Raw genomic sequence first — 56,225 nt, forward strand, 5'->3', positions numbered from 1 at the left:
CCAATATGGGCATACGAACCGTCATTTCGCCCAGTGACAAGCTCAAACGCTTTTTCCGGATCATCATATCCTGACGCCAAGCATTGAGTTGGCCCACACGCAAACCAGTAGCCAGAGCTGTTTTGCCACATGGCCACGGTGACAACACTTTGATTGTATTCGAGGGCTGACACGGCGCCAGGTGTCAGGCTCAGGCAAGAGGCTACCGCCATTCCAATTTGCAAAAATTTCATACAGTGCTCCTACACATTCCAAAATCCATGCGTGTATGTGTGAGAAGCAAGCAAGAACACCATTCATGTGTCAATGGTGGATCTCAGGCACTAGTTAGGCCCTTAGTGCGGTATTAGAGCCATGGGTCTTGTCCTGCGATCAACCGGCGCACCGCTTTTGCGGCCTGCTCAGGGCTGCAATCTGGTGGCGCATGACTTGGGTCAAAGAGATCATGCCCGCAATCCCACCTCGGCCCCTTATGCATCCGAGGGAGGCCAAGCAAATTGAGCGCAAGATCTTGAAGTTGTTGATGGTTCTGCGACTGATACACGGGATACTCAGGTAAAAATAGCTGCACAGTCGCACCATCCAAGCCGCAACAAATGTCAGAAAGGCTCAACCCTTTTGCAGCGACTTGCCGCTTAATCATCGGTGCGTCACAGGGATCGCCTTCAGGTCCTAGAACAGTGCCTATGGTGTAGCGGAACGTGAACATATTGAATGCCACACCAGGGGCGCCGTCTTCTAGCCAATCGGCAAGCGTCGACAGACGATCAATGTTCATGGGATCCTCTCGTCGTGAGATTGACAATGCAACTATATGCGATTTAACGTTTGAAACGTTCAGAGTTCTGCAACTAAGATTACTGAGCATTGGACGCTATGCGCACTAGAAGCCATTAGACAAACTACTGAACCAATGCCTTACTGTTCTTTACATGACGTGCAGCGAGTGAGCGAGCCTGTCGACCATTCAGCAGCATGCGCGCTCCATTCTGGGGGCGATGACCCGCGCGCGCGCGCAATTCGGGAAAGATGGAAAATAGCTCCTTGCGTGCCTCAGCACTGATGCCCCTGATCGCCATTGGGCCGAGGTAGAGTGATTCAGTCTGAGCACCATTTGAGGTGACAATCTGATGCGCATCAAAGGTGAAGTGAAAATACTCGATCTCACTAACATCCGTGGCGACTTCAATGCCCTCGGCTTCCAGAAGCTGTTTGGCTCCAGCAAGAACTTCATTAGTCCCAAACATACGTTGAGCGATTTTGGACCGGACGAGCACCCGATGTTGAGGTGAGACAAGCAGATCCCGGGTCGGGGTGTTATTGCCTAGTGTACCAGCCTTGATCCGTATCGGGTACAGCTTGGGATCCACAGCCAGAGCTTCAGCGCTCACTTTGCGAGATCCGATCCAACGGATCGCCTGCAGCCCTGCATCGCGGGTTTCCACCAGATCACCAAGATGCAGGTGCTCAACTGCCTTCTGGCCATTGCTGGTGTCAATCATCGTTCCCGACGCAAAACACACCAACACCCCACCGACACTCGCATGCGAATAGGCATCGCTGTTGCTGGAGATGCCACGGTAGCTGAGGGGAGTATCCGGTGGAGGCACATCGCCAACAAAGACGAGGTAATACCCGTCCTCACCCGTATCATCGAGATCGGTGTCATTGTTCAGGTCCACATCAACAACACCGATTTGGTAGGTGTTCGTTCCGTCACTGACCTCGAACACGTAATCCAAGATGGCGTGCCGTTCTACACCGCCAATATTGGTTGTCTGTTGCCCAGACTGCCCCACCCTCTGTCCTGGCGAGACTGTTTCATTCGTCGGATCGCCGTTGTAATTGATGGCGTTGTCGTCTTCTTCACGCACGACATGAGAGGTGAGGCTGCCAGTGTAGCTCCATGTCGACCCTGAAGGCGGCGCAAAGTTATAATTGAAGGCAGACCCATTCACGGAGCTCTGAGTGCCAAAGATCGTCTGACTGTAGTTATAATAAATCGCCATATCGATTGCATTCGCGTGCTAGGCAGCCGTGAGTCGGCAGCAAGTTTTCCAACTTTCTTAAACATAAGTTAAATCCTTATCATTGCCACCAAAAGGCCCAAGCTTTCAAATGTTGGCTACATTCGGCTTAGGTCATGTTGACAAATGGCGCACCCAGAGCCGGATGGATGTGATGTCGATGAACCCGAGGTAACTTTCTGCAGTTTTGTCATACCGGGTAGCAACGCGGCGGGCGTTCTTGAGCTTATTGAAACACCGTTCGACCAGGTTTCTCAATCGATACAGCCCATGATCCACGCCGACGCGCATCTTGCGGGTCTTTCGCATCGGAATTTGGGTCAGGATATCACGTTCATTCATGTTTTTCCGAATGCGATCAGCATCATAGCCCCGATCTGCCAGTAGCACTTTCGGCTCAGGCAGATTATCAGACATGACGAGATCAAAACCAAGGTAGTCCGAAGTTTGCCCCGGTGTGATGTCTGTTCTCATGGGCAACCCGTGCGCGTTGACGCGGAGGTGGATCTTGGTCGTGAAGCCACCTCTTGAACGGCCAAAACCCTGTCTCGGAGTCCCCCTTTTGCGCCCGCTGCTTGATGATGCGTGCGAATAACAGTGCTGTCGATCATTTGGAGAGCGTTTGGAACGGCCCCGCTTTGGTTCAAGGCTTCGAGTATGTCCTCCCACAGCCCAGCCAACGTCCAGCGCCGGAATTGGCGGTAAACACTGGACCATTTGCCAAACTCTTCGGGCAAATCTCGCCAAGGTGATCCGGTGCGTGCAATCCAGAATATCCCATCCAGTACAAGGCGATGGTTGGTAGGCTTGCGCCCATTCCGGGCTCGGATCGCAAGAATGAAGTATTCAAACAGCGACCACTCGTCGTCGCTCATCAGGTTTCGGGGCAAGCTGATCTCCATAGCAGATACCAGCTTGAATCACGTCGAAGCCCCAGTGTGAATCCCTTTTGTCAACATGTCCTAGGACGTCTTTCAGCGCAGAGCATAAGGTTTTGGTAAAATGGCCGCTTGTGATCCACCCATGCGCGCGCAGCACCGCGCTGATCGGCTTGTCCTCCAGGCACACCATATCCACCAGCCGCCGATCCGTGATGTTCACGCGCGATCCCCGCTTGGACGGGTGGATCTTGCGCACGGCCATGGCAGTGCCAGTGCCGATACGCCTGCGGATCCGCTCGATTGCTTCGCGATCGCGCAGCACCGCGTCGATGAAGCTGCCATTGCCACCACCTCCACTGCGGATGGCCTCGACAGACGAACACCGGACACCGGCGCAGGCGTGACGCTCCACCAGATCCCGATAATACCGCCCCGCCGCCACCTGCGCGCGGGTGAAGGGCGCGGGCTTACCGTTGCTGGCCGCCTTGGCCGCCATCACGTCGAACACATCTGCGCGCTGCATGGCCGACCGACCACGATAGCCCGAGGGGCGGGCGACCCAGTCGTCTTTGCCGTCAGGAAACAGGCTCATCGGCTGGAAAACACGAATGGCACCCCGCGCCGGTGCCTCAGGGATCGCATCACCGCAGACCTCGGGCACATAGCCCCGCGCTTTCACTGCCTGTATGCGATCCGCCTCCGCCTGCAGGCGGAGCTGGCGCGCTGCCATGAACTTTGCCACCGGGGTCAGATCTGCCACGCCATCGGGTGCGACGATCACAACATGCTCGCTCATGCTGCTGCACCCCGCTGCGCCTGGTCTGCAATCTCACGGCATTTCTGCAGCGCTTCAGACCGGCGGGCGCGAAAGCTCTCATCCTCTAGAGACAACCGATCCCCACGGCCAGCGCGCATTTCAATATCCGCCATCCGCCGCACAGCCCCATCGGCCTCATTGCGGATCTGGGTGACGGTGTAGCGCCCCGGCCATTCCCGCGCGCCACGCAGATAGCGCAGCAGCTCAGGCGCCCAGCCCCCGGCCATCGCCTCTTGCCCTAGCGCATGCCCGAAAACTTTGAGCATCAGCGGCGACGGCCCGCTCTCCGGAGGTTGGATTTCGCGCGCCTTGTTCAGGATCTTCAGCCCAATCGGAAACCGATCCTTATCTTTGCCGCCGGGGTGTGCCTCAACCCAATCGCCCAGCATCACCGCAAACTGCGCCTTGGTCAGCGTTGAGGGCCGCGCCAGCCCCAACGCCTCCAGCGGCGTGATCAACGAATCCTGCACTCGCGCCTCACTGGCAGCCTGTTCTTTCGCATCCATTCCTGCACCTCTTTCCTCAGCAAATCCGAGTTATCCCTAGTCGCCAACGCCGATGTGTCCGGCAACTGGCCTTCTGTTTTGTTATGTCTCTATCTCTGTCGTGCAGGACAGTCTGAGACTGACCTTACCGCGCCCGCGCTGACCTGCATTGCGGACTATCACGAGAGCGGGCCGATTGATGTGACCTCTGTTGAGGGTGACCCTACCGCCCGCCATTGTCACCATCGCGCCGTTTATGACTTCCCGCTGTCTGAGGAATGGAAGGCATGGATGAAAGTATCGGGGCAGGGCCTCGATAAAGACGACATGGGGGAGTTCATCGAGGCGCAGGCCAAAGATATCATGGACCCCACGCCTGCGGTTCTGAAAGGCGAGCAGCACGACAACAACCAGCCGTGGGAAAACCGCCTTGTCGAGACCGCGCGCCAGATCGAAGGCCGCTTTGGTCAGCTCGCGCAACTACTGGCGATGTCACGTAAGTTTCAGGTTTTTGAAACCAGTGACTTGAAGGTGGTGACCAACCGCGACACGGGCGAGGCGGAAGTTAAATTCTTGAACGAACACAAGGACGAGAACGGCGAAAAGCTGAATCTCCCCAACTTGATCATTATTGCCATTCCCGTCTTCCAAGGGGGCGCGCCTTATCGCATGGCAGTGCGCTTCCGTTACCGCAAGTCCGGGGCATCGGTGAAGTTCATCCTTTCGATCTACAACCCGGAAAAGGTGTTCGAAGCGGCTTTCAAGGAAGCCGTAGATCAGGCGATCGAGGAAACCGAACTACCCACCTTCATGGGTTCGCCAGAGAACTGATTTCTTTTTCTGTCCCTTTGCCAAGGCAAGGGGGCATCGATGGAAACCCGAATCTTGGAAACCGATATGGCGCGCCTACGCAGACTAAACGGAACATACCGACGCACGACAGTAGCGGACTTTGGTCACCATGCCTGCGCTGCTTGTGGTCGTTTCTATCCGCAGCGAGAACCGCAGCGAGATGAGGGTGGTTTCACCAATCCTATCACAAGGCCAGGAATATGCCCGCATTGCGGTAGCGACCCGGAACAACCCAACTACCCCTCGTGAGAACTTATGACCCAGATCGACATTAGCACAGCTGCGATTTTGGCGCGCGCGGAACATATCGAGCAGTGCGCCATGAGCACCCACCATCAGGATGCCCTGCGCATGCGGGCACTGGTGACCGAGCGCGATAGGCTTGCGATGCAGCTTGAAGACGTTGCCCGGAAATCCACCGAACAGGCAGAGCAGATCCTATCGCTCAATGCAGAATTGAGGAAACATCAATGAGCGCTCTTCAAGCCGAAATAAGAGCTGCGGTTCAGGAAGCCACCGCTCCGCTGATGCGAGAACTATCCGACTTGCGCCGGATCGTTGAAGCGCAAAGCAAAGATGCGCAGCCCGAATTTGTGACCGTCAAAGAGGCCGCGAAAATCCTCAAATGCACTGAGAAAACGGTGCACCGCTACTGTGATAGTGGTCGCCTTGAAGTGCGCCGAGACGGTCACAAGAAGCTGATTACATATGCCAGCTTAGTCGAGACGGCGGGCTAATTCTTCCGGCGTTTCGTTGTAGTACACTTGGAGCATCCGTATATCTCTGTGCCCGACCATTCGTGCCAGAGAGAGAACATCCAGCTTTTTGGCTAGCCGGGTTATCGCCTCATGGCGGCTGTCGTGAAACGTAAGATTCTCAATTTCTGCTTTGTCACGGGCTGCTATGAAATTCGCATCGATCTGTTGGCTTGTGAGGCCAAACAGCGCTCCCTCAGTTTCGGGAAGCTCACTCAGAAGCGAGGGCGCAGCATTTGAGAGTGGAACCTTGCGAGACGTGCCATTTTTGGTCTTTGGCAAGGTCGCGCACGTTTTTCACGGTCAACGGTCTGATTGGTCAGGCTGATGATTTCACCAGACCTCATTGCAGTTTCAATGGCGAATAGAAAAGCGTGAACCGCCCGCGCACGAATCTTGGTCAGATCCGCTCCAGCCGCGACAACCAGTTTATCTATGTCATCTTGAGACACGCGACGGTCGCGAGGTGGTGGCTTGCTAACGTCTGTCATGGGATTTGATGAAATCAATCCCCATTCCCTGCGCGCTTGTGTCAGCACCGCAGACATAAGCACCATTTCGCGGTTTACGCTGGCCGGAGCCACTTCGCTCAGTCGCCGATCTCGCCAATCTGCAAAATCAGAAGGGGCTAAGTCGGAAAGCCGAATCTCGCTGATTTTGTCTTTCGATAAGCGCTCAAGGCGGATAATCTCCCACCTTGCACCACGCTTCTTTGGCGAGACCTCTCTAGCGTATCGGCTAAACAACTCTCTGAGCAGCTGGCCGGAGCCGCCGGTTTCGCCTTCTGTGATGAGGAATTCCTGCCGGTTGGCCCAATCTTGCGCCTCGCGCTTTGTCTTGAAGCTTTTGGCCTTGCGAACACCCTAATGGGCGACCTGAGCCTGCCAGCGCCCTGTCTCAAGGTTCTTGAACGTAGCCAAGTGCGATTTCCTAAGCTGTGTATAGCTCAGTTATCGTAATTTCATCGTAATGGATTGTCAAAATCACAGGATTGTTCACGGTAAGTTCGCTACCCCTGCTTCGCCCAAATCTGTGACATGTCTATATATCACATGACATTAGGGTGTTTGCTTGGAAAGCAAATGGTGCGGTCGAGAAGACTCGAACTTCCACGGGTGTTACCCCACAGCGACCTCAACGCTGCGCGTCTACCAATTCCGCCACGACCGCACTGTCTGTGACTTGGTGAGAGGGCGTATAGAACAGGGCCTCAGGGATGTGAAGAGGGAAAACGCAAATTTCTTGAGTTTTCTCTCTGAAATGAAAAACGCCCTGATGCAGGACATCAGGGCGTTCGCTAATCTCTTGATAATAAGCCGACTTTAGTTGCTTCCACCAAAGGTCGGAAGGGCTGCGGTACCGCCGGATGCCTGCACTGGTTGCGGCAGGCCGGGTTGCGTAAGGCCGGTTGAGGCTGCCTTTACCAACGCGACCCGCTCGGGCTGGCCGGGCGCGAAGACAGGCTCCGCCCCGCCCTCAAGTGCGGCGATTGCGGTTTGATACCAGCCCTGAGCGCGACCGGTGTCTTCTGTCGCGCCAAAACCGAGTGCCATATGATGACCGATGAGTTCGGCGTAGGGTTGCTGCCCAAGGCCCACCAACAAGAGGCTCGCGCCAAGCGCGACGTCCATATTGTCGCGGCGATAGCCTGAAAACAGGCAGATCTGAGCGGTGTTCTTCAGTTGCTCGACCGACATGTTGGACTGCAGGATGAATTTTTGCATGCTGGCGATCACAGCCGTGCTCTCGCCAGCGGCCAGTTGCGCCACATAGGGTTTGAGGGCGGGGCCAAACTGATCGCATTGGCTGTCGACCTGGGCCGAGGTGGCACCTTGCAGACCAGCAACAAGAGTTTCGCCACGATTGATCGCGTAAGAACGGGCAAGGCAGAATTGTTCGCCCAGTGCCAGTTCGGGGTCGGTGATGCTGGATACGGTCATGTATCCGCCGTTGGAGCTGGTCAGCAGGCTGACCTTGCTGCAGTGGCTGGTGAGTGAGGCGGCAGGTGCTGAGGCCGTTTCAAAAAGCTGAATGCCGCCAAGGCCGCCCTGAGCCCCACCGGACGCAAGAACTGTGCCTGTTTGCGGCGCGGGGGCTGCTGGGGCGACGGGCTGCGGCACGGGCGCTGCGGCGAGGGTCGTTGTTTGCGCTTCGATGCGGTCGCATTCGCCACGGGTACAGGTGAAATCAGCGGTGGTTATGTTACCCGCGGTGAAATCGTTGCGTTCATAGCCTTGGGGCGTGGATGCAAACACCATGACGGTACAGGACGCGCCACCACTGTTGCACCAGTAGGGAATGCCAGCGGCGGAAGTGTCGATCATGTAGTCGTTGCGGCCATCTTTGTTGAGGTCCGCCAACTGCATAAAGCCGGTGCGTTGCAAAAGCTGCTCGCCCGTCGGGTCGCCCGCCGCGGCGATTTCGTCCACGGCGTTTGAGACCTCAATCGGCAGGCCCGCATAGCCATAGCCGCCTGAGCCACCTGCGGGTGCCCCATGCCATGTCTTCAGAACCGTCCGAACGCCTTGTGGGCTCTGCATTGCCTTGACGACCTGCGGGCCACCGGTCAATGCACGGTTGTAAGAGGTGACGAGGAAGTCACGTTCATATTGGGTCAGGTTGCCCGTTTGCGGGAACCCCATGTGCATTTGATATTGCCGCGACGCCTCGCGGGAGCGACGGCCAAAGACACCATCGGGCGTGCCTGCCTGAAAACCGAAGTAATTCAACGCGGTCTGTGTTTCACGGTTGTGCGCGCGCGTCGCACTGCTGACGCCGGATGACCGCACGACTGTGCGCCTTTTGTTCTTGTTGGCCTCGTTCACAATGACGCCGCCAATCAGGCCACCAACCAATGCCGCCCCCAAATTGTCAGCCACGGCCGGCGCGGCGGCGGTGGTCGTAAGCAGTGATGCGGCCGTAATGGCTCGAATGAAACTTGAAGACATGGAATAATACCTCGCACTGAACCCGAACAGAAATTATGTGAGAATCAGAATACCACAGAGTCGATACTTTGCGAGTCGGGTCTGCTGGGAAGACGAAGAAAAGATAAACGAGGAGCAGGTGGCATGGTTGAATGGATCACCTCTGACAGTCTGGTGTCCTATGAAGAGGCGACCCGTTTCATGGAAGAGCGGGCCGAGGCCATCGCGCGCGGCGATGCTGAGGAATGCATCTGGTTGCTGGAACATCCGCCGCTTTATACCGCTGGGACCTCGGCGCGGCCTGAGGACCTGACCGACCCTGATCGCTTTCCGGTGCATGTGACCAAACGGGGCGGACAGTACACCTACCACGGTCCCGGACAGCGTGTGATCTATGTGATGCTCAACGTGGCAGAGCGCGGCAAGGATGTGCGCTGTTTTGTGCGTCAGCTGGAGCGCTGGGTCATCTTGGCCCTCGAAGAGTTCAACGTCACCGGCCATATCCGCGACGGGCGCGTCGGGGTCTGGGTCGAGCGACCAGAAAAGCCCCTGACCCCGAGTGGCGCCGTGGCCGAAGACAAGATCGCAGCGATCGGCATCCGGCTGCGCAAATGGGTCAGCTTTCACGGGATTTCAATCAACGTCGAGCCGGACTTGTCCCATTTCGGTGGTATTGTGCCCTGCGGGATCAGCGAGCACGGCACCACCAGCCTTGTGGATCTTGGGCTGCCGGTGACGCTGGCCGATGTGGATGTCGCGTTGCGGCGCACATTCGAGGTCGCATTCGCTGACGATGCCGCACCAACCTGTGAGGTCGGCTAAACCACGCGCCTTGCGGTTTCAGCAAAGGCGCGTGGTGTGATGCGTCAGGCGACGGCGGTTTGGCGCGCGCAGAGGTCTATCCGCTGACCGTCCTGTGCATCAAAGAACAACAGGCGATTTGGGTCCACAAAGAGCGTGATCTCCTGTCCTATAGTGAGCGTCAGGTCCGCCGGGAGGGTCGCGGTCACGCGCGTGTCGTTGAGCATCACGCTCACGATCTGTTCGGGGCCGGTGAGCTCAATCAGGTCCACAACACCCTGCCATTGAAGCGCGCCCTCAAAAGGGGTTGGTTTTAACGCTTCTGGCCGCACCCCCAGCACAACAGGTTGCGACGCGGACAGGCCACTCAGAAACGAGGCCCCTTGTGCAATTTCCAACCCGTCGGGCAATTGGTGGGTGTCGAGGATATTGATGGGGGGTGAGCCCATGAACTCTGCCACAAAACGCGAAGCGGGGCGGTTGTAGATCTCTGCCGGGGTGCCGAGCTGTTCGATGCAGCCTTCCCGCATAACGGCGATCCGGGAGGCCAATGTCATGGCTTCGATCTGATCGTGGGTCACGTACACAACCGTCACCCCGAGCATCTGATGCAGGCGCTTCAGTTCGCTGCGCATTTCCATGCGTAGTTTGGCATCAAGGTTCGACAGTGGCTCGTCAAACAGGAACAACTGAGGTTTGCGCACCAGCGCCCGGCCAATCGCAACCCGCTGGCGTTGCCCGCCAGACAGATCGGCCGGTTTGCGGTCCAGCAGATGATCCACCTGCAAGACCTTGGCCGCATCCAGCACGGCAGCCTCGCGGGAAGAGCGGTCCACGCCGCGCATTTCCAGACCAAACCCGATATTGCGCGCAACAGAAAGGTTTGGATAAAGCGCGTAGGATTGAAACACCATCGCGATATCGCGATCTTTTGGATGCACGCCATTGAGCGTTTTACCGTTGAGGGTCATTTCGCCCGATGTGGGATCTGACAGGCCGGAGATCAGGCTGAGCAGGGTTGATTTTCCGCAGCCCGACGCGCCAAGCAGCACCAGAAACTCGCCGCTTTCCAAATCAAGATTGATGCCTTTCAGCGTTTTGAAACTGCCGTAGGATTTGTGGATTTCGCGAAGTTCAAGAGTGCTCATGCCGGGACCTCCTGCGGGGTGGTTTCAGAATAGGTGCGCGGATGGGTCGAGATCGCAGTCGAGGCCACGCGAACCGCGGAATTCAACGCGGCTTTGATGTCAAAGCCCCGTGCAAGTGCTGCAAGGAACGCAGCATTGAACACATCCCCCGCGCCGATGGTGTCTTTAACGGCGACTTTTGGTGCGGCGGCGCTGTAGGTCGCGCGGTTTTGCATAGCAATTGCCCCGTGGGGGCCGCGTTTGATGACGGCGATCCCATCCTGTGGCAAACGACGAGAGAGCGCAGAGAGCGCGGCGGTGGCCTCTTGAGTTTGCGTCAGGTTGATGGCCTCAATCTCGTTCAGCAGCACGATATTGCTATGCGAGATCCATCCTTCGACACTGCGTCTGATGTCCGGTGTCCAGCCGTGAAGCGGCCAGCCGGTGTCCAGCGCCACTTTGACGTTGGCCTCCTTTGCCTTGCGAAAGAGCGCATCATAATGGCCGGTCAGGCGATCCGTCAGAAAGCAGCCGCACAAAAGAAGCGTCCCCCCCGACAGCGCACTCCAGTCCAGTTGCGCCTCCACCTGCGGCCAGTCCAGTTGCGCCAGATGGCCCACCGTTGTGTAAAAAGTCCGCTCTGCATCCGGGTGCGTGATCCCCACCGAAAGTGTGGTGGCGCTGCGGGCTTTGCTCCATCCAAGCGCGGTCGCGCCGAGACCCTGACGCAGCCAGTCGCCAAAATGGTCATCGCCGGTATTGGCGGCGCATTGGAAGGGAAGATCCATGGCCTGCCATGCAAGGGCAGCGTTACCCGCTGCACCCCCGACACGCAGATCATCCTCGGCGCAGATGACCTCGGTTCCGGGAGTAGGCCACGGGGCAACGGGGCCAAGGATCAGGTCGACATTTACATTGCCGACCGTTGCAAGGGGTCGCGTCATTGTCATTCAACCTTTGTCACTTTGGAGCACCGCAGAGGTGTGCCGACGTCCGCAACGCGGGAGGCGGAGAAGTCGACCATGAACCTTTGCGCGGCTGACAGGAGGACGAAGGAGGCCGCAAGCCCCTCTGATTTTGGGCATCGCACTGTCAATGCGCCCTCAACGGCTGGCAGGTCAGAGGCGTCAAACAGGATCAACGGTGCGTCGCTCTCGCGCAGGGTAAATTCTGCAAGGCTTGTGACATAGGCACTCGATGGGTCATCTGCGCGGAACATGACGACGCCCATTTCGCTGTTCAGCATCTCTACCGGGCCATGGCGCAGTTGGCCGCTTTCCAGACTGAAACACGGCAGGCGCGACAGTTCCGTCAGCCCAAGCGCGATTGCCTCGGCGACGCCCTGCTGATGTCGCCCCGATGTGACAATTGCCTTTACGTTCGTAAAATGCTCGACGGCCTGAGTGAGGTCCGAGGTGGTGGACTGTTGCAGCGTGGCGAAAACAGGCGAAAGATCCGCGCCAAGATGCTGCAGGACTGCCGCATGCAAGGCCAGCGTCACGGTGAGCGAGCGGGTCGCGGCAAAGGGGATCTCTGAGCCGCCAGCACCGATCAGGCAGGGCACGAGGTTCGCGAGCGAAGAGGTTTGTTCCATCGTCAGGCCAAAGCTGTCGCGAGGCGCGCGCTCTTCGGCGAACCAGCGCAGGACTTCTGCACTTTCGCCCGATTGAGAGGTCACCATCGCGGTCCAGCCCTCAAGTGGCAGGGGACAATCCAGTTGTTCGGACAGCGGCAGGGCCACGGCTTGGATACCGAGTGCACGATAGCAGGGTGCGACGGCGCGGCCTACTGCATGTGATCCGCCCATGCCCAACAGGATCAGGCGTCCATTCTGGCGGATGGTGGCCGCGATTTCGGCGGCGGTCTCGTTTGCTTGCAAGATGCTGTCGCGGCTGTCGCCCATCTGGCGCGCCATTTCGTCATAGATGGATGCGATAAAGTCGTTTTGGGGTTCAAGTAGGGTGGTCATCCTTTGACACCTCCGTTGGTAAGCCCCGAGATCAGGGATCGTTGCATGAGAATTCCGATAAGCACCGGCGGCAGGGCTGCGATCACCCCGGCCGTTGCGATCAGCCCGTAGTCCGAGACCCGCCCACCGGCGAGATCGGCAATGGCGACGGTGAGGGTTTTGGCCTCCTGATTGGAGGTGAACAGCAAGGCATAGAAGAATTCGTCCCAGGCCAGCAGATAGGCAAAGATGGTCGCGGTTCCGATCACCGGCATGGCGAGAGGCAGGATCACGATCCGGAGCATCTGATCCAGACGCGCGCCATCAATGGCAGCGGCGCGTTCCAGATCTCGGGGGATCGGATCAAAGCCGGATTTCAGCAGCCATGTGACAAAGGGCGCAAGGATACTGAGATACACAAGCCCCAGCCCGAAGACGTTGTTCAAGAGGCCGAATTTGGCGAGAATGAAATAGAGCGGGATCGACAGGGCGACGGGTGGCAGCATGTAGGTTGCGATAATGCCCCCCAGAACCCAGCCAAGTTGTGGTGTGCGCGACAAAGCCCAGCCTGCCGGAACAGCAACCAAGATCGCCGCGATGGTTGCCATGCCCGCAACTTTGATGCTGTTGAAAAGCGACGCGACAAAGGCTTGGCCTGCGCTATTGTCGGTTTGCGACAGCAGCGTTTTGTAGCGTGACAGATCAACCTCGTTTGGCCACCACTGCAAGGGTTTTGCCGAGAGATCGGCATTTGAGGAAATGCTCATCACAAACAACCATGCAAGTGGTGCCAGAATGACCAGCGCAACCAGCAGCGCCATCAGATGGATGAACAAGCTGAACCAACGGGATTGATGTTCCATCAGCGGGCCTCCCCGGCAAAGCGGCGCATGATCATCAGGTACGCCACGGCCAGTACGGTGATAATCAGGGTGATAATGAGCGCGAGCGAGGCACCAGATCCGACGCGTTGAAACGCAAAGCCTTCTTGATACACAAGGATAGACAGGCTGCGGGTGGAATTGGCGGGGCCACCGCGTGTCATGATCCAGATCAGATCGAATACTTTGAACGCCTCGATCGTGCGCAGCACCAAAGCGACCATCAAAGGACCGATCAGATAGGGCATGATGACAAAGCGAAAGCGTTTCCACGCATTGGCCCCGTCGGAAATCGCGGCTGCGCGAATGTCTTTGGGCACCGCTTGCAACGCGGCAAGGGCAATCAGCGCCACGAGGGGAAAGTTCTTCCAGACATCGGCAACGATCAGAGCTGTCATCGCACTGCCCGGTTGGCCCAGCCACGATCTATAGGCATCAAGCAAGCCGATCTGGGTCAGCATCGCGTTGAGCGCGCCGTATTCGGGATTGTATATCAAACGCCAAAGGGTCGCGTTGACGACTGTGGGCAACGCCCAGGGCAAAATCAGCAGGGCGCGCAATGCGGTACGGCCAAAGAAACGCTGGTTCAGCAGCAAGGCAACGAGAACCCCGAGAACGAGTTCTATCGAGACGGACCAGACTGTGAATTGCATCGTGGTCCAGAACGCGGATTGGAAATTGCGACCCGATAGCATCTTGGTGAAGTTGTCGGTGCCAATGAACGCGCCGCTGGTGCCAGCCAGTCTGGCATCGGTGAGTGACAAACGGACGGTATCGATCAGCGGCCAGCCAACAACCGCGATCATCACCAACACGAGAGGCAGCATCAACAATAGGGCACGCGGCGATATGCGTTCTGAAAACATAAAATCAGCCTGTGTGGGAAGAGAGTGGAAAGCGCGTCAAAAGACGAGGGCAGGGCGCGCGATTGCGCCCTGCGATCTGCGTGGTCAGAGGCCGCTGTTGTCAGCTGCGCCTTGCAATGCGTCTTTGGGGGACGCCATGCCAAGGAGGGCTTCTTGAATGCCTTGTTGCAGCGCCATCGACATCTCCTGATAGCGAGGCGTCATGGGGCGGGGATACATGGCAGAGAGGCTCTTGCTGGCGGCGGTGATCAGCTCTTCTTGGCCGGAGGTGATCGCCGGATCCTCATAAGAGCTTTTCCAGATTGGCAGGCTCAGCTTGGCGTAGGTGTCCTGCACGGGTTGCGACGTCATGTGGACGATATAGTCCCACGCCTCATCGGGGTGTTGCGAGGTGGTCGGAATGCCAAGCCCCATCGAGCCATTGACCGCAGAGACCGAAGAGGTGCCATCCACACCCGGTGCAGGCACGACGCCAACATTGCCCGCGACCTTGCTCTCCTCAGAGGTGTTGGCGAGGTTGTACATATAGGTCCAGTTCAGCGCGAAGGCCGCATCGCCGTTCTGGAACACATTGCGCACGTCTTCCTCAAGGAACTCTTTGGAGTTTGGATTGGTCAGGCCGGATTTGTAGCTGTCGACCATATACTCAAGCGCATCAAGGCCACCGCCGCTCTGGAATTCCGGCGCGCCGTCTTTCAGGAAGTCGCCACCATAAGCACTCAGAAGAGTGGTGTAATCACAGATGGCGGCTTCGGCCTGTGCCCAGCTCCAGACAATCGGGTGCTCGACGAGGCCTGCGTCTTTGATTTTCTGGGCGTCTTCTTGCAGCTCCGCCCAAGTGGTCGGCGGTGAGTCAATTCCGGCCTGCTTTAGCATGGCTTTGTTATAAAACAGATATTTGGTGTCCAAAATCCACGGCATGCCATAGCTTTTGCCGCCGTAATCCACCGTGGTCCATGCACCCGGCAGGATGCCAGCCTTCATGTCGTCGGTGATTTTGTCGCTGACATCGAGCAAAATGTTGTTCTGAGAATATTCGGCAGGCCAGATCACGTCGAACAGGACAACGTCGTAGCCACCACCGGCGCCTTGTGCGAGCACGGTTTTGTCGTGAAGACCCTCGTAGGGGACAAACTCAATGTTGATCTTCACATCGGGATTTGCGGCCTCATAGCTCGCGGTCATCGCGCGGATGTCATCTTCGCTATAGGCGGCTTGGGCCATAAAGAGCGCATTCAACGTTGTCTCGGCCATTGCGGTGGTGCCGCAAAGCGCGGTCGCGGCCATCAGGGCCGCATGCAGTTTAAGTTTCATCAGCTCACTCCTGTTGGGGTCTGGCGACGGGTACACCCGCCGCCGCCGGTCTTGTTGTTCCCACTGCATCAGGGGTGATGCTGGACCTGTCCGGCATTAAGTCCAAGTGGTGGACTAAATGCTTGCAGACAGAGCCACCACCTGTCAATATGTTTTTGATGAAGCAATCCGCACCCAAAATTAATGCAATGTTTGGAACGTCTTCGGGCGCAGCAGGGGTTCATAACCGCCGTGTTGTGATCGATGCGATCCGTGTAAATGGTGCGCTGTCACGCGCCGCGCTGGCACGGGCGACCAAACTGGCGAAACAGACTCTCTCCAACATCATTGAAGATCTGGAGCGCGAGGGGCTCGTGCTTGCGCAGGATGCGGTGATGGAGGGGCGCGGCAAGCCCGCGATCCCCTATGCGTTGGCCCCACTGGGGGCGTTTTCGGTGGGTCTTCAGATCGACAGGCATGTGGCGCGCTGCGTTATTGTCAATCTGGTCGGCGAGGTGGTGGCGCGCAACGATGTGCCGGTGTCGACCAGCGCGCCGGAGGCAGGGCTGGTGGAGCTCGTACAGCTTATCCAGCGCACCCGGCGTGAACTGGAAGGGCGTCACCCCGAGGCAGGCGAACGTATTGTTGGCATGGGGGTAGCGATGCCCGGTCCATTTGGGCCGCAGAGTGATTTTTCAAATCAAGAATACACGATGGCCTTTTGGCAGAATTTCCCGCTGGTGGCGCGCCTTGAGGAGGCCACGGGGCTGGCGGTGAACCTGCAAAACGACGCCGCCGCCGCTGCCATGGCGGAAAAACTGACAGGTCAGGCACATGGCAAGCAAAATGCTGTCTGCATCTATCTGGGATACGGTCTGGGCGCTGGCCTTATCATCAATGGCGAACTCTATGATGGGACCCGCTGCAATGCCGGAGAGATCGGCAGTGTTGGATTGAATCCGGGCAAACTGACCCCGGATATTCTGGAACGCGTTGTCTCATTGGGCGGATTTTGTGCGGAGTTTGGATTGGATCACGCCGCACCGGATGTCACCGCGCGGATACAAAAGCTATTGCAACAAAAACGCCCGGATGTGGAGGCATGGCTCGATCAATCGGCAGGGTATCTGGCGTGGATCACCAATATAATGCAACTCGCGCTGGACCCGCAGGTTTGCGTTCTATGTGGCACCGCCCCCAAGGAGATGATCGAGACCCTCGTGGCGCGAATAAACCTCGCCTTGAGGGCAGGGCGAGATCGGCGGCTGTTGGTCGGCTTGTCCGATCCATGGACTGTGGCGCTTGGCGCTGCGGCGGAGCCGATTAGTCGAAGTTTTGACCCGAAATATGCAGCGCTTTTAAAGGCGTGATGCCCTTAGGTGGTTGTAATCAATGTGTTTTCCGCCTGAGAATGCAGCGAATTTTATGCTGTTGATGTTTATTTGTCAGAGAAGTTGAAAAATGTTAGCGCTTTCAGCGCGCGCGCGGTAATATGCGCCGCACATGAGGGTCCGATGCGGCCATTTGAACTATCTAAACAGGACGGCAAGCATGATCCTTTGTTGTGGCGAAGCACTGATCGATATGATCCCGAGCACGACGCAGAGCGGGCAGGCGGCCTTTGTGCCGCATGTTGGTGGCGCGGTTTTTAACACCGCCATTGCCTTGGGGCGACTGGAGCGACAGGCGGGTTTGTTGAGCGGTGTTTCCAACGATCTGATGGGGCGAAAACTTCAGGATGCTCTTGGGAACAGCAACGTGGATGCGCAATATCTGATCCGTTCTGACCGACCGACCACACTGGCTTTCGTCGAACTGCAAAACGGCCATGCGAAATATGCGTTCTATGACGAAAATACCGCTGGGCGGATGATCACCGACCAAGATCTGCCTGCGATCGGCGCAGATATCCATGCGCTGTTTTTGGGGGGGATCAGCCTTGCTTGTGAGCCTTGCGCCGATACCTATGCGAGCTTCCTTGAACGACACGGGCAAGAACGGGCGGTAGTGATGGATCCCAACATCCGTCCGAGTTTTGTCCCTGATGAGGCGCGTTATCGCGCGCGTCTCAAAGCCATGCTGGCGCAAGCCGATATGGTCAAAGTCTCCGATGAGGATCTTGCGTGGATCATGCCAGAGCATACGACCCTGCAAGAACAGGCCGCAGCATTGCAAGCCTGTGGCCCGGCGATTGTGCTTGTGACGCGGGGGGAAAAAGGAGCGATAGGTTTGTTGGCCAGTGGCGAACAGGTCGAAGTCGTTGCAGAACGTGCTGAGGTTGTCGACACAGTCGGGGCAGGGGATACGTTCAACGCTGGTGTCATGGCGCGCCTTGATGAGTTTGGCCTGATGCAAAAAGGCGCGCTGCGAAATCTAGACGCAGACAATCTGATGCAAGCTCTTTCTTGGGGCGCGAAGGTCGCAGCCATCACAGTATCCAGAGCGGGCGCCAATCCACCATGGTTGCACGAGCTCTGAATACGCCGAGGGTGTGATATTGAACCTGCACCCCAAGCGCATCAGGCGTGCCGAGATCGCAGCGCCTGATAGGGTTCTACTCTGGTGATGTCTTTTCGGCGTAAATCGCGCCGCGCCAGCGGCCCGTATCCCTGACTGACGATCTCGCGCCCACTTGATCCGCGTTTGGCGAGCGCTGGCAAAAGCTCCGGGAATAGGTCAAAGACCTCGCGCCTGTCGGCGTCATCAAGGCTGCGCAAGGCTTCGGGGCCGGGCCAGAAGCTTTCGGTCGCGCAACCATCTACAAAGATCACCTGATGCTCTTCGGTCATCAGATGGATGTAGCAGACCGGCGCGTCAGCGTGATCCGCAAAGACATGCGCAGGATCCATATCCAGCAGCAGACGGGCCCGCGCAAACACTTCGCTTCCGCAATGCTCAGACTTGGTCAGGAAACGGTGCTGCGGAGAGACGCGCATATACCGCCCATTGGCGATAAGACCCCCGGGCCTCAGCATGATCGGGCGCAAATGTGGGTGGCGTTTCAGAGCGGCTGAAGACAGCGCCCGCCGCCCCATCCAGATCACGGGCTGCAATCCGTTATCCGCAGTTTGCAGCAAATCCCCTACACGGATCTGTTCGACCGGGATCTCACCCTGAGATGTGACCACCCGGCTGCCGGCCGTGTAGCAGGGAATTCCCGCAGCAAACAACTGGTCATGGGTGTTCATTTGATCGGGAGAAACACCCTGCAAAACAAGCTGTTCTCCATCTGGGAACGTCAGCAACGCATTGCCATAGCCATCGTCACTCGTTGTGACATCACTGGTGCGCACCATGCCGCCGGTGCCCGATCCCCCTGTCAGATCAGAGACATCCAACTGATCGTTGTAATACCCATCATCATCATTGTCTGATGTGTCAAAGTCGGTGATCCGATCCGTCCCGCCCGAGGACGTCAGGGCGATTTTGTCATCCCCGGCCCCCCCTGTGAAACGGTCATCCCCGCTGCCACCGATCAGAGTGTCGTTGCCCGTACCTGCATTGATCTGAACACCGGCGCTGTCTTCGCGCGCGTCGACGACATCATCCTCGTCGGTGAGGATCAGCTCCTCGATCTCGGAGAAGCGGATCGTGTCTGTCCCGTCGGTGATCGTGCCCGATTCATAGCCGGTATAGGTGACGGTCACTGGCCCCGTCATATGGGACAGATCAATGACGTCGTGGTCTTTTCCGTCTTCGCCGCCGAAAATTTTGTCGTTTCCGAAATTATCTTCGATCCGGAATGTGTCAGCGTCGGCCTCGCCCTGCATGACATCATCACCTGTGCCGCCGATCAGCAGATCGCTGTCGTTGCCGCCATACATGATGTCATTGCCGCTGCCGCCGTCCAGCGTATCGTCGCCGTCGGTCGCAACGATGCTGTCATGACCACTACCTCCCACCAAACTGTCGTCACCGACGGAGTTGCGCAGTGTGTCGTTTCCCTCACCTCCATAAAGCGTGTCATTGCCGCTGCCGGTGGTGAGACTGTCATTGCCGAGGCCGCCGTAGATCAGATCATCGCCATCCCCACCGGAAATGGTGTCGTCATCTGCGCCACCGTCGATGGTGTCGTTGCCACTCCCGCCTTCCATGTGGTCGGCACCGCTCCGACCGTACATCACATCATGGCCAGCCTCGCCGAACATGCTGTCATTGCCGCTGCCACCATCAAGGTGGTCATCATCGACCCCGGCATAGAGCGTATCGTTTCCCTCGCCGCCCTCTAGGGTGTCATTCCCTTCCGTGGCCACGATACTGTCGTCGCCTTCGCCGCCAACCAGACTGTCATCCCCGGCGGAGTTATGCAGCGTGTCATTGCCTGCCCCCCCCAGCAAGGTGTCGTTTCCAAGACCCGTAGAGAGGCTGTCGTCACCTTCGCCGCCATCGATCAGATCATCGCCATCACCGCCGGAAATCGTATCGCCACCGATTCCACCCATCAGCACATCTGCGCCAGCGCCGCCAAGGAGGATGTCATCCCCTTCGCCGCCGTCGATGCTGTCATCCCCTTCGCCCCCATCGAGAAGGTCATTGCCACCTTGGCCCATGATCACATCAGATCCGAGACCCCCAAGAAGCGTGTCATCACCGTGATCGATTGGCGTGTAGACCGCATCCTCAATAAGGTCGCCCGAGAGCGTAAAGCCGGATGGCGTATGGCGCGCTTCGAGGGTGAAGTTAATCGAGCTGCGCCCTTCAAAGGCTGCGGAAAACCACGCATCCTCATCATCCGGGTTGTTCTGTTCTGAACCGGAGGCCCGCACTGTGCCGTTTTGATTGGTCACATTCAGAGAGGTGTCATCCGATGTCCCAAAAGCACTGTATTGATCCGCAGCGAGGGTGACGGCCTCGACGTCGTATTGATAATAGTTCTGATCCAGATCGTTGAACGTCGCGGTGGAGCTGATTTCAACGGGCTCGCCAGTGATCGGATCAAAGAATTCCAGACGGAATTCAGCAGTATCGCCATACCCGTAACCGTCGATGGTGATCTCTGCGCCACGATCCCCCGACAGATCGATGAACATGTTTTCATCGCTTGCCCCAACCAGAACCACGCGTCCCCAGACCGAGGTCCCATCCTCAAGGAAGGCGACATCGCGGTAAACGGCCGCATCACCGGCCTGGGCGCTGCCACAAGAATAGGTCTGGCTGACAAGGTTGTTGATGTTGAGAACGAGCGGTGTGGCCTCTGTTCCACTTGCGCCGTCATCGTCCCCCATCAGCGTATCATTGCCAGCGCCCCCATCGACGCTGTCGTTGCCGCGCCCTGCCATCACGGCATCCGCATCCTCAGTGCCCGTCAGCCGATCATCTGCGTCACCACCGAAGAGCAGTTTGAACAGCCCCTGCCCATTTCCATTGGCGTTGACCGGACCATTCCCCTGTCCCCAGAGGTTCAGAAAGTTGTTCAACAGGCCGTCGTTTTCCTGTCCCTCTACTCGAAAGAACTTGGCGTTGCTTTGTTGCTCGGACGGTTCTTCCTCCTCTTCTTCTTCCTCCGGCTCGAACCCCTCGTCCCAAGGTGCAAAATCATCGACATCAAACATCTCACTCAAGGTCGTCAATTCCTGGCGTTCTTGGTCTTGAGAGGGTGCGGTTGATTTTGAATCCTTGCCTGTTGAGCAATTGTTTTGATCCATAAATGGGGGCCTTCGCATTTATTAAAACGAGGCGCAGTGAGGCACTCCGTTTAAAGTGGGCAACGTGAGGCAGGTCTATGGAGGGTGCGGAAATTTTCCGTTAATCGACCAATAAGCGATTTACTTGTAATGCTAATAAAATTGCACATAATTATCGAATTGCAGATGGCGAGAATGGTGAAGTGGTATAATAATCATTAATAACATATACTTAGATTGTTGTTTGAGTGCCGAGTTTCCATATCGCAGAGGCGAGAGCTCCCTTGCTTTGCGCAAATTGTGGCTTGCGGGATGGTTGTATGTATTTTTGTTTCTCCCTTTGGGGAGGTGTTTTTTTGAACTAAAGATATGTCTACGGCACGCTTTCCCTGCGGTTGCAATATCGAGAATGCTAAATCTAATGAATGAATTATGGAGGTGGGCCTAGGGTCTGGACTTCGGTAGCGGGGGGCGTCCCAGTCAAGCCGTTTTGCGCAAAACAATTGATCCGCCATAGCGGTTCCTTTGATATTCTTGGTGCCCGTCTTGGCTTCTGTTGGGGCTTTCGGCTGAGGTCCTTGGGGTACATGCTTGGGTTCGTGGTCAGCGCGGCGGCTGCCAACATTATGCTGGTTCGATGTAATTCCGATGTGCCCATCTCATAGGCGTACTTGACGGAAGTCAGCGACAGCCCAAACCACGCTATCACCGGAACCACGTCCCTGCGGGACCTCGAAAGCCTGCCATCAGACAGTCAACGGGTGGGGTATCATCCTGTCAGACAGTGTTCGGCGCCGCAGCTGACTGGAAGGTTGTGCATCTACCCAAACCCGATGAAGAATGACCGCTATGCGGCGTGCAAGAGCGACCATCGCGATTTTACGACCGCGCCGCTGCGCGAGCTGAGTTCCCCATGTTCTCATCCATGTCGATCAGCCACGGTTCATCATGACGGTTGCTGCTTGGCATAATGCTCGCCTCAGATTGACGTCTCCGGCTTTGGTGATGCCGCCTGATACATCCCGTTCACCGGACTGGTTGCGTGAGGGCGTCAAGCCAACCCAAGGACCAACCCTCTTGGAAGACCGAAAGCGCGCCGGATCATCGACGGCTGCGCGGAAGGTCAGCGCTACGACCGCCCCGATCCTCGGCGCTCACAGGCTTTGCGCCAATAGTACATGACGGTGGAGTCATGCGCGGGAAACGCGCCATTGGTGCTGGGCGACGGTTGCTCAGGCATGTGATGTTCCAAGCCGCTCTCATTGCTAGCCATCACAATCCGATACTCAAATCCTTCGCGCCGCAGGAAAACCGCACAAGGTCGTCATCACGGCCGTTGCACGAACACTCGTCACAATCGTCAACGCGCTCGTCAAATCGCAACAAAAATGGACGCCTCAGAGCGCATGAAAAATACAGTTGCTAGTCATTGTCGGCCATTTCACTGATCGACATCGCCTCGACATCCAGCAGGCTGATCCCTGCAGCATCCAGTTCCGCGTCCAGTTCGGCAAAAGCCTCGCCAAACTCGCTGTCCATCTCCTCAAGGCCGAGGCCTGCGAATTCAGCATCCATAGCCGAAAACTCAGCTTCCATTTCCTGCAATTCGGCGACGGTATAATCAGACATTTGGTAATCCTTTATCAGTTTAAAAACTGCGCCAGTGATCTGGCAGGTCTGTTTTCGCTGCGGCAAAGGAGAGGTGAGGACCTCTTTGGAGAAATCCGGGTCTCTTATGGGGGACGTATATTTGTGCTGGCGGCGTGCCTGCTTCTTTTGGGTTTGCCCATTTAAGGGAGAAAGGGGCGGCACAGGACCGCCCCGAGTAGTTCATTTTACTTCTTTGAAATGGTGACCCTCAAAAACCCGATGTGGTTCACCACGTTGCAACTGCCCATGAAGCGCCCATGTTTCGCCTCGGCGACTGGCATCGGCTTCTGCCTGTTCAGCGCTGGCAAGGGCGGCCAGCCGCTCCAACGCCAGGCGCCGATTTTGATGTTGCGATCGACTGTCACGCACCACCACAGAGTACACCTGTTTGTGGGCACTGATCCAACGTGCGCGGATTGCACTCGAAGTCTTGTTTTGGTGCTGACCACCGGGGCCACCGGCCCGAATGGCTTGCATTTCGACGGAGGCCGGATCAACCGACACCACTTTGGTCGCCGTGGGCAAACGAAAGATCTGCACGAACCAATTCTTGCGCTTGTGTTTCGGGCGCAATTCGCTCTGGCACCGCCACAAAATGACTCCCTCAACGGCCAGTGCCAAGGCGCTTGCCTGTGTGCCTGACAGGATGACCACAGCCGAAGACGGGCCGTGTTGGGCGTCTCTGGTGGCGATGTCGAGTTCAACGCCGTATTGCGCGGCTTTGGTTGCAAGCCAAGCCAACAAATGGCCAACCGCCTGCCGACATTCACCGGGGCCATTGCCGCTGGACAGAAGGAGCGCTTCTTTCTCGCTCATTTTATGCCTCCTGTCGTCTTGAAAGTCACAAGGGGCAGCATTCGGGCCACTGCAGTGGCGAGGCCAAAACAAGACAGATCCCGAACCACCTGATCGGGGTCTTTGTAAGCCTGTCCGGCCTCTTCGAGCAGAAGGTCGCGGTCTTCGCAGATAACGCGCCCGCCGAAACGATTGCGGGTTAAAGAGGCTAGCTCAGAACGCGTCTTGCGGATGCGACCGTGCATCGACGACCTGTCATATTTGCGTCCGGCTCCATGAGATACCGAGCCAAGCGCCCCGGAGACAAGGTCGGGCACCTCAAGGAGATAACTTGGAGTTTCGCGCGATCCTGCAAGCGGCGCGAGACCTGCTTCTGGACACGCCGCGCCTTTTCGATGGAGCCAGCCATCTGAACGCGGCGTGACGTGATTGTGGACCGTGTCGCAGACCAGACTGGCCTTGCATCCCAATGCGTCAGATGCAGCAGAAGCAATCAGCGCCCGGTTTAAGCGCGCCCATCTGGTGGCGACATCGTGGAGCGTGAGATAATGCGTCGCCGCCTCGCTATCCGCGACAAAGCCATGTTTCCAACTGTCGTCCAACCCTTGAAAGATACCGGCACCGCGCCCGCGAGAACCGGAATGTACCAGCAGGCACAGATCATCTTTGCGCAAGTCCGTGCGTGCAGGATCTAGGATCGCGTCGAGCACCTGCACCTCGCAGAAATGATTGCCGCCGCCTATAGTCCCAAGCGCGTCGGGTTCGATCAGCCCCGTCAAGCCAGCAGCATGCAACTCAGCCAGCGCGTGATCTCTGTCTGCTCCGTCCTCTAGTACGGCCAAACGCCGGGCCGCCTTGTCGAGTTTCAGGCGACGCCTAGGCAGATCAAGGCGAAACAGTGCCATGCCACAGCCGATATCTGGCCCAACAAGTTGAGGCCAAATCCGGTCGGCCAAAAAGGCTGCCCCCACCGGGCCGTAGCGGCCTGGATGAAGATCGGGAAAGCCAGCGACAGCTTTCATGCCGGGCCAGCCCGCCACTTGTTCGAGTTGTTCTTCAGCGCGCCCGTCAATCCATGTTGCGCGGCTGTAAAATTTGGAAACCTGAGCGCCAGCAGCGCTTCGTTCCCCAGAAATGGGATTGCCCATCTTTCATCTTTCCATAGCAATAAAAGCGACCGGAGTGGGTCGCGGATGGATCGATACGAACGTGGGAAACCCGAGTGGGGATCAGAGCCGCATCAGATCCAGCGGAAGGGAAGTGTTGATGGTGTCGGTCATGTCTTACCCTCCTGTCTGTTGCGGGTGAAAAGTATCGCCTTGTTAGATCGTGGCTCTCATCTTGTGTAGCCCCCGCTCCCAGAAGATGAGGGAAGTGATGCAATCGCGTGACAGGACGGTCCGCCATCTGTTAAAGGGGGGCCGCTGTCCTGATGCAGGCGCTTTACCAAGCCACGTATGAGGCAGCTTGGAAGCGGGCGCGCCAGAGTTTGTTGTGCCAAAGCCCACTTTAGGTGGGCATCCCGGTGCGGTGCCTGCAGGTACACCTTAGGCCATGCCACCGAGGCAGATGTTCTTAATCTCCAGAAAATCCTCGATGCCGTATTTGGACCCTTCGCGCCCAAGCCCGGATTGTTTGATGCCACCGAAAGGAGCGACCTCGGTAGAGATAAGACCAGTATTGACCCCGACCATGCCGCTTTCCAATGCTTCGGCCACGCGCCAGACGCGGCTCAGATCGCGCGCGTAGAAATAGGCTGCAAGTCCAAAGTCGCTGTCATTGGCCATCGCGATCACTTCGTCTTCTGTTTCAAAGCGAACCAAGGCTGCCAGCGGGCCAAAGGTTTCCTCATGACATACCACCATATGCTGGTTCACATCGCGCAGCACGGTTGGTGTAAAGAACGTACCACCCATATCGGAACGTGCGCCGCCGGTGAGGATCTTTGCACCTTTCCCCACTGCATCAGAGATATGAGCCTCTACTTTGCGCAGGGCTGCGTCATTTATCAGTGGGCCCGTGGTCACATCCTGATCAAAGCCATTACCGACCTGAAGGGTCTGAACCTTGTCGGCGAGCTTGGCAGCAAAGGCATCATAGACGCTGTCTTGCACATAAATACGGTTTGCGCAGACGCAGGTTTGGCCGTTGTTTCGGAACTTCGCAATCATGGCCCCATCAATTGCCTGATCAAGATCGGCGTCATCAAACACAATAAAGGGTGCGTTTCCGCCCAGCTCTAACGACATTTTTTTGATCGTACCCGCAGCCTGTTCCATCAGAATGCGCCCGACGCGCGTGGAGCCGGTAAAGGTAATCTTGCGCACCTTTGGGTTTGTGCAAAGTTCTTGCCCCACGCCGGATGCATCGGTGGAGGGGATAACGTTGAACACGCCAGCGGGCACACCCGCCCGTTCTGCCAAAACAGCCATGGCGAGCGCCGACAGTGGGGTCAATTCGGCTGGGCGCGCAACAAAGGTGCAGCCTGCAGCCAGAGCCGGCGCAACCTTGCGCGCGATCATCGCGTTTGGAAAGTTCCAAGGCGTGATGGAGCCGACAACGCCCACGGGCTGTTTCAGAACCATGATGCGCTTGTCACGCTGATGGCCGGGGATCACGTCACCGTAGACCCGTTTGGCCTCTTCTGCGAACCATTCGATAAAGGACGCCCCATATAGGATCTCGCCGCGTGCCTCCGCCCATGGTTTGCCCATCTCAGCGGTGAGAATGGTGGCAAGATCGTCGGCATTTTCAATGAGCAGATCGTGCCAACGCCGCAAAATCGTGCTGCGTTCCTTGCCGGTGAGAGCCGCCCATGCAGGGCCAGCAGCCTGGGCAGCATCAATTGCCTTTGTGGTCGTTGCGACGTCGAAATCTGAGACCTGCGCCACCAGTCGACCGGTAGCCGGATCGGTAACATCGAACTTTCTATCGCTTTCTATCCACTGGCCGTTCACATAAGCGCGGGTCTCCAGCAGGCTTGGGGTCTTTAACCAAACAGACAATAGGTCGGTCATTTCAGGCTCCCTTCACGGCAGAGATTGATGCCTCGAGAATGTCGAGAGCCTCAGAAAACACGCCATCGGGAATGGTTAGCGGAGCGAGGAAACGGATTACGTTGCCGTAGACACCGCAGGTCAGCAAAACCAGCCCCCGGTTCAGGGCCTCGGCACGGATTGCATTGGCCATATCCGGGTTCGGTGCAGACCCATCCGCCGAATAAAACTCTGCCGCAACCATGAAACCGGGGCCGCGTATGTCAGCGATTTCGGGCACTGTTTCGCGGATCGCGCTGAGACGTTGCTTGAGCCGCGAACCGAGTTCATTTGCCCTGTCACACAGGTCTTCTTCTTCGATGATATCCAAGACCGCATGCGCTGCGGCAATGCCCAAAGGGTTGCCGCCATAGGTGCCACCCAAGCCGCCGGGCGCGGCGGCGTCCATGATTTCAGCGCGTCCGGTCACAGCTGCAAGTGGCAGACCACCGGCCAGACCCTTTGCCATTGTGGTGATGTCCGCAGCCACATCATAGCCTTCCATCGCAAAGAGATGCCCGGTGCGGGCAAACCCGGTCTGGACCTCATCTGCGATCAACAAAATGCCATGGGAGTCGCAAAGTTCGCGCAAGCCGCGCATCAGCTCAGTCGGTGCGGGATAAAACCCACCCTCACCCTGGACAGGCTCCAGAATAATTGCGGCGACGCGATCAGGATCGAGGTCTGCTTTAAATAGCTTTTCGATCGCCGTCAGCGCATCGGATGTTGAGATCCCATGAAGATCGGCAGGGAAGGGGACGTGAAAGACATCGGGCATCATCGCACCGAACCCTTTCTTATAGGGGGCAACCTTGCCGGTGAGGCTCATTCCCATGAAGGTGCGACCGTGGAACCCGCCGCCAAAGGCGATGATGGCAGATCGTCCGGTTGCGGCACGCGCGATTTTGATCGCGTTCTCGACGGCCTCGGCTCCGGTGGTGACAAAAACGGTCTTTTTGTCAAAATTGCCCGGCACCTTGTCGTTCAGGCGTTCGGCCAGCCGAATGTAGTTTTCATATGGCAGGACCTGATGGCAGGTGTGGGTAAATGCCTCGCTTTGTGCGCGCACGGCCTCCATCACCTTTGGGTGACAATGGCCGGTATTCACCACGGCAATTCCAGCAGCGAAATCAATATAGCGGCGTCCTTCCACATCCCAGACTTCGGCACCGCTCGCACGGGAGACATAGACCTGCGTTTGCATGCCGACGCCCCGGGATATAGCGGCGTCGCGACGGCTGGAAATTTCGGCATTGAGCATTTGGGTCTGTCCTGTGTGAGTGGCGCATCGGCCGGGTTGTTGAGATGCACAGCAGGATATGGCGTTGAGTTTTGCGCGATAGTCTGTTTCTTATTTATAGTAACATGCTGTTTTTAATGGGACGGATGTCAGGAGTTGATCAATATTGAACAACACAAACGCAAATTCTGAAGACTACCAACTGGGACAGCGTCTGCGCGCCGTGCGTGAACAGAGCGGTGTGTCACAACGGGCGTTGGCAAAAAAAACCGGCGTGCCGAACTCTACGATCTCGCTGATTGAATCGGGTAAGATGAACCCATCCGTTGGTGCGCTCAGGCGAATTCTGGATGGGATTCCGATCAGCCTGTCAGAGTTTTTTGCCTTTGAACCGGAGCTGGAAAAAACCAGTTTTTACGCGGCTGAAGATCTGACGGAGATCGGCAAGGGGAAGCTTTCCTTGAAACAAGTGGGTGCGAACCTCTTTGGGCGTCAGATGATGATCCTCTATGAGACCTATGAGATCGGCGCTGATACTGGTCGTGTCATGTATGGTCACGAAGGTGAGGAAGGCGGGATCGTGCTGTCCGGTCGGGTGGAAATCACGGTTGGGGCCGAGCGCAAAATCCTAGGACCCGGAGATGCCTATTATTTTGACAGCCGCGCCCCGCATAGATTTCGTCAGATCGGGCCTGAGAAATGCGTTTTGGTCAGCGCCTGCACTCCGCCAACATTTTAGCCGCGCCAAGCTGTGTGTGCCATCTGCGGCGACAAATAGGCGTTGCGGAAATAATCGACGAAGTGGCGGGCTGCATTGGGCATGTCCTGATTGCGCCGCCATGCTAGGCCCACATCCATGGAGGGGATCTCGCGGTCCATCACCAGTGTCGAGATACGGCGACCTTCCAGAGACCACGGTCGGTAGACCATATCGGACAGGATCGTAACCCCAAGCCCATTGGCGACCATGGACCGCACAGCCTCGGTCGAGGACGTACGCATGCGTACACGCGGCACCAGTCCAGTCGGCCCCCAGTATTTCATCGACGTATTGGCGGCTTCGTCCACCGTCAGCATGATGTAGTCGTGTTCTGCCACTTCCTCGAACGTAGCAAATTCGCGCCCGGCCAGCGTGTGGTTCTGCGGCACCCACAAACGGCGGTGTGAACGCATTAGGGTTTGTGTGGCCAGTTCAGGATTGGAGGTGTTTGATGTCAGGATCACGGCGACATCAAACCGGTTGGAAATCAGACCTTCTTCGATGCTTTCGCGGTTCAGCTCAGAGATATTGATCGTCAGATTGGGAAAGCGATGGCTCAACCGATCAAGATGGTAGGGCAGGAAGTAGCCGCAGACCGTATAGGTGGCAGCGATATTGATGGTGCCGGTCACATCGGAATGGTTCTGCCCGATGTCCTGCGCGATCTGCACTTTCTCCATCACGTCGCGCGCAGCGCTTAGAAGATCGCGGCCGGTTGGAGTCAGGTCCATGCCATGAGCTGTGCGATTAAACAGCGTCGTGCCCATGCTCTGTTCCAGCTCTCTTATGGCGGATGTGACAGAGGATTGAGAAATCGACAGCTCTGACGCGGCACGGCTGACCTGACCCAGTTCGGCGGTGGCGAGGAAGTATTTTAGCTGTCTCAGATTCATAGATTTGTCCTCTCTGAGGGGCGTACAGTTTGGCCACGACTATTCCTCGCCTTCTGAAACTCCGCAACCGCATTATCGAAATATCCGATAATGCAATCATTGGTTGCGGAAAAAATGATCTCGCACCGCCTGTAAGCGCCAACCATGCCTAATATTCAGGATTTTCCCGAGGCTTGTGTGTTCGGATTTTGCGATAATGGGGTTTCTGATAAATGAACTTTACAAAAATGCGACCGGCTCCGCATGCTCGAAGGATCAGAAATTCCAAGGGCGTGTGATGCGAAATATTGTCGATCTCAACTGTGACATGGGTGAAGGTTTTGGCCACTGGGTGCTGGGCGAAGCACCTGATGACCAGCTGATGGAGCTCATCTCATCCGCGAATATTGCTGCTGGTTTTCATGCAGGTGATCCAAATTCGATGGATCGGGTGATTAAGCTGGCCAATCATTACGGCGTCGGTCTCGGGGCACATCCGGGCTACCGCGACCTGCAGGGGTTTGGCCGTCGATACATCGACACCACGCCTGAAGAACTGGTCAATGATATCATCTATCAGGTCGGCGCGGTGCGAGAGTTTGGGCGTCGCCACGGCATCCGCCTGCAACATGTAAAACCGCATGGCGCGCTCTACATGGAGGCTGCGCGCAATGAGGAGCTGTCTCGGTTGATGATCGAAAGCCTCGCGGCCATCAGCGGGGATTTGATCGTCTACTGTATGGATATCTCAAAGACCTATGCCATCGCCAAACGCCTAGGCCATCCGGTGGTGCGCGAGTTCTATGCAGATCGCGATTACGGCAAGGATGGTTCCATCGTTTTCACCCGTAAGGTCGGGCGGCTCAGCCCGGATGCGATCGCGCAGAAATGCCTGCGGGCCTGCCTTGAGGGGAAGGTGACCACGGTCGATGGCAGCGATATCGATATCGAGTTTGAATCGATCTGCTTTCACTCAGACACCCCCGGTGCCGTTGAAATCGGTCGCGCAATCCGTCGCGAATTGACCGCAAACAACATCACGATCGCGCCGTCCTCGGCGGTGATCCAAGCGGCCTGAACCGCACCTACAAAAGACAACAACAGGGATACCAACATGTCCGATATTCAATCTCCGCTGCCTGGCACTTTCTATCATCAGGCCTCGCCAGAAGAGCCTCCGTTTAAATCCGCAGGGGATGCCGTCGCAGTGGGTGACGTCATTGGTCTGATCGAAGTGATGAAGACCTTCATTCAGGTCACCGCCGAAGAGCCGGGCACATTTGAAAAATATGCCGTTCAAAATGCAGCGCCCGTCACTGCGGGTGACGTCGTGGCGGAGTTGAAATAGGCCATGGCAATCCAGCGACTATTTATTGCAAACCGGGGTGAAATTGCCGTGCGGATCGTTCGGGCCGCGCAGGCGCTCGGCATCCATTCCATTCAGGCTCACTCCGAGGCCGATAGCGACATGCTGGCCGTTAAACTTGCGGATGAGGTGGTCTCCATTGGTCCCGCGCCCGCCAAGGAAAGCTACCTGAACATTGATGCGATCCTGCAGGCGGCCAAAGCCACGGGCGCTGATGCCATTCATCCCGGCTATGGGTTCTTGTCCGAAAGTCCGGCATTTGTGCGCGCGGTAGAGGCCTCCGGTCTCATTTTTGTGGGCCCGTCCGCCGACACCATCGAGCGGATGGGGGATAAGGTTGCCGCCCGGCAGGCCGCCGAGGCTGCTGGCGTACCGGTGGTGCCGGGGTCCGATGGGCGAGTTGAGAGTGTCGCTGAGGCCGTCACCATTGCCGAACAGATTGGCTTTCCAGTGATGATCAAGGCCGCCGCGGGCGGCGGCGGACGCGGCATCCGTGTTGCAAAAACCGTCGAAGAGCTGAAGTCCCTCGCGCCGCAAGCCAAGGCCGAAGCCGAGGCCGCCTTTGGCGATGGCGGACTTTATGTCGAACGCGCCATCCTGTCGCCGCGCCATATCGAGGTGCAAATTCTTGGCGATGGTGAGACTGCTGTTCATTGTTTTGAGCGAGAGTGTTCGTTGCAGCGTCGCCGCCAAAAAGTCTGGGAAGAGGCCGGGGCGACGTGTCTGGATGAGGAGACGCGCGAGGCGCTTTGCTCCTCTGCTGTCGCGCTTGCAAAAGCCGTGAACTATCGCGGGGCGGGTACGCTTGAATATCTTTTTGATGAGGCCGCGAACGAATTCTTCTTTATCGAGATGAACACCCGCATTCAGGTTGAGCATCCGGTGACGGAAATGCTGACCGGGGTGGATCTGGTTGCCGAGATGATCAAGGTCTGCGGCGGGGCAAAGCTGTCGATGACGCAGGATGAAATTACGCGCACTGGTCATTCCATCGAGGTACGTCTCTGCGCAGAAGATCCCTACATGGATTTTATGCCTTGGCCCGGTCAGGTGACGTCTTTGAAAATGCCATCAGGGGAGGGGGTGCGTTTTGACCACTTCTTGTCAGAGGGATATCAAATACCGCCCTTCTATGACTCTCTCTTGGGCAAGGTCATTGTACATGCTGAAACCCGTGATGCGGCGATCGACAAGCTGGTGAAGGCTCTCACCGAATTGGAAATCGCAGGCACCAAGACCACGGCGCCGCTGCACCTTGCTCTGGCAGCCGACCCGAATGTGCGGGCGGGCGACTTTCACACCCAATGGCTCGAACCTTGGCTCGAAGCCGGGAACCTCACCGCGAAAGGAGATGCTGCATGAAAACGCGCTACACCTACGGGGGCGATGAACATGTTTATGTCGAGGTCGACGATGAGATGTCGCTCGATGCGTTCTTTATCGCGCTCTCACTGTCAAAACTGGTGCGGGAAGCCGACATCCCCGGTGTGACCGAGATTTGTCCGGCGAATGCCTCTTTTGAGGTTCGGTTCGACCCGGATGTCATCGCCCCGGACGAGATGATGACCCGGATCAAGGAGCTCGAAGGCGAGGCTCAGGCGCAGGAAAAACGTCTGGACACACGGATTATTGAGATCCCGGTTTTTTATGAAGATCCTTGGACGCATGAAACACTGATGCGGTTTCGTGAGCGTCATCAGGATCCTTCGGGTACTGATCTGGATTATGCCGCGCGGATCAATGGTTACGACAGCGCTGCCGCGTTCATTGAGGCGCATCATTCACAACCATGGTTTGTGTCCATGGTTGGGTTCGTGTCGGGATTGCCCTTCCTTTATCAGTTGGTTGAACGTGACAAGCAGTTGGAAGTGCCCAAGTATCTGAGGCCGCGAACAGATACACCAAAACTGACGGTAGGCTATGGCGGCTGTTTTTCCTGTATCTATTCGGTGCGCGGTGCCGGCGGGTATCAGATGTTCGGGATTACCCCGATGCCGATCTTCGATCCCGAGCAAAAGATTAGCTATCTCAAAGACTTCATGGTCTTCTTCCGCCCCGGAGATATCGTCAAATGGAAGCCGATTGACCGAGCGGAATATGATGTGATCTCCCAGCAGGTCGAAGAGGGCAGCTACACGCCCAAGATCGCAGAGGTCGCCTTTGATCTTGATGCTTTCAATAAGGACATGACCGGTTTCAACGCCAAACTGATGGAGGCGCTCAATGACGCTTGAGATTGTCAAACCGGGACTTGCAACCACCGTTCAGGATCTGGGCCGTCCGGGCTATTTCCACCTTGGTATCCCCGAGGGGGGGGCGATGGATCGCCTGGCGTTGACCGCCGCCAATATGCTGGTTGGAAATGAGGATGGGGCCGCCTGTCTGGAAGCTGTCTTTATGGGGCCAGAGGTCAAATTCGGCGCGGATATGACGGTTGCCGTGACCGGTGCAGAATTGCCCGTGATGCTGGATGGTGCGCCGCGCGACACTTGGACGAGTTTCAGCGTAAAAGCCGGGCAAGTGCTGTCCTTTGGGTTTCTGAAAGAGGGCGCGCGCATCTACATCGCTGTATCCGGCGGCATCGACACGCCTCCTGCTCTGGGATCGCGCTCAACCTATGTCATTGGGGCACTTGGTGGTTTTGAGGGGCGTCCGGTTGCTGCGGGGGACGTGATCCCGGTGGGCAAGGCTATGGAAGGTTCCGACGCGCGCAGTGTTCCCCAAGCGTTGCGTCGCCGTCCTGGGAAACCTGCGGTGTTGCGGGTTCTGCCCGGTCTGTACTGGCACCGCCTCACGGAAAAGAGCCAGAACGCCTTTTTTGACGATGACTGGACCGTTGCGCCAGAAGCAGACCGGATGGGTTATCGGTTCCGTGGCGGGCAGCAGATGGAATTTGTCGCGCGCGAGCAACCCTTTGGGGCTGGTTCTGACCCCTCAAATATCGTGGATGGCTGCTATTCTTACGGCTCCATTCAGGTGCCCGGAGGATTGGAGCCGATTGTGCTGCATCGCGATGCGGTTTCCGGTGGGGGGTATTTTACCCTGGGGGCTGTGATTTCCGCCGATATGGACCTGATCGGACAGTTGCAGCCCAACGCCCCGGTCAAATTTGAGCGCGTTGATATGGATCAGGCGCTTGCCGCTCGAAAGGTTCGAAAAGAGACCATCGAGCAGATCCGTCAGGCGCTCTTGTAGCGCCTGACAACTCCCGGAGCCCGTCTCCACCTAAAATCAGTCTGGCGATGCCCTTCGCCCAATACCTGATGAACCAACAAGGAGTCAGAACGATGAAGCTTTTCCTGAACACAGCCTCCGCGCTGCTGGTGTCGGTGGCCCTTCCGGCCCTCGCCGACGAGGCGTGGTTTCCCTACCCCGCCGAAGAAGTCACGCCTGCATTTTCCGCAGATGGCACGGTGTCGGACGTCACCTACGAACCACTGGCGGCTGCGGAGAAGCCGTGGAATATCTGCGTCTCCTTTCCCCATATGAAAGATGCATATTGGCTGGGGGTCGACTATGGCGTTGTGGCTGAGGCCGAGCGTCTGGGCGTCAATCTGAATGTGGTCGAAGCCGGAGGATACACCGAGCTCAACTCTCAGATCAGCCAGATCGAGGATTGCGTGGCAAGCGGTGCAGATGCGGTCGTCGTCGGTGCGATCTCATATGATGGTTTGAACAACGTCATCAGCGAAGTAGCGGGGCAAGGCATCCCTGTGATTGACGTGATCAACGGCGTGTCTTCCACCGATATTGCGGCCAAATCGCTGGTCTCGTTCCGCACCATGGGGTTTGAGACCGGCAAATATCTTGCGGAAAAACACCCCGCAGGTTCTGACCCCGTGACTGTGGGCTGGTTCCCCGGACCGGCAGGGGCTGGTTGGGTTGAGGCTGCCAATACGGGCTTTCTTGCGGCGGTCGAAGGCTCCGCTGTCAATGTGCTGGAACCTCGCTATGGCGACACCGGCAAAGAGGCGCAGCTCAAGCTGGTCGAGGACGTGCTGCAGGCCAATCCGGAGATCAAGTATATCGCAGGTACGGCCGTTACAGCAGAAGCCGCACAGGGTGTGATCCGCGAGCGGGGTCTAAAAGGTGAGGTCGACATTCTTGCGTTTTACATGACACCGGGCGTCTACACTGGCATTCAGCGCGGCTTCATCACCGGTGCGCCAGCGGACTCGATGGTTATTCAGGGTCGCATTGCGATCGATCAGGCGGTGCGTGTGCTTGAGGGCAAGAACTACCTCAAACACGTGGGCCCCAAGATCTTTGTTGTGGACCAGAACAACGTGAGGGACGTGGCGCGCGGGAATATTTTGCCGCCAGATGGGTTCTCTCCGGTCTTCAGCGTCACTCAGTAAGCAAAACAACTGCAGGTCGGGCCCTCTCTCCCCGCCCGGCCTGCAATATGCAAGGAAGTAGCGATGTCCAAGCTGATCGAGACACGCGGCCTGACGAAGCAATATCCCGGCGTTGTGGCACTGGATCATGTCGATTTCGATCTGGAGCCGGGCGAGGTGCATGTGTTGTTTGGTGAAAACGGCGCAGGGAAATCCACGCTGATTTCGATGCTCGCAGGCGCGAATACCCCAACCGAAGGCAGTATCCGGCTCGAGGGTGAGACTGTGAGTTTTGACAGTGTCGCCCAAGCGCAGGCCAAAGGTATCTACACAGTCTTTCAGGAATTTTCGCTGATCCCGACCCTGACAGTGGCCCAGAATATTTTCCTTGGCTGGGAACTGCGGCGCGGCCCGTTTCTGGACCACCGCGCCATGCGGGCGCGATCGCGAGAAATGCTTGAAGAGTTGGGATTTGACATAGACCCGTCTGCCATCGTTGCACGTCTGTCGCGGGCGCAGCAGCAGATGGTTGAGATCACCAAAGCCTTTCACGGCGACCTCAAGGTGCTGATTTTGGATGAACCGACGGCATCGCTCACAGATCGGGAGGTCGACCATCTGTTTGATTTTGTGACCAAGCTGAAAGCGCGTGGCGTTGGCATTGTCTATATCTCGCACCGTATTCAGGAATTTGCGCGGATCGCCGAACGAGTCACAGTTCTTCGGGATGGCGCGGTCATCGGCACGGTCGCGATGGCCGATACCGATGACGATGCCCTTGTCGAGATGATGACGGGGCGCTCTTTTGATCAGATCTATCCAAGCATCACCAATGATCCCGGTGAAATACTTCTGGAGGTCGCAGGGCTTCATGCGCCGGGCATCTCAAACGCGCGTTTTCAAGTCCGTAGGGGCGAGGTGCTCGGAGTCGCCGGGTTGGTCGGGTCGGGGAAATCCCGTCTGTTCCGTGCTGTCATGGGGTTAACGCCGGTTCAATCCGGCACAGTGACCTTTAAGGGGCGCGATATTACCGGTGCCACCACCCGCGATATCATCAAAGGTGGTATGTATTATTTGTCACCTGACAGAAAGGCCGAAGGGCTTGATCTGGCGACTACCGCCCGAGACAACCTCGCTGTGAATATCGTGTCGGGGATGCGGAATGAGGGCGGGAGCCCGTTTGTTCGCTGGCGAGCGGTCAACAGCTCAATCGATCAGATATCCGATCATGTAGAGCTGCACGCAGGCTACCGGAATAAGCCTGTCTCGCAACTCTCGGGGGGCAATCAGCAAAAGGCGCTGTTTGGCAAATGTTTTGGTCAGGAAGCTGATCTGCTCATCTTTGACGAGCCTACCGTAGGCGTCGATATGGGCACCCGCGCAGCGCTCTATCTGTTGATCAAACAGCTTGCAGAGGCCGGTAAGGCGATTGTCGTCATCTCCTCTGATCTGCCCGAAGCGATGAATATCGCACACCGCCTTCTGGTTCTCGCCCATGGCCGCATCTCGGCAGAGCTGAGTGGGCAGGACATGACGGAGGACACTGTCCTCAAATACTTCTTCGATGAAACCGGAGCCACACTATGACCACCGACACCATGCCATTCAGCTTTCCCGGATTGATCCGAAAAATATTCGTCCGGGTTGGGGTCTTACCGTTCTTTCTGCTTGGGGCGTTGGTGGTTTTCACCCTGCTGTCGCCCAAGTTTCTGACGGGCCAGAACCTCGTCAATGTGATGCGCCAGTCGGTCTATTTGGTGCTGGTTTCGCTCGGGCAGATGCTGGTGCTGATCTCCGGCGGGTTTGATCTCTCGGTTGGGACGGCGATTGCGCTTACGTCTGTTGTGAGTGCAACGGTCATGGTCTGGCTGGCCGGCATATTTCCGGATGCGATCTTTCTTGTGATCCTGCTTGGTGCTTTGGCGGGTTTTGCTGCGGCGGCCTGTGTGGGGTTGCTGAATGGCATTGGTGTCGCCTATTTCGATGTCTCGCCCTTCATCATGACACTCGGGGCGTCTTCGCTCGCTGGTGGTGCTGCGCTGTTGCTTACGGGTGGCGTGCCGGTCTCGGGTCTGCCTTTTGCGTTTGCGGATGTGTTTGGGTTTGGTCGCCTTTGGGGCGTCCCTGTCCCGGTGATTGTTGCTCTGCTCTGTATCGTGGCGATGTGGGTATTTATGTCGCGTACATCGCTTGGCACACAAGTCTATGCCGTTGGCGGCAACATTAAAGCAGCGCATTTGTCGGCGATTAACACGAAACGCACGCTGATGATGGCCTACGTCGGGTGCGCCTTGATCGCATCGTTGACGGGGTTGCTACTGACGGCGCGGGTTGAAAGTGGCGAGGCCAATCTGGGTGGTACGATCACGCTGGAGTCGATTGCGGCCTGTGTTATCGCAGGAGTCTCATTGCGGGGTGGTATCGGGCGTGTTGAAAACGTGGTTTTGGGCGGGTTCTTCATTGTTCTTGTGCAAAACGGGATGAACCTCGCGCAGATTTCCTCTTATATGCAAATGGTTCTGCTGGGCGCGCTTCTGATCCTGGCGGTGATTTTCGACCAACTCCGCTACCGGATGATTATGGGTGGCTCATAACACTGCAATCCTGTGCTGGCGGGGTCGCGCTTCAGTTGTGACCGCCAGCATGGTGCAGAGGCTCAGGACACCACACCATCGCGTTTCAGATTGTCGATTTCATGCGCGACCGCCGCTGCAAAGGCTTGTCCGACGGTGCTGAGCGGACGTTCATGGGGGATGAACTGCGCAATGTCCCACGTGATTGCAGGGATCAGGCGGTGGATGGAAACTTTCTCCAGATCAAGGAGTTGCCGGGCGACGGGGTCGACAATTGCGACACCTTCACCACGTTCCACGAGACGGACAATGCCGTGAATCGTACGCAGTTCAGCAGCAATCGTGCGATTAACCTGAATGGTGTCCATCATGTGATCAATGCGGCGTCGCAGCGGGCTGCCTTGTGCAAGATCAATGAACATTTCCCGGCGTAAGCGGGGTAGGGGGATCTCTTCCACATCTCCTAACAAATGGCCTTTGGGTAGAATGCACTGAGCCTCGCAATGGGCCAAAGAGAGTGCATCACCGCCAAATGCCTCAGCGTTGAGGGTAATGCCAAACGCCAGATCACAGCGCTGTTCGCTGATCATACGCAGCATTTCCTCCATCCCGACATCGGCGATTTGTACAGTGGCCTCAGGATGGGTTTTCCGAAACTGCGCCAGTGCATCAAGCAAGAATGTATCGCAAAACACCGGTTGCGCTGCGATTACGAGATGCCCAACCTGACCGCTTGCAATGGCGTTGGCCTCCTGTTCCAGATTGCGAAGCCCGGCCAAATGACGCACCACAGTTTGATGAAACCGAAAGGCCTCTGCCGTCGGCGCGAGCCGGTTTCGCTTGCGTTGGAACAGTTCGAATCCGGTTTTTTCCTCTAGTGAGGACAGCAAGCGGCTCACCATTGGCTGACTTGTATCCAATTGTTCCGCCGCCAGCTTCACGCCACCCAGCCGCATATAGGCGTCAAAGGCCTTTAATTCCCGTGTCTTGAACATAAATCGCCCCCTCAGTATGCAATTTATGCAACTAGTTAGCTTCTATTGTCAAATTTCGCATACTGTGAATGTTGGTGCCATCCAACAGCTCCGGAAACTCGGACGAAACGTGAGGTACTCATGAAAAAACTAATCGGATCGATTGCATTTGCAGTGGTGGCAGCAAGCGGAGCCGCGCTGGCTCAGTCTTATCCTGAGCAGGCGGTGACGCTTGTGGTGCCTTACGGACCGGGCGGCGCATCCGATCTTGCTGGTCGTGCACTGGCAGAAACCGCGCAGCCTTTTCTGGAACAGCCCGTCACCGTGATGAACAAACCCGGCGCAGGCGGTATGAACGGCGCGCGTTTCGTTTCCGAGGCCGATGCGGACGGCTATACGATGCTGCTCGCGCGGGTTGGGATGGCGCTCTCTCCTGCCGTGACGCCTGATTCCGCAGTTCCGTGGGATGCTTACACATTTGTAGGCGCGCTCGAGGCGACGCCGATGATTTTGGCCGTGCGCAGCGATGCGCCTTATGAAAACGTCGAGGATCTGGTCACCGCGATCAAAGACAGCAACGGCGCTATGACTTATGCCGCGTCCGGTGCCACTGCGATTGATGGTTTCACCACGCAGGCGCTCTTGGCCGATAATGATCTGGACCCCCTCACCGCTGCGACGTTGGTGCCATACAAAGGTGGCGGTGCGCTTGCGACCGCGCTCTTGGGTGGGCATGTAGACTTTGTGGCCATGGCCGCGGGTTCGCTGATGCCCCATATCGAGAGTGGCGATATGAAAGCGCTGATGGTTTTTGCACCCAAGCGTGTAGAAAGCCTGCCGGACGTCGCGACCGCCCAAGAGCTTGGTTACGAAAAAGCCGGTCAGATCACCGGCTGGAGCGCGCTTTATGCCCCCAAAGACCTGCCTGAAGAGGTATTTGCCAAATGGCAGGAGGTTCTGGGCCAAGTCGCGACGGATGAAAAATGGCTGGAGCTTGCGTCCCGTCGTGGCTCGATCTCGACCATTGGAACTGTCGATATGACCGACTATGCAAAGAGCCAGTACGAACTGTTCAATGGCCTTGCCAAAGACTTTGGCTATCTGCCGAACTAAGCCTGTTGCAGGTGGGGGCTCTGGCATCCACCTGCCGCTCATGGGCCCAGCCTTTGTGGCTGGGGCCATCTCAAACGAGATCCCTACATCTTCAGGAGCATTGCCATGACGAAGCCCGTTTTGCGGGGGCTGTTGGTTGTCGCGTTCTTTGCGCTCAGTGCCTTCTATCTTGTGCCCGTATTTGTGCCACGTCCCGCCTTTATCCCGGGGTTTGCGCCACCGCCTGACATGTGGCCGTGGACCGTTTCCGTGGTTGGTATCGTGCTTGGCGTTTTGGCGTTGATTGTTGCGCGACAGGGCAATGAGGACGCAGAGGAACTCATCGACACAGACGGCAGTTCACTTGCCCGCATGGGATTTCGGTTTGCAGGCTTGCTGCTGGCCTTTGTGTTGTTCTTCGTCGTGATGCCATACGTCGGTTTCCTAGTCGCGACGATGCTTTTGACCTTCTCCATCGTCTTGATGACCGGAGAACGCAGTTACCGGGTCTGGATTGCACTCCTATCCATCGGTGCGCCGATACTGCTGTTGATGTTCTTTCACTCCGCGCTTGGTACGCAGTTCCCCAAGGGTGAACTCACCAAGATGCTCGGTTTCTGATCGGAGATACTGATGCTAAACGAGATTCTCGCTGCACTGGTGGCTGTTGCCACGTTGCAGAACCTTCTGATCATGGTCGCTGGCATCTGGGGCGGCGTGATCGTCGGGGCGATCCCCGGCATGACGGGGACGATGGCGGTGACGCTGGCGCTGCCGTTTACCTTTTACATGGATCCGGTGCCGTCGATCCTTCTGCTGGTTGCCTTGTATAAAGGGTCTACCTACGGCGGGTCGGTTTCAGCCATCCTGATCAAGACGCCGGGCACCGCCTCGGCGGCGTGTACGGCCCTTGATGGCTACCCGCTTGCGCAACAGGGCAAGGCAGGCAAAGCCCTGAACATGGCGCTTTACTCTTCGGTGATCGGCGATTTCTTGTCGAACATGTCGCTGATTTTCTTTGCGGCACCCTTGGCGCTGCTGGCGCTCCATATCGGGCCGCCCGAGTTCTTCATGCTGATGCTCTTTGCGTTAACCACTGTTGCAGGGGTTTCGGGAAATTCGCTGCTCTTGGGGATGGTCTCGGCATCTCTAGGGCTGTTGCTGGCGACAGTGGGCGAGGACATGTACGGTTCCTTCCGGTTTGCCTTTGTACCTGACATGCAAGCGGGTCTTTCAATTGCGCCCGTCTTGATCGGTCTCTTTGCGTTGCCTGAATTGATCAAGCTGGTGGTGATGCGCGCCAGCAAAACTGAAGAGGCTGCTGCACTCGGCGCACAACATGTCACCCGAGAAGAGTTCATGGGGTCGCTGCGCAGTATCCTGAAAGGGTCCGTGATCGGGTCCATTCTTGGCGCTATTCCAGGCATCGGCCCATCGTCTGCGGCGTTCTTCTCCTATGGCGAAGCCCAACGCAGCTCAAAGAACGGCGGCAATTTCGGCAAAGGTGAGCTGGAAGGGATCGCCGCATCAGAATCCGCCAACAATGGCGCATGTGGTGCAACGATGATCCCTTTGCTGGCGCTTGGCGTTCCGGGTGATGTGATCACCGGTGTGATGCTCGGTGCATTCATGATCCAAGGCCTGACACCCGGTCCACTGCTGTTTCAGACCAACATGCATGAGATCTACATGCTATTGATCGGTATGCTGGTGTCTTCGGTGCTTTTGCTGTTCGCAGGAAAAATCACCATGCGCATGTTCTCCAAGGTGGCGCATATTCCACAAACATTGCTGACACCCTTGGTGCTCCTGCTTTGTATCTTTGGAATTTACTCCATTGCCTCCAGCACATTCGACGTGGCGGTGTTGTTGGTCATGGGGGTTGTGGGTTTTGCGATGTTCCTGCTGAACATTCCCGCGGCACCCTTCCTGATCGCGTTTATTCTGGGGCCAATGATCGAAGAAAACTTGCGCCGCGCATTGGCGATTTCGCGTGGTGATCCCGCGGTGTTGCTCTCTTCACCGATCACATGGATCTTTGCAGCGCTGATCATCTTTGTCGTTGGGCTAACCATCCGCCGCGAATTTACTAAATCAAAAGAAAGACGAGTCGCGTAATGACACTCCTGAGCGAAATGAGCTTCGCATCTGATGACCTGACCGGAAAGGCTGCGGAGCATCTGGCAAAGCTGATCTCATTCGATACGGTCTCTCGTAATCCCAACCGCCCGCTCATTGACCACATGGCGGATTATCTCGGTGACTTGGGCGCGCGGATCACGATTTTGCCGGATGAGACCGGAGCCAAAGCCAACCTTGTCGCGGCCTTTGGTCCAAAGGACACTGCCGGGGTTGTTTGGTCGGGCCACACGGATGTGGTCCCCGCCGAGGAGCCGGAATGGCAGAGCAACCCTTTCGTGGCGGAGATCCGAGACGGCAAGCTCTATGGTCGTGGGGCGTGCGATATGAAAGGGTTTGCGGCCTGCGCAATGGCTGTTGCACCGCAGCTGGCGGCGGCCAAGCTGTCGCGTCCTGTCTATCTGTGCTTTTCCTATGATGAGGAAGTGGGCTGTCTGGGGGCGCCAGCGATTGCAGAGTATCTGAAGCAACTGCCGGTACCACCAGAGTTTGCGATCATCGGTGAGCCGTCGATGATGAAGCTGATCACTGGGCAAAAAGGCAAAATCGCCATGCGGGCCCACGTGACGGGAACGGCTGGTCATTCTTCCTTTGCCCCTGAGCATGTGAACGCGATTGAATTCGCTTCCAAAGCGGTGGAGCGCATCTCTGAACGTGGCAAGCGCTATGAGCTGGAGGGCCCTTTTGATCAGGACTTTACCGTTGCGCACGCCACAATGCTGGTGACGATGGTACAGGGGGGCGTTGCAACGAATGTGACGCCCGATAGCTGTGAATTTACGTTCGAATTACGCTCTATCAGCGGGATGGAACCCGAGCAGGATATGAAGAGCCTGCTGGAGGACATCACCTGCTATATCGTGCGCCCCATGGAAGAGAAAATCCCCGGGACAGGTATTCGTTTTGAGCAAATATTCTCGTATCCAGCGATGGGAGAGGCTCGTAACACCACTGGGTTTAATCGATACGCGCATCTTATGCCCGCGTGGGGCGGCAAGGTATCGTATGGCTCTGAGGGTGGTGTCTTCGAACAAATCGGCGGGATCCCATCCGTCATCGTAGGGCCGGGATCAATCGAGCAAGCGCATAAACCCAACGAGTTTGTCGAGCTTGAACAACTTGGGGAATGCCTGAGTTTTCTGAGAAAGGTCGTTGAGTTTTTGTCAGAGCCGACCCCCTGACCAATATCCCTAGTGTCTTTTATTACTGAGTTGACGCGGTTTCGTTCTTGTAACGGGGCCGCGTTTGTCTTTTGGGGACCGGTTAGGGGGCCTTTCGCGGTATCGTTTGCGGCGTTGTGACTTCAACTCTACCTTGAATTTGTCCCTCTGCAGGCTCATAGTGCCTTAAAATTATTGTATGATTTTGGGATGTGCCGGGACAATGGCAGACGAGGACTATTGGCAAAATATTGGTGCTGATGTGGGGGATGGAAAAGGCCCTTCGCCCGTGTCTGCGGTAGAAATCAAGCGCTTTGATAAAGGCTTGCCGGTCGTCCAAAAGATCGGTCAAGCGGTGACACCTCAGGAGGTTCTTCCTGATGATTTCTTGTCCCCAGATGGTGCAATCTTTGCGGTCTTGGATTCCAGCTGTCTTGAAAGCCTCCCTGTATTGTTGGAGGCGGAAGGTCTTGAGCATGTGAGCCTGTTTTCCGGGGAACTGGCGAGTGTCGCGGGCGATGCGGCTCCCTATCTGGTCAGGTTGCCACAAGAGTCTGACCTGCTGCGCGCATTGCTGACCACATCAGAAGATGGAAAGGTTAAAGCCGGTGCGTTCTGGGCGGCGCAAGCTGGGATTTTTGTGCAAACGTCGCTTTCGCTCTCGCAGCTGCGGACGCATTTGCGGCGCTTTATGCGTGTGCTGGACGCGCACGAACGGGCGTATTTTTTCCGCTTCTGGGAGCCTTTATGTGCTGAGGCGTATTTCTCTGGACTTGATACTCGTGCGCCAAAAGCGGCGCGCTGGTTTCATCCTCATGATATGTCGGAGCCACTCATGGCGATGTGGTTTCCGGTGTATGCGTTGGATGGCGCAAACTCTCTGGTCCGTTGTAAGCCCAATCGCGAGCTCAAACACGTGACACCTGAGCGCGGCAGCTTTCGGCTCGATCAGGCAGATTTAGAGATATTTTCGCATTTGCAGTGGCGACGTGATGTTGGCCTGATTGCTGATAAACTAAGAGAAACACCGTTTGAAAAAGACCTGCCGGACCGAGATCAGTTGCTCATGCTATGTGACGCGACCATGCGGCGGATGATTGGATACGGTTTTACGCAGCTGGATATGCTGTATTTGCTCTGCGTCTGGGAGGTTCAGTACGGCCCCACGTTTGAACAGCAAAAGGACGCAAAGTCAGTGCTTCAGATCATGGGGCGTATGGAGAAACCCGCAGAGTGGCGGTTTGCCCAAGTTAAAGACGAGATGATCGCGCGCGAGGCCGAGACAAATCACTTGGCCTGACCGGCTTCATTCCAGTCGATTGAACGCTCAAAGCCCGGTTCCGGCGACATACCGATCTTGTCGAAGTTTGACGACATATGCCCAAAATCGCGCAAGGCGACGCGTCGCATATCAGCAGAGGGTGTTCCGCCGGATCGCATGGTTTGAGCTAAGGTTTGCAGGTCTCCTGGGATGGCATATTCGCCGCTGGTTGGCAGATCGCCCAATGGAACGCCGCCTGCAACGGCTGCGTCGTACATCATCGCAAGTGGGATACGGGACAGGCCGAGCTGAACCCACGGTCTGTCGAGGCGCGCAGCGGTGGTATAGCTGTAAGTACTTGCCACGAAACCGGCAAGGCCCGGAGCGGGTGTTTCTCTGATCGGACCCGGTTCGTTAATCAGACCGCCACGCGGGTCGCCTCGATCAATCCAGCCTTCGCTAACGTAGAAACTTTCGAGCGAGTCTCGCGCCGCCGCGGCTTCGGCGACATCCGCAGCACGTGCCGCCTCGGCATCTGCACGGCTATGAAAGGTTCTGGTTCTTGCTTTCTCCACCAGCGCTTCACTGCCGGTGCCCGCGTAACCGCCACCGATATCCGAATGCGCACCTGTGCAGGATTGATACGGTCCCCCTCCGGGTGTGTTGTGATTGAGGCGGAAATTCTCTCGATATTCGTTCTCTGCCACGAGGTGCATAATGCCATCAGCCTGAGAAGTGGACATATGGACGTTTACGGGGCCGTTGTCGTCATTGGTGCCAAGCCCGACGGCTGCAACCGTGTCGAATATTCCAACGAACCGAATGCGTACATTGCGCCCTGCGGGGAGGGAGGCGCGATTATGATCGACATGAACGCCACGTAGCAGAGAATAGTCCAGCGCGTCATATTCGATGAAACCCTGACGAAAGCAATTGACGAAGTAGCGCGCTGCCGCCGCGCCTCGACTAAAGCCAAACACGTCCAGCACGACCTCGGTCGGCTCCACACCGGGGCTTAATCGTCTCACGCGATTGCCGACCTCGACACAGGCGTCAAAAACACGGGCTTCTACACCGGTTGGACCCATGCCCACCGCTGCGCCCGTTTTGTTTCGTGGATTCCAGTCAGCTTCGCCAGCAGTGGTGCCAATGCCTTCCATGTAAATTCGATCGCGCTTGATGGCATAACCGCAAGAGTTGCGGGTCCAGTAACGAGAGGAATATTGATAAAGGTCATTGAGCAGCACGACGTTCGTGAGTGACGAGTTATAACTGTCCGAATAGTCACTTGAGGGTCCCCGGACGTTTGCCGCGTTGTTACCGGTGCCATCAAAAAACACCCCGATCTCGAGTGTGACCGCAGGGCAGGTCTGCGCGATGTTCCCGGCAGATCGGTTGAGGCCTTGAGATTGTTGTGATGCGCTCTCGGTCAAGCTCATGATGCAGGCTCCGGGCAGGTGGTCTGATCTGGGACGGGTGGGTAATCAAAACGAAGAGCTTCGGCCAGTAGCGCGTGTGCATCGACTTCGGCAGAGATATCTCGATCTTGCGTGGGGGTGCGTGTACCGCATTCGGACGCGAGATCCTTGCCAGAACCTGTGTCTGAAGGGTCGGTCCCTGCCACAAACTGCCCATTTGGTCCGAATATGAGCGTTATCGAAGCGGTATTGAGGGAATTTCGCATAAGATCATCTGGCGAAACTTCCAGCGACGCTTCCCATGCGCGGTCAGTCAGCAACTCGACCCATTTGGCCGACACAGCGATGGTATCTTTGTTACCTGCTGACCAGCTCAACGTATAAGCTCCAAGGTTGCGTGGTATATTCGCGTCTTCCGCCTCGCCCGTCACAACTGTGGTATTAAACGGAATTTTCAAACCCTCAACCTTCGCTTCCGTTACCAAGACAGGAGAGTAGGAATAGCTGGCCATGGACAGGTTGGCCTGTGTCGGGGCCTCTTTCCAGCACCCGGTCAGGGCCAACATTGCCATCAGCGCGGCCCAAACCTTTGTCATTTGGGTGCTCCTATAGTACGGATGTTGGGCCGACCTGTTGCCAAATCAGACAGATACCAAACCTTGCTTTGCGCGCGATCCAGCAACCACTCCGGATAATGCGCAGCATATAGTGCATCAAAACGTGGGTGAGGATCTGCAGTGATCGCTTCGCCCGGCGCGTAGATCACCATGCGTGGCAGTGGATCGAAGGCCTCTTTTGCGCGCTCATACATGGGTTGCTGGTTCTCGTCCGTCATGTCGAGAATAAGCCCCTCTGCTTGCAGCAGCAGTTCCAGCGCCACGGTGTCGGGGTGTGATTTCATCTCCGGACGATGGAAGAAAGGGGCTTCAATCAGACCGAGCACGATATTTACATGCACGATCCAGTGCTGTTCGCTCCACAAGAAGAGATCCCCAAACGCGGTATGCGCAACTGCATGAACATTTGGCACACCGAATTCATCACTAAAGTCTGGATCGCCTTGGAAAATCGCATTGGTGGCTTCACGCAGCTCGGCCGGAACACACAGACGTAGCCGACCATCTGTAAGATCCCCGACTCCGTAGTTGTCCCAGAAGTCGAGAAGCAGCGGAGCCACTTTGCCTTCATGGAAGGCAATCTCTTGTGATCGGACGTCCACCGCGTTCTTTAACGGGCCTCGGTCGCGGACCAGATTGCTAAGTGCTGTGTCAGCCGATTGGCCGGGCAGGTTGCTTCGAAAACTCATGGGTACAAAAATCGCTGTCTATAGGTGTCAGGAATACATGAACCATTCGTTCGATCAACCCAAGCTGTTCTCTCTTTGATTGTACCCTCGGCGAGGGTTCGCCGACGAGGCGGCCCCATACCTGTGAGTTGCCTTGCGTCAGGTCGGTTTTGGAGCGCTCATTAAAAGTCTAATGGTGATAGCACTTTGGGGGCATGATCTGCGAGATATTCATGTGGTTGGCCTGACCGTGCAGAGCCGACCTTTCACGAGTCGAGCGTAGTTTCGCGCGTTGTCGTTTCGCCCATCTGGACACTCGAGCAGGTCGCATTTAACGGGTGCGCAGCTTTCGCCAATTTGGCGTGGCAGTGCCACGTTTGTTAGGATGCCGTACATTTCCTTTTGGTAGTAAGCGGACCTCGCTCGTTTTTAGCGTATTGAGTACCGCCGGGTTTGGCAAAAGAACTTTGGCTCAATAGGTCTCATGGCTGATTATGTGATAAATGCGGATAGTTTTGGCTCGTTTTACAAAAACGTAGGCCAGAACGGGTCTGATGACACTGTAACGGTGAATATCGGATCTGGCTTTCGCGGTGCGATTACCGTCGACTCGCAACCCGCTGACGGTGAAATCGATGAGACCACCGTTATCATCCCAGAAGGATGGGAGCTGCGGCTTGTCAGCAATTCTCAAGACGACAGTGTCGAAGATCCTGCTTTTAACGATTTGTCCTATGAGGTCTATAACGCCGCTGGCGAGGCCGTCGGCACACTGAGCATTCGCAGCAATGCCACAACAGGCGTCCCCTGTTTCCTAAAGGGCACCATGATCGACACGCCGCAAGGGGCCATGCCGGTCGAACAATTGCAGATCGGGGACTTTGTTTTGACCAAGGATCGAGGTGCACAACCGATCCGCTGGATTGGATCCCGAAATATCGGAGCGGCAGATCTGGAAAAGGCACCCAATTTGCGACCGATCCGCATCACAGCAGGCGCGCTTGGTTTTCGACTGCCCGCAACGGATTTGATTGTCTCGCCGCAGCATAGGGTATTGCTGCGTTCCAGAGTTGTGCAAAACATGTTTGGCGTGGGCGAGGTGATGGTCGCCGCAAAAAAGCTGCTTGCACTGAAGGGGATCGAAATTGCCAGCGACCTCTCTGGCGCGCATTACTACCACTTTCTTTGTGATCAGCATGAGGTTGTGGTGGCAAATGGGGCAGAAACAGAATCCCTGTTTCCCGGCCCCGAGGCGCTCAGATCCGTCGGAGCAGAAGCGCTTGCCGAGATTTATATGCTGTTTCCAGAGTTACAGCAGTGTCCTTACACGCCTGTTTCCGCGCGCCCTTTCCCCGAAGGGCGTCAAGCGCAACAGCTCGCTGAGCGTCATTTGAAGAACAACAAATCCTTGGTGTGCGCGCAGTGCGATCTGCGCAGCTGAGCGGTGGTGGAGCTACCCCACCTGCAGCGGCACAAACCCGAGTGACAGCAGGCAGGCAGCTGCGATGAGGCCAAATATCCAAAGCTGAAAGCGTGGCCCTTCGTTCTTCCAGACACTGCGATAGCGATATCCTGCTAGACAGGCGATCACGAACAGCAGGGTGGCGCTTGTTGAGGAGAGGGTCAGTTCGGTCAATTTCGTTTCCTTTGTAGGAACACATTTACTCAGGCGAGAATTGTAATACCGTATAAGATGATAAAGAGAGGAAACGCCATGCCTGCTTCATATACTCCGAAAACACGCGGTTCCGAGACATCGGACAAGAAGACCAGCAGCCAAACTCTTGATACAAACATGTCTGCAGCCCGTGCCACCGTTGGCGATGTCCTTGCAAACAAGAGCGGTGATCTGTTTTGGATCAATCCGCAAGATACCGTCGCAAAGGCCGTGGAGGTTCTGCGTGACAAGGGTATCGGGGCGCTTTTGGTCAAAAACCCGCAAGGCGAACTGGTCGGGATTTTGTCTGAGCGCGATATCGTCCGACGTCTGGCGGATACGCCGGGTGAAACGCTGCCGCAAACTGTCGAGGGGTTGATGTCGACGGATGTTATCACAGCGACTCCGGACCAGTCCGTGGTTGAGGTTCTGCGTCTCATGACGGATGGCCGGTTCCGGCATATGCCCGTTTTGGAGCAAGAACAATTGGTCGGTATGATCACCATCGGAGACGTGGTGAATTTCCGTCTGACCGCCCTGGAATACGAGGCGCTACAGCTCAAACAGCTTATCGTGGGGTAAGGAGTTGAGGGCCTGTTTCGCTCTTATGACGCGGTGGAACGGCCTCAGGCCCTCAACGAAACCAATAGTCCCATCCATCGAGGTAATATTGGACCAGCGCATGTGATTGCATGGTGTTGCTCTGCGCGGCAAGCCGCGTGGAGTCCGCTCCAAAGACCTGCGCTGCTTGCCAGACCTCAGGTGTAAGATAGCTTAATTGTGTGACCTGCTCGAACTTTAAGGGGCGGGGGGCGAGGGTTGTCGCCATGACAAAGCCCCATTCGCCAAAGCTGGGCACATAGCCATGATAAGGGGTGACCCGCCAGCCACGCCCCTGCAGTTGAGGTACTTCTGTGCTCTCAAAAGTTTCTACAATTGACCAGAACGCCTGTCGGGCAAAGAGGGGCGAACCCGCCTGTGTGACGATGATGCCTTGAGCCGACAGGCGTTCACTGAGCAGGCGATAGAATTGCCGGGTGTAAAGCTTGGACAGAGTGATCGTTTTAGGATCAGGCAGGTCGATCAGGATGACGTCGAAACTCTCGCGACTTTCTTCGATAAAGCGCCATGCATCCTGATTGAATACCGTCAACCGCGGATCGTTCAAGGCATTGTCGTTCAGAGCGGTCAAATCAGGGAATTGCGCAAAAATCTCTGTCACACGAGGATCTAAGTCGACCAGTGTGACCCGCGCCACATCATCGTATTTCAGCACCTCGCGTGCCGCCAACCCATCTCCACCACCAAGGATAAGAACGGATGCGCGCCGTGGTGCAGAGGCCATGGCGGGATGCACCAAAAGTTCGTGGTAGCGATGCTCGTCAAGGCTGTCGAATTGGATGGAGTGGTTTAAGAACAATCGGATACGATCTTTAAAATGGGTGATGGTGATATTCTGATAGGGCGTCGTCTCGGAGAGGATCACCTCATCTTCAAAGAGCTGTGCTTCGGTAAAAGCGACCAAGCGTTCAGATTGCCACAGCCCTCCGAGCGAAATCACTAATGCACCGGCCCAGAACACCACTGACGCCATCCGCACCTGCTGGCGAAACACCCACAGCGATAGCCCGGCCACCACAAGGTTCAAAACACCAAAGGCGAGGCTTGCCGACATCAACCCCAATTGGGGCACAACCAGCAGCGGGAACGCCAAGGACGCGACCAATGCGCCGATATAATCAACGCTGAGTACGTTTTCGAAACGAAACCGCTCAGCGCCGATCGACTCTAGTACACGGGCAATTAGTGGGATCTCCATCCCCGACAACAAACCGACCAAGATCAGTAAGCTATAGAGCATAACCCCAACTTCGCCGGAACTGGCGTAGGTCAGGAACAGGATGGGCGCGAGAAAGCCGCCAACGACACCAAGGAGGATCTGAACCCAGATGAAGCCGCCCACCGGATCGGCAACAAAGCGCGACGCCCAGGCGCCACCGCCCATGGCGGATAGAAAAACCCCGATCACCATGGAGAATTGCCGCACGCTGTCCCCGAGCAGATAGCTCGATAATGTGGCGGCTATCAGTTCGTAAATCAGGCCTGCGACCGCAACGAGAAATGTCGCCAATAACAACCACAGCTCTCGCGGATCGACCCGCCGCGCAGGGGTCATGACAAGATTACGGCCGCGATGATGATAGCGAGCGAGAGATAAACCATGCCGATCAACACGGCCAGCGCGAGGTTCTGTTCCTTTTCCACCTGTTCAAGCAGATGAAACGGAGTGACGCGATCCATGATCTTCCAGATGACAAACATCAGACCAGCGCCGAGAAAAGTGTAGAAGATCGTGCTGATGATCTCAGTTAATTTGATCGCCGAAAAGTAATCCATGTACGGTCTCCGTCATTTGACGCGGTTGGAATTGAGATAGCCGCCACCGCCGCTGCCAAGGCGGATGGAGCGGTCGAGATCGCGGCTTTCACCGCCGTATCCTTTGTAGGAGGCGTAGCCCGCAACGCAGATCGCAACGAGACTGAGGCTAAGAAAGACGATGCGGAATAGGTTCATTCTTCGTCCGTCCAGTCGCTTTTGGCCCATCGCCGCTGGTGCTGAAAATAGCTGATGAACCAGGGCACGGCCGCAATTACTGCAAAAACGAAGCCCAGTCTATAAAGCCAAGCGCCGTTACTCTCACCCGAATAGACGCTCACGGACAGGTTGCTCACCGGCGCTTTGTCACCTTGTGTTGGGCCCCAAATTCCGGTTTCGGAAATTTCCAGCGACAATGTGTGAGTGCCAGCCTTTTCGGGGCGAAAGGAGACAGTACCGGTGCGATTGTTCTCGATCCACGACTCGCCTCCATCATTGCCGAAGTAGTATTCGAGTCCTCGACCTGCGGCAAAAACAGGCATGTCATCCGGGTCTGTGACTTCGATTTCTACCCATGCCCAACTGTTTCTGACATCGCCTTCTATTGTGATCCGTGACAACCTGCCAACGTCGGTGATTTCAAACGGGATCTCGACTGGCAGGTCGCTGGCAAGAACGGATTTCGCGGGGAGGCTGCGCGACCCGGGCAAGCCTCCGAGAAGCACGCCCAACACCACGCAGACCACAGCAAGCGCAAGGGGCGTAATTCGCAAGAAGTCGAAGTTTTTCCCCTGTATCAAGGGAGTTAGTGGGTGGCTGCCTTGCGCGGCTGGTAAGTCAGTGACACCAAAGGCCTGCTCTACCTCCTCGCGTCGCAGATAAATGCTGCGTTCAACTTCACGCTCGGTCTTGGTTTGCGTAAAGCTGACCATCGCGGTGTCGGACAGCACGCTGACAGTTGTGCTGCGCTCCCCAACTGAGGGTGCCCATGTAAATTCGCCCTCGGCGAAAGTAACCTCGCTGTTGCTCGTTTCAAAGTAACGGTATCGGTCATGCCCGACCCAGATCGTGGGGCGATATTCCGCCCGCTCCACTGTGGCTGATGACATCCAGACCAAATCTCGCAGGCGTCGGGTCCAGATGAAATGCCCCATCTCGAGCGTGATCCACGCATAGCCGTGAGTGGGGGAATACAATTGATGATCCACCCAAGTCCAAGTTTCACCACCGTAGCGTTCGCGTAGTCCAATCGTGCCAATGATTGTGTACTCTGCGCCCCTCAGCGTTCCCGACATGCCAATCCGAAGCGGGCTGTCGGGGCGCGGCATGTCCTTAAATTGCTTTAACGCCTTATAGCCAGCATGTGCATCCAGCATCGTCCCGCAATAGGGACAGACATGTACCATCACACGCCCACCGCCCAAGAGGTCTAGCCCCGCCCCGCAGGAGGTGCAGTTAATGGCGCTGAGAGATGGATCACGAGCCACGGCGCGTCTCGTTTACTACAAGGAAAGGGTCGATCCAGCGGCCGATGAACCAGCGCTGGTCCTCATTGCAGATCTCACCGGACAACACATCATTTGCACCAGACTGCGCGTTGATAAACCGGTACCGTGCGCCAACCTGTAGAACTTCGTCAAAGCTGCCGCGCAGGGCCACACATTCTGCGTTGTCTTCTTCGATCACTGTATAATTGGTTCCGTCATAAGAGAAATCGCGCCCGACTGTCATGGCTCTGGTGACGGTAGGCCAGCTGCGGCGTGGGGCAGGGCGCTGCACAATGACGTCGCCTTCATCGACAGAAACCCAGACGCTCTGGTGATGAAAATCGAGCCCCCAGAATTCTTCCCAAAAGCCGCGCCCATAGGAGAACCGAGCATGCCCATGGATGGTGACCTGCGTGGTGTCACACATGATCGTATCACCCACATCAAAGAGTTGCGGGACGTCATGCATGGCTCCAGCAGCGCCCGCTGACCGCAAACCCTGATCTTCCAACAAAAGCGTTGTGCCACATGACGCGCATGTGGTGATTTTCACCAGTTTAATCTGGAGATCGACGGTGGCTCCGCAATTTGGACAGGACACTGATTTTCGCTTAATGGTTGATGTGAAACTTGACCGAAGACTACGAAAAATGCTTCGGCGTGCAACTCGAAACCTCTCAAAGCGTGGTTGCCCTCGTGGGTGCTGAGTTCTCTGGTCTAGGGGAGCAGGTATGCTTCAGGGCGCATCGATGAGAGCATGTTCGGTTTCTGGTGGAAGGGTTTGAGTTTGCGCCTGATTTTGACTACCTGTCTCAACGGATGCGATGCTAAAACAGGTCACTGGGATAGGCTTAGATGAATTGGTTTTTTCGAGTGTTTCGAAAAACAAACCTCTCGCGTTTGGAGCGCGCTCAGAACCGGATCGATCGGGGGGCAGAGCAGTTTCGACAGGCGGCAGAAGCACTGCCCGCCGCGCAGGCACGGGTTTTTTGGGATCTGGCGGCGGCATCTACAAATTTGCGCAATGAAATTGCACGCACGCCCGACATGATCACTCCGCTCCGCAAGATTATCTTTTTTTACCTGCCCAAAATGGCGGAGTTGAGCCTGCGATGGGCGCGCCTATCAGCCCAAGATCCGTTCACCGAAGTTGGGGCTGCGGATCAACAGGAGTTTGACAGCTACCTTAGCATCTTGGAAAACGCGCTATCTGTTTGCAAAATGCGTCGCCATGATGAGCTGGAGCGCGTTATGGCGGCATTTCAAACGCAACTGCGGCGGCTCGACGGATGAGCATCACTTGCTTGTTGGGCGCAATGGCGTTTCGCCATAGCTGGCGCAGTTATCAAGCGCGCATTCTGGATGATCTCGAGGCCCATTTAGATGACCGGAAGCTACATATCGTTGCGGCTCCCGGCGCAGGTAAGACGGTGCTGGGTTTGGAGATCATCCGAAAGCTTGGGCTTCGCACGTTGGTGCTCGCACCCAGCCTTTTGGTGCGGGATCAATGGATTGACCGGCTGCGGAGTGATTTCCTCTCTGACCCGGACGTTGATCTCTCCCAATATGTCAGTACCGATCCGGCGGCGGATGTGGTCTTTCGGGTCTCGACCTATCAGAGCATCCATCAACGGCGAGGCGAGGCATTGCCCGCCTGTGAGTTGCTATGCCTCGATGAGGCGCATCACTTGCGCAAGAGCTGGTGGCACACGCTGAGCCAGCTTGCGGAGCACCACGATTGCGTTACGCTCTCGCTGACTGCGACTCCGCCCTATGATGCCGTGGCCCATGAGTGGGCAAACTACGATGCGCTCTGTGGCCCTATTGATGCGGAAATTTCAGCGCCGGAACTGGTGGCAACGTCGGATCTCTGTCCACATCAGGATCTGGTTTACACGGCTGTGACAACCTGCTCGGCGCAATATATGCGCAACGTGCAAGAAGAGGCAGAGAGCTTTTCACAGCTGCGTGCAGATCGGGAAATGCTCGCCCAGATCGCCGCACATTCTTGGATTGTGGATTGCAAAAAGCACGCGGATGAGATCCTAAACAATGCGCAATTATTCAGTGCGATGTTGGTTTACCTGCGGGATGCAGGTTGCTCTGTTCCGACATACGCGCGCCGTCTGTTGCAGATAGAAATCGCGGATATCCCGTCGCTGTCGTGGGGCTGGCTAGAGTTCTTGTTTGCCGGATTGAAAAAGGAGCTTCCGGCAACAATCCTAGATGTTCTAGCCCGGTCTGGCGCGCTACATAATGATCGTATCACGCTCCCTGCGCGCAAGTTCACCAAGCGCACGGAAATTCTGCAAGACGATGCGTCTCGGATGCAAGCCTGCCTAGAGATCCACGCGCTTGAACGCAGTATTCGGGGGCCGGGTTTACGGCAGGCCATTTTGGTTGATCGAGTTGGCCGGCTGTCATTGAAATCTGCGCTTCCGACCGACGGTTATAACGCAGCAAGCATGTTCCAGCGGCTCCTTGCTGACGGAGATCCGGGCGATCTGGCGATTATGACAGGTCAATTTATCGTGTTGCCGCGTGGCTTGGCTGAGGGCATCGAAAGCAAGGATCTACCTGATGCTGCGGGCTATGTGCTTCTGATGGGGCGAAGTTTCGATGCCGCCGTTACCCGAGCCAATCAGGCGTTTCGCTCTGGCAAAGTCCGGGTCGTCATAGGTACGCAGGCTTTTCTCGGTCAGGGTTGGGATGCTCCCTCTCTTAATTCATTGATACTTGGCACTAATTTATCTAGCTTTGTCGCTGTGAACCAGCTTCGCGGACGGGCCTTGCGTATTGATCGGTTTGCACCGGAAAAAAGCGCCAATATCTGGCATTTGGCGATCCTTCCTGACGAGGATGTTGTGGGGGAGGATTTAACCGCACTCGTGCGCCGTTTTGCCTGCTTTGCCCGTATCGACAGGGACGCGGGTGAAATTCGGTCCTATTTTGCACCAGAGCAGCGCTCTGATGTGCAAAATGCCAAAGCCTTACGACTGGCTCGAAGCTATGAAACCCTCCATTCAGACTGGGCGGAAGCGCTGGATGTGGGCGGCGATATCGGAGGAAGGCTGGTACGGGAAAGCTGTGTAAACTGGCGGCAAAGCCAGCTTATTTTGCCGCGACCCAGAGGCGTTGCTCATTGGTTTCGGGGACTGATTGGGCAACCCATCCCTGAAGCGGAAGTCGAACGTATGTTGTTGCGTTTGGCACGCGTGGTGTTGGAGAGCTTGAGGCAACTCTCGGAGATCCGCACAGATCACGATGCTCGCCTGTATGTCGCAAAGGGAGCGGTGGGTTTTTCTGTCGGGGTTCAGAATGCCTCGCGTTTTGAAGAGACCCTGTTTCACGACACGCTTCGCGAGCTGTTGAACCCGGTCGCAAACCCGCGCTACCTGATTCAGCTGCCCTCCGGCTTGTTTCGCCGGAATGCCCAGTTTTTTGCTGTGCCTTCCCGGTTTGAT

General features: G+C 56.5%; 56 protein-coding genes, 1 tRNA gene and 1 pseudogene (1 of these 58 cut by a window edge). 25 read left to right on the forward strand and 33 right to left on the reverse strand.

The features are described 5' to 3' along the window. Positions 1–346 precede the first annotated feature (346 nt). The 5 genes from K529_RS20960 to K529_RS20985 form a co-directional block, all read right to left on the reverse strand. Positions 347–778: a hypothetical protein gene (locus K529_RS20960; RefSeq protein WP_046002308.1), complete on the reverse strand. Its 432-nt coding sequence runs from the start codon at positions 776–778 to the stop codon at positions 347–349. Between the two features lie 124 nt (positions 779–902). After that, complete coding sequence (locus K529_RS20965; protein ID WP_005639329.1) at positions 903–2,009, reverse strand: Hint domain-containing protein; 1,107 nt, start codon at positions 2,007–2,009, stop codon at positions 903–905. Between the two features lie 132 nt (positions 2,010–2,141). Beyond that, positions 2,142–2,929 (reverse strand): IS5 family transposase gene (locus K529_RS23335; protein ID WP_157888513.1). Its coding sequence is split into 2 segments (ribosomal slippage): positions 2,142–2,593 and positions 2,593–2,929, totalling 789 coding nucleotides; the frame shifts between segments, so codons are not numbered across the junction. Beyond that, a complete protein-coding gene (locus K529_RS20980) occupies positions 2,874–3,704 on the reverse strand; it encodes a hypothetical protein (RefSeq protein WP_228707422.1) in 831 nt (276 codons plus the stop codon). Before K529_RS20980 ends, K529_RS23335 begins: the two co-directional genes overlap by 56 nt. Further along, a complete protein-coding gene (locus K529_RS20985) occupies positions 3,701–4,231 on the reverse strand; it encodes a hypothetical protein (RefSeq protein WP_046002698.1) in 531 nt (176 codons plus the stop codon). The genes K529_RS20980 and K529_RS20985 overlap by 4 nt, the downstream gene beginning before the upstream one ends. A 78-nt stretch (positions 4,232–4,309) precedes the next feature. Between K529_RS20985 and K529_RS20990 the strand changes: the two genes are divergently transcribed. The 3 genes from K529_RS20990 to K529_RS21000 all read left to right on the forward strand — a co-directional run bounded on the left by K529_RS20990 (position 4,310) and on the right by K529_RS21000 (position 5,799). Further along, complete coding sequence (locus K529_RS20990) at positions 4,310–5,041, forward strand: DUF2303 family protein (RefSeq protein ID WP_005639438.1); 732 nt, start codon at positions 4,310–4,312, stop codon at positions 5,039–5,041. Positions 5,042–5,317: 276 nt separating this feature from the next. Continuing rightward, positions 5,318–5,536 (forward strand): hypothetical protein, encoded by a 219-nt coding sequence (locus tag K529_RS20995; RefSeq protein ID WP_005639441.1) that lies wholly within the window; start codon positions 5,318–5,320, stop codon positions 5,534–5,536. Next, complete coding sequence (locus K529_RS21000) at positions 5,533–5,799, forward strand: helix-turn-helix domain-containing protein (protein WP_005639443.1); 267 nt, start codon at positions 5,533–5,535, stop codon at positions 5,797–5,799. The genes K529_RS20995 and K529_RS21000 overlap by 4 nt, the downstream gene beginning before the upstream one ends. On the opposite strand, the gene K529_RS23935 is transcribed toward K529_RS21000, so the two are convergent. The 4 genes from K529_RS23935 to K529_RS21015 form a co-directional block, all read right to left on the reverse strand. After that, complete coding sequence (locus K529_RS23935) at positions 5,779–6,099, reverse strand: tyrosine-type recombinase/integrase (RefSeq protein ID WP_227512254.1); 321 nt, start codon at positions 6,097–6,099, stop codon at positions 5,779–5,781. The two genes, K529_RS21000 and K529_RS23935, sit on opposite strands and share 21 nt — an antisense overlap. After that, positions 6,033–6,563: a site-specific integrase gene (locus tag K529_RS23940; RefSeq protein ID WP_227512255.1), complete on the reverse strand. Its 531-nt coding sequence runs from the start codon at positions 6,561–6,563 to the stop codon at positions 6,033–6,035. The genes K529_RS23935 and K529_RS23940 overlap by 67 nt, the downstream gene beginning before the upstream one ends. Before the next feature lie 337 nt (positions 6,564–6,900). After that, positions 6,901–6,987 (reverse strand) — tRNA-Leu (locus K529_RS21010). A gap of 152 nt (positions 6,988–7,139) precedes the next feature. Next, positions 7,140–8,765: a peptidoglycan-binding domain-containing protein gene (locus K529_RS21015; protein ID WP_046002697.1), complete on the reverse strand. Its 1,626-nt coding sequence runs from the start codon at positions 8,763–8,765 to the stop codon at positions 7,140–7,142. A 123-nt stretch (positions 8,766–8,888) separates the two neighbouring features. Here K529_RS21015 and lipB point away from each other — a divergent pair, with 123 nt between their 5' ends. Beyond that, positions 8,889–9,566 (forward strand): lipoyl(octanoyl) transferase LipB, encoded by a 678-nt coding sequence (gene lipB, locus K529_RS21020; RefSeq protein ID WP_005613890.1) that lies wholly within the window; start codon positions 8,889–8,891, stop codon positions 9,564–9,566. Positions 9,567–9,610: 44 nt separating this feature from the next. Here the strand turns inward: lipB and K529_RS21025 are convergent, their stop codons facing one another. The 6 genes from K529_RS21025 to K529_RS21050 form a co-directional block, all read right to left on the reverse strand. Beyond that, on the reverse strand, positions 9,611–10,693 hold the full coding sequence (locus tag K529_RS21025) for an ABC transporter ATP-binding protein (protein WP_005613888.1): 1,083 nt from the start codon (positions 10,691–10,693) through the stop codon (positions 9,611–9,613). Then, a complete protein-coding gene (locus K529_RS21030) occupies positions 10,690–11,622 on the reverse strand; it encodes a carbohydrate kinase family protein (RefSeq protein WP_040641614.1) in 933 nt (310 codons plus the stop codon). The genes K529_RS21025 and K529_RS21030 overlap by 4 nt, the downstream gene beginning before the upstream one ends. After that, positions 11,619–12,641 (reverse strand): SIS domain-containing protein, encoded by a 1,023-nt coding sequence (locus tag K529_RS21035; RefSeq protein ID WP_005613886.1) that lies wholly within the window; start codon positions 12,639–12,641, stop codon positions 11,619–11,621. The genes K529_RS21030 and K529_RS21035 overlap by 4 nt, the downstream gene beginning before the upstream one ends. Further along, a complete protein-coding gene (locus K529_RS21040) occupies positions 12,638–13,483 on the reverse strand; it encodes a carbohydrate ABC transporter permease (RefSeq protein WP_005613884.1) in 846 nt (281 codons plus the stop codon). The genes K529_RS21035 and K529_RS21040 overlap by 4 nt, the downstream gene beginning before the upstream one ends. Next, positions 13,483–14,367: a carbohydrate ABC transporter permease gene (locus tag K529_RS21045; RefSeq protein ID WP_005613882.1), complete on the reverse strand. Its 885-nt coding sequence runs from the start codon at positions 14,365–14,367 to the stop codon at positions 13,483–13,485. Before K529_RS21045 ends, K529_RS21040 begins: the two co-directional genes overlap by 1 nt. Positions 14,368–14,451: 84 nt before the next feature. Then, positions 14,452–15,681 carry an extracellular solute-binding protein gene (locus K529_RS21050; RefSeq protein WP_005613881.1) on the reverse strand — a complete coding sequence of 410 codons (1,230 nt, stop codon included), beginning with the start codon at positions 15,679–15,681 and terminating at the stop codon, positions 14,452–14,454. 158 nt (positions 15,682–15,839) lie between these two features. On the opposite strand from K529_RS21050, the gene K529_RS21055 reads away from it, so the two are divergent. Beyond that, complete coding sequence (locus K529_RS21055; RefSeq protein ID WP_040641623.1) at positions 15,840–17,030, forward strand: ROK family protein; 1,191 nt, start codon at positions 15,840–15,842, stop codon at positions 17,028–17,030. 181 nt (positions 17,031–17,211) lie between these two features. Then, complete coding sequence (locus tag K529_RS21060; RefSeq protein WP_005613878.1) at positions 17,212–18,138, forward strand: carbohydrate kinase family protein; 927 nt, start codon at positions 17,212–17,214, stop codon at positions 18,136–18,138. 41 nt (positions 18,139–18,179) lie between these two features. Here the strand turns inward: K529_RS21060 and K529_RS21065 are convergent, their stop codons facing one another. Then, positions 18,180–21,305, reverse strand: coding sequence for a Hint domain-containing protein (locus K529_RS21065; protein ID WP_005613877.1), 3,126 nt, complete (start codon positions 21,303–21,305; stop codon positions 18,180–18,182). 725 nt (positions 21,306–22,030) lie between these two features. Further along, positions 22,031–22,435: pseudogene (locus K529_RS24115) on the reverse strand (transposase); the annotation flags it as partial. Between the two features lie 41 nt (positions 22,436–22,476). Here K529_RS24115 and K529_RS24000 point away from each other — a divergent pair. Continuing rightward, on the forward strand, positions 22,477–22,710 hold the full coding sequence (locus K529_RS24000; protein ID WP_080929627.1) for a hypothetical protein: 234 nt from the start codon (positions 22,477–22,479) through the stop codon (positions 22,708–22,710). Here K529_RS24000 and K529_RS21070 read toward each other — a convergent pair. From K529_RS21070 to K529_RS21090, 5 genes are all read right to left on the reverse strand, one after another. Further along, complete coding sequence (locus tag K529_RS21070) at positions 22,707–22,913, reverse strand: hypothetical protein (RefSeq protein WP_005613874.1); 207 nt, start codon at positions 22,911–22,913, stop codon at positions 22,707–22,709. The genes K529_RS24000 and K529_RS21070 overlap by 4 nt on opposite strands. A gap of 201 nt (positions 22,914–23,114) precedes the next feature. Further along, on the reverse strand, positions 23,115–23,750 hold the full coding sequence (gene prfH, locus K529_RS21075; protein ID WP_005613872.1) for a peptide chain release factor H: 636 nt from the start codon (positions 23,748–23,750) through the stop codon (positions 23,115–23,117). Next, positions 23,747–24,877 carry an RNA ligase RtcB family protein gene (locus K529_RS21080; RefSeq protein ID WP_005613869.1) on the reverse strand — a complete coding sequence of 377 codons (1,131 nt, stop codon included), beginning with the start codon at positions 24,875–24,877 and terminating at the stop codon, positions 23,747–23,749. The genes prfH and K529_RS21080 overlap by 4 nt, the downstream gene beginning before the upstream one ends. A 399-nt stretch (positions 24,878–25,276) precedes the next feature. Further along, positions 25,277–26,746, reverse strand: a complete 1,470-nt coding sequence (locus K529_RS21085; RefSeq protein ID WP_040641608.1) for an NAD-dependent succinate-semialdehyde dehydrogenase — start codon at positions 26,744–26,746, stop codon at positions 25,277–25,279. A gap of 1 nt (position 26,747) precedes the next feature. After that, complete coding sequence (locus tag K529_RS21090) at positions 26,748–28,025, reverse strand: 4-aminobutyrate--2-oxoglutarate transaminase (RefSeq protein ID WP_005613865.1); 1,278 nt, start codon at positions 28,023–28,025, stop codon at positions 26,748–26,750. A 145-nt stretch (positions 28,026–28,170) separates the two neighbouring features. On the opposite strand from K529_RS21090, the gene K529_RS21095 reads away from it, so the two are divergent. Then, a complete protein-coding gene (locus tag K529_RS21095) occupies positions 28,171–28,743 on the forward strand; it encodes a cupin domain-containing protein (protein WP_005613863.1) in 573 nt (190 codons plus the stop codon). Here the strand turns inward: K529_RS21095 and K529_RS21100 are convergent. Beyond that, positions 28,740–29,657 carry a LysR family transcriptional regulator gene (locus tag K529_RS21100; protein ID WP_005613861.1) on the reverse strand — a complete coding sequence of 306 codons (918 nt, stop codon included), beginning with the start codon at positions 29,655–29,657 and terminating at the stop codon, positions 28,740–28,742. The two genes, K529_RS21095 and K529_RS21100, sit on opposite strands and share 4 nt — an antisense overlap. A 277-nt stretch (positions 29,658–29,934) precedes the next feature. On the opposite strand from K529_RS21100, the gene K529_RS21105 reads away from it, so the two are divergent. The 8 genes from K529_RS21105 to K529_RS21140 all read left to right on the forward strand — a co-directional run bounded on the left by K529_RS21105 (position 29,935) and on the right by K529_RS21140 (position 37,933). Then, positions 29,935–30,714: a 5-oxoprolinase subunit PxpA gene (locus K529_RS21105; RefSeq protein ID WP_198528126.1), complete on the forward strand. Its 780-nt coding sequence runs from the start codon at positions 29,935–29,937 to the stop codon at positions 30,712–30,714. Between the two features lie 36 nt (positions 30,715–30,750). Next, a complete protein-coding gene (locus K529_RS21110) occupies positions 30,751–30,984 on the forward strand; it encodes an acetyl-CoA carboxylase (protein WP_005613857.1) in 234 nt (77 codons plus the stop codon). A 3-nt stretch (positions 30,985–30,987) separates the two neighbouring features. After that, the gene (locus K529_RS21115) at positions 30,988–32,364 is read left to right on the forward strand and encodes an acetyl-CoA carboxylase biotin carboxylase subunit (protein WP_005613855.1); all 1,377 of its coding nucleotides are present in this window, start codon (positions 30,988–30,990) and stop codon (positions 32,362–32,364) included. Further along, a complete protein-coding gene (locus tag K529_RS21120; protein ID WP_005613853.1) occupies positions 32,361–33,236 on the forward strand; it encodes a 5-oxoprolinase subunit B family protein in 876 nt (291 codons plus the stop codon). Before K529_RS21115 ends, K529_RS21120 begins: the two co-directional genes overlap by 4 nt. Further along, positions 33,226–34,197, forward strand: a complete 972-nt coding sequence (locus K529_RS21125; protein ID WP_005613851.1) for a 5-oxoprolinase subunit C family protein — start codon at positions 33,226–33,228, stop codon at positions 34,195–34,197. The genes K529_RS21120 and K529_RS21125 overlap by 11 nt, the downstream gene beginning before the upstream one ends. Positions 34,198–34,289: 92 nt before the next feature. Beyond that, positions 34,290–35,360: a TMAO reductase system periplasmic protein TorT gene (torT, locus tag K529_RS21130; RefSeq protein WP_005613849.1), complete on the forward strand. Its 1,071-nt coding sequence runs from the start codon at positions 34,290–34,292 to the stop codon at positions 35,358–35,360. A gap of 63 nt (positions 35,361–35,423) precedes the next feature. Next, on the forward strand, positions 35,424–36,926 hold the full coding sequence (locus tag K529_RS21135) for a sugar ABC transporter ATP-binding protein (RefSeq protein ID WP_005613845.1): 1,503 nt from the start codon (positions 35,424–35,426) through the stop codon (positions 36,924–36,926). Continuing rightward, positions 36,923–37,933 (forward strand): ABC transporter permease, encoded by a 1,011-nt coding sequence (locus tag K529_RS21140; protein WP_005613843.1) that lies wholly within the window; start codon positions 36,923–36,925, stop codon positions 37,931–37,933. The genes K529_RS21135 and K529_RS21140 overlap by 4 nt, the downstream gene beginning before the upstream one ends. Before the next feature lie 62 nt (positions 37,934–37,995). Here K529_RS21140 and K529_RS21145 read toward each other — a convergent pair whose 3' ends face one another. Continuing rightward, positions 37,996–38,907 (reverse strand): LysR family transcriptional regulator, encoded by a 912-nt coding sequence (locus tag K529_RS21145; RefSeq protein ID WP_005613841.1) that lies wholly within the window; start codon positions 38,905–38,907, stop codon positions 37,996–37,998. 120 nt (positions 38,908–39,027) lie between these two features. On the opposite strand from K529_RS21145, the gene K529_RS21150 reads away from it, so the two are divergent. The 5 genes from K529_RS21150 (at position 39,028) to K529_RS21170 (ending at position 44,577) form a co-directional block, all read left to right on the forward strand. After that, positions 39,028–39,999: a Bug family tripartite tricarboxylate transporter substrate binding protein gene (locus tag K529_RS21150; RefSeq protein WP_005613839.1), complete on the forward strand. Its 972-nt coding sequence runs from the start codon at positions 39,028–39,030 to the stop codon at positions 39,997–39,999. A 105-nt stretch (positions 40,000–40,104) separates the two neighbouring features. Further along, positions 40,105–40,599, forward strand: coding sequence for a tripartite tricarboxylate transporter TctB family protein (locus tag K529_RS21155; protein ID WP_005613837.1), 495 nt, complete (start codon positions 40,105–40,107; stop codon positions 40,597–40,599). Between the two features lie 12 nt (positions 40,600–40,611). Then, positions 40,612–42,096, forward strand: coding sequence for a tripartite tricarboxylate transporter permease (locus K529_RS21160; RefSeq protein ID WP_005613835.1), 1,485 nt, complete (start codon positions 40,612–40,614; stop codon positions 42,094–42,096). Then, the gene (argE, locus tag K529_RS21165; RefSeq protein ID WP_005613833.1) at positions 42,096–43,298 is read left to right on the forward strand and encodes an acetylornithine deacetylase; all 1,203 of its coding nucleotides are present in this window, start codon (positions 42,096–42,098) and stop codon (positions 43,296–43,298) included. Before K529_RS21160 ends, argE begins: the two co-directional genes overlap by 1 nt. 202 nt (positions 43,299–43,500) lie before the next feature. Beyond that, positions 43,501–44,577 carry a DUF4123 domain-containing protein gene (locus K529_RS21170; protein WP_005613831.1) on the forward strand — a complete coding sequence of 359 codons (1,077 nt, stop codon included), beginning with the start codon at positions 43,501–43,503 and terminating at the stop codon, positions 44,575–44,577. Here K529_RS21170 and K529_RS21175 read toward each other — a convergent pair. From K529_RS21175 to K529_RS21185, 3 genes are read right to left on the reverse strand one after another with little or no spacing between them, the layout of a single operon-like run. Then, entirely contained in the window at positions 44,565–45,977 is a 1,413-nt protein-coding gene (locus K529_RS21175; RefSeq protein ID WP_005613828.1) for a T6SS phospholipase effector Tle1-like catalytic domain-containing protein, read from the reverse strand. The genes K529_RS21170 and K529_RS21175 overlap by 13 nt on opposite strands. Beyond that, positions 45,974–46,552: a hypothetical protein gene (locus K529_RS21180; protein ID WP_005613826.1), complete on the reverse strand. Its 579-nt coding sequence runs from the start codon at positions 46,550–46,552 to the stop codon at positions 45,974–45,976. Before K529_RS21180 ends, K529_RS21175 begins: the two co-directional genes overlap by 4 nt. Further along, positions 46,549–47,262 carry a GAD-like domain-containing protein gene (locus K529_RS21185; RefSeq protein WP_040641603.1) on the reverse strand — a complete coding sequence of 238 codons (714 nt, stop codon included), beginning with the start codon at positions 47,260–47,262 and terminating at the stop codon, positions 46,549–46,551. Before K529_RS21185 ends, K529_RS21180 begins: the two co-directional genes overlap by 4 nt. 463 nt (positions 47,263–47,725) lie before the next feature. Between K529_RS21185 and K529_RS21190 the strand changes: the two genes are divergently transcribed. Further along, the gene (locus K529_RS21190; RefSeq protein ID WP_005613821.1) at positions 47,726–48,682 is read left to right on the forward strand and encodes a Hint domain-containing protein; all 957 of its coding nucleotides are present in this window, start codon (positions 47,726–47,728) and stop codon (positions 48,680–48,682) included. Between the two features lie 12 nt (positions 48,683–48,694). Here K529_RS21190 and K529_RS21195 read toward each other — a convergent pair whose 3' ends face one another. Then, positions 48,695–48,877, reverse strand: a complete 183-nt coding sequence (locus tag K529_RS21195; protein WP_005613819.1) for a hypothetical protein — start codon at positions 48,875–48,877, stop codon at positions 48,695–48,697. Positions 48,878–48,955: 78 nt separating this feature from the next. Between K529_RS21195 and K529_RS21200 the strand changes: the two genes are divergently transcribed. After that, positions 48,956–49,480, forward strand: a complete 525-nt coding sequence (locus K529_RS21200; protein ID WP_005613817.1) for a CBS domain-containing protein — start codon at positions 48,956–48,958, stop codon at positions 49,478–49,480. Positions 49,481–49,532: 52 nt separating this feature from the next. Here the strand turns inward: K529_RS21200 and K529_RS21205 are convergent, their stop codons facing one another. The 5 genes from K529_RS21205 to K529_RS21220 form a co-directional block, all read right to left on the reverse strand. Further along, entirely contained in the window at positions 49,533–51,074 is a 1,542-nt protein-coding gene (locus K529_RS21205; RefSeq protein ID WP_005613814.1) for a polyamine aminopropyltransferase, read from the reverse strand. Further along, a complete protein-coding gene (locus K529_RS21210) occupies positions 51,071–51,295 on the reverse strand; it encodes a DUF350 domain-containing protein (protein ID WP_005613811.1) in 225 nt (74 codons plus the stop codon). The genes K529_RS21205 and K529_RS21210 overlap by 4 nt, the downstream gene beginning before the upstream one ends. A gap of 12 nt (positions 51,296–51,307) precedes the next feature. Continuing rightward, positions 51,308–51,472: a hypothetical protein gene (locus tag K529_RS23765; protein WP_040641601.1), complete on the reverse strand. Its 165-nt coding sequence runs from the start codon at positions 51,470–51,472 to the stop codon at positions 51,308–51,310. Then, on the reverse strand, positions 51,469–52,602 hold the full coding sequence (locus tag K529_RS21215; RefSeq protein WP_157888514.1) for a DUF4178 domain-containing protein: 1,134 nt from the start codon (positions 52,600–52,602) through the stop codon (positions 51,469–51,471). Before K529_RS21215 ends, K529_RS23765 begins: the two co-directional genes overlap by 4 nt. 148 nt (positions 52,603–52,750) lie before the next feature. Further along, positions 52,751–53,314, reverse strand: a complete 564-nt coding sequence (locus K529_RS21220; RefSeq protein WP_227512499.1) for a DUF4178 domain-containing protein — start codon at positions 53,312–53,314, stop codon at positions 52,751–52,753. 302 nt (positions 53,315–53,616) lie between these two features. Here K529_RS21220 and K529_RS21225 point away from each other — a divergent pair, with 302 nt between their 5' ends. Continuing rightward, complete coding sequence (locus tag K529_RS21225; protein WP_005613804.1) at positions 53,617–54,054, forward strand: hypothetical protein; 438 nt, start codon at positions 53,617–53,619, stop codon at positions 54,052–54,054. Further along, a protein-coding gene (locus K529_RS21230) for a DEAD/DEAH box helicase family protein (protein ID WP_005613801.1) crosses the window boundary here: on the forward strand, positions 54,051–56,225 show its 5' portion. It continues 162 nt past the right edge of the window; 2,175 of the gene's 2,337 nt are visible here — the first part of the coding sequence; it begins with the start codon at positions 54,051–54,053; the stop codon falls past the right edge of the window. The genes K529_RS21225 and K529_RS21230 overlap by 4 nt, the downstream gene beginning before the upstream one ends.

The sequence above is a fragment of the Tritonibacter mobilis F1926 genome, assembly GCF_000376545.2.
Lineage (GTDB): Bacteria > Pseudomonadota > Alphaproteobacteria > Rhodobacterales > Rhodobacteraceae > Epibacterium > Epibacterium mobile.

What these genes read in the sequence shown, in the direction of transcription:
- K529_RS21125 (WP_005613851.1), top strand. Translation starts at nt 33,226, where the DNA reads ATGACGCTTGAGATTGTCAAACCGGGACTTGCAACCACCGTTCAGGAT.
- K529_RS21135 (WP_005613845.1), top strand. Translation starts at nt 35,424, where the DNA reads ATGTCCAAGCTGATCGAGACACGCGGCCTGACGAAGCAATATCCCGGC.
- K529_RS20980 (WP_228707422.1), bottom strand. Translation starts at nt 3,704, where the DNA reads ATGAGCGAGCATGTTGTGATCGTCGCACCCGATGGCGTGGCAGATCTG.
- K529_RS21030 (WP_040641614.1), bottom strand. Translation starts at nt 11,622, where the DNA reads ATGACAATGACGCGACCCCTTGCAACGGTCGGCAATGTAAATGTCGAC.
- K529_RS21115 (WP_005613855.1), top strand. Translation starts at nt 30,988, where the DNA reads ATGGCAATCCAGCGACTATTTATTGCAAACCGGGGTGAAATTGCCGTG.
- K529_RS21080 (WP_005613869.1), bottom strand. Translation starts at nt 24,877, where the DNA reads ATGGGCAATCCCATTTCTGGGGAACGAAGCGCTGCTGGCGCTCAGGTT.
- K529_RS21070 (WP_005613874.1), bottom strand. Translation starts at nt 22,913, where the DNA reads ATGTCTGATTATACCGTCGCCGAATTGCAGGAAATGGAAGCTGAGTTT.
- K529_RS21155 (WP_005613837.1), top strand. Translation starts at nt 40,105, where the DNA reads ATGACGAAGCCCGTTTTGCGGGGGCTGTTGGTTGTCGCGTTCTTTGCG.
- K529_RS21110 (WP_005613857.1), top strand. Translation starts at nt 30,751, where the DNA reads ATGTCCGATATTCAATCTCCGCTGCCTGGCACTTTCTATCATCAGGCC.
- lipB (WP_005613890.1), top strand. Translation starts at nt 8,889, where the DNA reads ATGGTTGAATGGATCACCTCTGACAGTCTGGTGTCCTATGAAGAGGCG.
- argE (WP_005613833.1), top strand. Translation starts at nt 42,096, where the DNA reads ATGACACTCCTGAGCGAAATGAGCTTCGCATCTGATGACCTGACCGGA.
- K529_RS20965 (WP_005639329.1), bottom strand. Translation starts at nt 2,009, where the DNA reads ATGGCGATTTATTATAACTACAGTCAGACGATCTTTGGCACTCAGAGC.
- K529_RS21100 (WP_005613861.1), bottom strand. Translation starts at nt 29,657, where the DNA reads ATGAATCTGAGACAGCTAAAATACTTCCTCGCCACCGCCGAACTGGGT.
- K529_RS20995 (WP_005639441.1), top strand. Translation starts at nt 5,318, where the DNA reads ATGACCCAGATCGACATTAGCACAGCTGCGATTTTGGCGCGCGCGGAA.
- K529_RS21015 (WP_046002697.1), bottom strand. Translation starts at nt 8,765, where the DNA reads ATGTCTTCAAGTTTCATTCGAGCCATTACGGCCGCATCACTGCTTACG.
- K529_RS21140 (WP_005613843.1), top strand. Translation starts at nt 36,923, where the DNA reads ATGACCACCGACACCATGCCATTCAGCTTTCCCGGATTGATCCGAAAA.
- K529_RS21050 (WP_005613881.1), bottom strand. Translation starts at nt 15,681, where the DNA reads ATGAAACTTAAACTGCATGCGGCCCTGATGGCCGCGACCGCGCTTTGC.
- K529_RS21210 (WP_005613811.1), bottom strand. Translation starts at nt 51,295, where the DNA reads ATGGATTACTTTTCGGCGATCAAATTAACTGAGATCATCAGCACGATC.
- K529_RS21120 (WP_005613853.1), top strand. Translation starts at nt 32,361, where the DNA reads ATGAAAACGCGCTACACCTACGGGGGCGATGAACATGTTTATGTCGAG.
- K529_RS21065 (WP_005613877.1), bottom strand. Translation starts at nt 21,305, where the DNA reads ATGGATCAAAACAATTGCTCAACAGGCAAGGATTCAAAATCAACCGCA.
- K529_RS21180 (WP_005613826.1), bottom strand. Translation starts at nt 46,552, where the DNA reads ATGACAAAGGTTTGGGCCGCGCTGATGGCAATGTTGGCCCTGACCGGG.
- K529_RS24000 (WP_080929627.1), top strand. Translation starts at nt 22,477, where the DNA reads ATGCGCGGGAAACGCGCCATTGGTGCTGGGCGACGGTTGCTCAGGCAT.
- K529_RS21045 (WP_005613882.1), bottom strand. Translation starts at nt 14,367, where the DNA reads ATGTTTTCAGAACGCATATCGCCGCGTGCCCTATTGTTGATGCTGCCT.
- K529_RS21160 (WP_005613835.1), top strand. Translation starts at nt 40,612, where the DNA reads ATGCTAAACGAGATTCTCGCTGCACTGGTGGCTGTTGCCACGTTGCAG.
- K529_RS21215 (WP_157888514.1), bottom strand. Translation starts at nt 52,602, where the DNA reads ATGCCGCGCCCCGACAGCCCGCTTCGGATTGGCATGTCGGGAACGCTG.
- K529_RS21085 (WP_040641608.1), bottom strand. Translation starts at nt 26,746, where the DNA reads ATGACCGACCTATTGTCTGTTTGGTTAAAGACCCCAAGCCTGCTGGAG.
- K529_RS21200 (WP_005613817.1), top strand. Translation starts at nt 48,956, where the DNA reads ATGCCTGCTTCATATACTCCGAAAACACGCGGTTCCGAGACATCGGAC.
- K529_RS21035 (WP_005613886.1), bottom strand. Translation starts at nt 12,641, where the DNA reads ATGACCACCCTACTTGAACCCCAAAACGACTTTATCGCATCCATCTAT.
- K529_RS21205 (WP_005613814.1), bottom strand. Translation starts at nt 51,074, where the DNA reads ATGACCCCTGCGCGGCGGGTCGATCCGCGAGAGCTGTGGTTGTTATTG.
- K529_RS21000 (WP_005639443.1), top strand. Translation starts at nt 5,533, where the DNA reads ATGAGCGCTCTTCAAGCCGAAATAAGAGCTGCGGTTCAGGAAGCCACC.
- K529_RS20985 (WP_046002698.1), bottom strand. Translation starts at nt 4,231, where the DNA reads ATGGATGCGAAAGAACAGGCTGCCAGTGAGGCGCGAGTGCAGGATTCG.
- K529_RS21145 (WP_005613841.1), bottom strand. Translation starts at nt 38,907, where the DNA reads ATGTTCAAGACACGGGAATTAAAGGCCTTTGACGCCTATATGCGGCTG.
- K529_RS21090 (WP_005613865.1), bottom strand. Translation starts at nt 28,025, where the DNA reads ATGCTCAATGCCGAAATTTCCAGCCGTCGCGACGCCGCTATATCCCGG.
- K529_RS21040 (WP_005613884.1), bottom strand. Translation starts at nt 13,483, where the DNA reads ATGGAACATCAATCCCGTTGGTTCAGCTTGTTCATCCATCTGATGGCG.
- K529_RS21105 (WP_198528126.1), top strand. Translation starts at nt 29,935, where the DNA reads ATGCGAAATATTGTCGATCTCAACTGTGACATGGGTGAAGGTTTTGGC.
- K529_RS21225 (WP_005613804.1), top strand. Translation starts at nt 53,617, where the DNA reads ATGAATTGGTTTTTTCGAGTGTTTCGAAAAACAAACCTCTCGCGTTTG.
- K529_RS23765 (WP_040641601.1), bottom strand. Translation starts at nt 51,472, where the DNA reads ATGAACCTATTCCGCATCGTCTTTCTTAGCCTCAGTCTCGTTGCGATC.
- K529_RS20960 (WP_046002308.1), bottom strand. Translation starts at nt 778, where the DNA reads ATGAACATTGATCGTCTGTCGACGCTTGCCGATTGGCTAGAAGACGGC.
- K529_RS21055 (WP_040641623.1), top strand. Translation starts at nt 15,840, where the DNA reads ATGAAGCAATCCGCACCCAAAATTAATGCAATGTTTGGAACGTCTTCG.
- K529_RS21025 (WP_005613888.1), bottom strand. Translation starts at nt 10,693, where the DNA reads ATGAGCACTCTTGAACTTCGCGAAATCCACAAATCCTACGGCAGTTTC.
- K529_RS21175 (WP_005613828.1), bottom strand. Translation starts at nt 45,977, where the DNA reads ATGAGCTTGACCGAGAGCGCATCACAACAATCTCAAGGCCTCAACCGA.
- K529_RS21190 (WP_005613821.1), top strand. Translation starts at nt 47,726, where the DNA reads ATGGCTGATTATGTGATAAATGCGGATAGTTTTGGCTCGTTTTACAAA.
- K529_RS21060 (WP_005613878.1), top strand. Translation starts at nt 17,212, where the DNA reads ATGATCCTTTGTTGTGGCGAAGCACTGATCGATATGATCCCGAGCACG.
- K529_RS21185 (WP_040641603.1), bottom strand. Translation starts at nt 47,262, where the DNA reads ATGAGTTTTCGAAGCAACCTGCCCGGCCAATCGGCTGACACAGCACTT.
- K529_RS21170 (WP_005613831.1), top strand. Translation starts at nt 43,501, where the DNA reads ATGGCAGACGAGGACTATTGGCAAAATATTGGTGCTGATGTGGGGGAT.
- prfH (WP_005613872.1), bottom strand. Translation starts at nt 23,750, where the DNA reads ATGAGCGAGAAAGAAGCGCTCCTTCTGTCCAGCGGCAATGGCCCCGGT.
- K529_RS21150 (WP_005613839.1), top strand. Translation starts at nt 39,028, where the DNA reads ATGAAAAAACTAATCGGATCGATTGCATTTGCAGTGGTGGCAGCAAGC.
- torT (WP_005613849.1), top strand. Translation starts at nt 34,290, where the DNA reads ATGAAGCTTTTCCTGAACACAGCCTCCGCGCTGCTGGTGTCGGTGGCC.